Origin of the sequence: Vagococcus fessus (genome assembly GCF_003987565.1) — a bacterium.
Classification (GTDB): Bacteria; Bacillota; Bacilli; order Lactobacillales; family Vagococcaceae; genus Vagococcus_D; species Vagococcus_D fessus.
In genome coordinates this window covers 749,729-807,399 of the sequence record NZ_NGJY01000002.1, presented here as the reverse complement: position 1 = coordinate 807,399, position 57,671 = coordinate 749,729, and the positions used below count along the sequence as shown (strand labels likewise).

Annotated in this window: 57 protein-coding genes (2 of these 57 running past the window's edge); 44 read left to right on the top strand and 13 right to left on the bottom strand. The window is 34.8% G+C overall.

Features of this window, described 5'->3' with window-relative positions; genetic code table 11:
* Positions 1-319 carry the start of an NAD(P)-dependent malic enzyme gene (locus CBF31_RS08180; RefSeq protein ID WP_126831889.1) on the bottom strand. It extends 839 nt beyond the left edge of the window, so only the first 319 of its 1,158 coding nucleotides appear in the window; the start codon lies at positions 317-319; its stop codon lies off the left edge, out of view.
* Between the two features lie 19 nt (positions 320-338).
* Entirely contained in the window at positions 339-1,649 is a 1,311-nt protein-coding gene (locus tag CBF31_RS08175; protein ID WP_126831888.1) for a 2-hydroxycarboxylate transporter family protein, read from the bottom strand.
* Positions 1,650-1,795: 146 nt separating this feature from the next.
* Here CBF31_RS08175 and CBF31_RS08170 point away from each other — a divergent pair, with 146 nt between their 5' ends.
* Entirely contained in the window at positions 1,796-3,349 is a 1,554-nt protein-coding gene (locus CBF31_RS08170; protein ID WP_126831887.1) for a Spo0B domain-containing protein, read from the top strand.
* A gap of 1 nt (position 3,350) precedes the next feature.
* The gene (locus tag CBF31_RS08165; RefSeq protein WP_126831886.1) at positions 3,351-4,037 is read left to right on the top strand and encodes a response regulator; all 687 of its coding nucleotides are present in this window, start codon (positions 3,351-3,353) and stop codon (positions 4,035-4,037) included.
* 8 nt (positions 4,038-4,045) lie between these two features.
* Here the strand turns inward: CBF31_RS08165 and jag are convergent, their stop codons facing one another.
* From jag to rpmH, 4 genes are all read right to left on the bottom strand, one after another.
* Positions 4,046-6,130 (bottom strand): RNA-binding cell elongation regulator Jag/EloR, encoded by a 2,085-nt coding sequence (jag, locus tag CBF31_RS11220; protein WP_245977941.1) that lies wholly within the window; start codon positions 6,128-6,130, stop codon positions 4,046-4,048.
* 31 nt (positions 6,131-6,161) lie between these two features.
* A complete protein-coding gene (locus CBF31_RS08140; RefSeq protein ID WP_126831885.1) occupies positions 6,162-6,989 on the bottom strand; it encodes a YidC/Oxa1 family membrane protein insertase in 828 nt (275 codons plus the stop codon).
* Positions 6,990-7,010: 21 nt separating this feature from the next.
* Positions 7,011-7,346, bottom strand: a complete 336-nt coding sequence (gene rnpA / locus CBF31_RS08135) for a ribonuclease P protein component (RefSeq protein WP_126831884.1) — start codon at positions 7,344-7,346, stop codon at positions 7,011-7,013.
* 139 nt (positions 7,347-7,485) lie between these two features.
* Positions 7,486-7,620: a 50S ribosomal protein L34 gene (gene rpmH, locus CBF31_RS08130; protein WP_126831883.1), complete on the bottom strand. Its 135-nt coding sequence runs from the start codon at positions 7,618-7,620 to the stop codon at positions 7,486-7,488.
* A gap of 495 nt (positions 7,621-8,115) precedes the next feature.
* On the opposite strand from rpmH, the gene dnaA reads away from it, so the two are divergent.
* The 12 genes from dnaA (at position 8,116) to CBF31_RS08070 (ending at position 21,498) form a co-directional block, all read left to right on the top strand.
* Positions 8,116-9,459: a chromosomal replication initiator protein DnaA gene (gene dnaA, locus CBF31_RS08125; RefSeq protein ID WP_126831882.1), complete on the top strand. Its 1,344-nt coding sequence runs from the start codon at positions 8,116-8,118 to the stop codon at positions 9,457-9,459.
* A gap of 168 nt (positions 9,460-9,627) precedes the next feature.
* Positions 9,628-10,758, top strand: a complete 1,131-nt coding sequence (gene dnaN, locus CBF31_RS08120; protein ID WP_126831881.1) for a DNA polymerase III subunit beta — start codon at positions 9,628-9,630, stop codon at positions 10,756-10,758.
* A gap of 199 nt (positions 10,759-10,957) precedes the next feature.
* Positions 10,958-11,215, top strand: a complete 258-nt coding sequence (gene yaaA, locus CBF31_RS08115) for a S4 domain-containing protein YaaA (protein ID WP_126831880.1) — start codon at positions 10,958-10,960, stop codon at positions 11,213-11,215.
* On the top strand, positions 11,202-12,332 hold the full coding sequence (recF, locus tag CBF31_RS08110) for a DNA replication/repair protein RecF (protein WP_126831879.1): 1,131 nt from the start codon (positions 11,202-11,204) through the stop codon (positions 12,330-12,332). Before yaaA ends, recF begins: the two co-directional genes overlap by 14 nt.
* Positions 12,333-12,340: 8 nt before the next feature.
* Positions 12,341-14,281 carry a DNA topoisomerase (ATP-hydrolyzing) subunit B gene (gene gyrB / locus CBF31_RS08105; protein ID WP_415674401.1) on the top strand — a complete coding sequence of 647 codons (1,941 nt, stop codon included), beginning with the start codon at positions 12,341-12,343 and terminating at the stop codon, positions 14,279-14,281.
* Positions 14,282-14,297: 16 nt separating this feature from the next.
* Complete coding sequence (gene gyrA / locus CBF31_RS08100; RefSeq protein WP_126831877.1) at positions 14,298-16,769, top strand: DNA gyrase subunit A; 2,472 nt, start codon at positions 14,298-14,300, stop codon at positions 16,767-16,769.
* 125 nt (positions 16,770-16,894) lie between these two features.
* A complete protein-coding gene (gene rpsF / locus CBF31_RS08095) occupies positions 16,895-17,194 on the top strand; it encodes a 30S ribosomal protein S6 (protein ID WP_126831876.1) in 300 nt (99 codons plus the stop codon).
* 41 nt (positions 17,195-17,235) lie between these two features.
* Positions 17,236-17,760 (top strand): single-stranded DNA-binding protein, encoded by a 525-nt coding sequence (ssb, locus tag CBF31_RS08090; protein WP_126831875.1) that lies wholly within the window; start codon positions 17,236-17,238, stop codon positions 17,758-17,760.
* A 21-nt stretch (positions 17,761-17,781) separates the two neighbouring features.
* Positions 17,782-18,027 carry a 30S ribosomal protein S18 gene (gene rpsR / locus CBF31_RS08085; RefSeq protein WP_126831874.1) on the top strand — a complete coding sequence of 82 codons (246 nt, stop codon included), beginning with the start codon at positions 17,782-17,784 and terminating at the stop codon, positions 18,025-18,027.
* A 168-nt stretch (positions 18,028-18,195) separates the two neighbouring features.
* Positions 18,196-18,648: a 50S ribosomal protein L9 gene (rplI, locus tag CBF31_RS08080; protein WP_126831873.1), complete on the top strand. Its 453-nt coding sequence runs from the start codon at positions 18,196-18,198 to the stop codon at positions 18,646-18,648.
* A 63-nt stretch (positions 18,649-18,711) separates the two neighbouring features.
* On the top strand, positions 18,712-20,079 hold the full coding sequence (gene dnaB / locus CBF31_RS08075; RefSeq protein WP_126831872.1) for a replicative DNA helicase: 1,368 nt from the start codon (positions 18,712-18,714) through the stop codon (positions 20,077-20,079).
* Between the two features lie 126 nt (positions 20,080-20,205).
* The gene (locus tag CBF31_RS08070) at positions 20,206-21,498 is read left to right on the top strand and encodes an adenylosuccinate synthase (RefSeq protein WP_126831871.1); all 1,293 of its coding nucleotides are present in this window, start codon (positions 20,206-20,208) and stop codon (positions 21,496-21,498) included.
* Between the two features lie 380 nt (positions 21,499-21,878).
* Here CBF31_RS08070 and CBF31_RS08065 read toward each other — a convergent pair whose 3' ends face one another.
* Positions 21,879-23,507 carry an ABC-F family ATP-binding cassette domain-containing protein gene (locus CBF31_RS08065; RefSeq protein ID WP_126831870.1) on the bottom strand — a complete coding sequence of 543 codons (1,629 nt, stop codon included), beginning with the start codon at positions 23,505-23,507 and terminating at the stop codon, positions 21,879-21,881.
* A 153-nt stretch (positions 23,508-23,660) separates the two neighbouring features.
* Here CBF31_RS08065 and CBF31_RS08060 point away from each other — a divergent pair, with 153 nt between their 5' ends.
* Both CBF31_RS08060 and yidA read left to right on the top strand, forming a co-directional pair.
* Positions 23,661-25,355, top strand: a complete 1,695-nt coding sequence (locus CBF31_RS08060; protein ID WP_126831869.1) for a M3 family oligoendopeptidase — start codon at positions 23,661-23,663, stop codon at positions 25,353-25,355.
* A gap of 26 nt (positions 25,356-25,381) precedes the next feature.
* Positions 25,382-26,191 (top strand): sugar-phosphatase, encoded by an 810-nt coding sequence (yidA, locus tag CBF31_RS08055; protein ID WP_126831868.1) that lies wholly within the window; start codon positions 25,382-25,384, stop codon positions 26,189-26,191.
* A 90-nt stretch (positions 26,192-26,281) separates the two neighbouring features.
* Here the strand turns inward: yidA and CBF31_RS08050 are convergent, their stop codons facing one another.
* The 3 genes from CBF31_RS08050 to CBF31_RS08040 form a co-directional block, all read right to left on the bottom strand.
* Positions 26,282-27,265, bottom strand: coding sequence for a polyprenyl synthetase family protein (locus CBF31_RS08050; protein ID WP_126831867.1), 984 nt, complete (start codon positions 27,263-27,265; stop codon positions 26,282-26,284).
* 31 nt (positions 27,266-27,296) lie between these two features.
* A complete protein-coding gene (locus CBF31_RS08045) occupies positions 27,297-27,836 on the bottom strand; it encodes a Gx transporter family protein (protein WP_126831866.1) in 540 nt (179 codons plus the stop codon).
* Positions 27,837-27,930: 94 nt separating this feature from the next.
* Complete coding sequence (locus CBF31_RS08040; RefSeq protein WP_126831865.1) at positions 27,931-29,844, bottom strand: NAD(P)/FAD-dependent oxidoreductase; 1,914 nt, start codon at positions 29,842-29,844, stop codon at positions 27,931-27,933.
* A gap of 298 nt (positions 29,845-30,142) precedes the next feature.
* Here CBF31_RS08040 and pplA point away from each other — a divergent pair, with 298 nt between their 5' ends.
* The 15 genes from pplA to CBF31_RS07965 all read left to right on the top strand — a co-directional run bounded on the left by pplA (position 30,143) and on the right by CBF31_RS07965 (position 45,636).
* A complete protein-coding gene (gene pplA / locus CBF31_RS08035; protein ID WP_126831864.1) occupies positions 30,143-31,090 on the top strand; it encodes an extracellular electron transfer flavoprotein PplA in 948 nt (315 codons plus the stop codon).
* A gap of 124 nt (positions 31,091-31,214) precedes the next feature.
* Entirely contained in the window at positions 31,215-32,279 is a 1,065-nt protein-coding gene (locus CBF31_RS08030) for an FAD:protein FMN transferase (RefSeq protein WP_126831863.1), read from the top strand.
* A gap of 1 nt (position 32,280) precedes the next feature.
* On the top strand, positions 32,281-33,219 hold the full coding sequence (gene menA / locus CBF31_RS08025) for a 1,4-dihydroxy-2-naphthoate polyprenyltransferase (RefSeq protein ID WP_126831862.1): 939 nt from the start codon (positions 32,281-32,283) through the stop codon (positions 33,217-33,219).
* A 121-nt stretch (positions 33,220-33,340) separates the two neighbouring features.
* Positions 33,341-33,553 carry a zinc ribbon domain-containing protein gene (locus CBF31_RS08020; RefSeq protein WP_126831861.1) on the top strand — a complete coding sequence of 71 codons (213 nt, stop codon included), beginning with the start codon at positions 33,341-33,343 and terminating at the stop codon, positions 33,551-33,553.
* Between the two features lie 81 nt (positions 33,554-33,634).
* Positions 33,635-34,654 carry a LacI family DNA-binding transcriptional regulator gene (locus tag CBF31_RS08015; protein ID WP_126831860.1) on the top strand — a complete coding sequence of 340 codons (1,020 nt, stop codon included), beginning with the start codon at positions 33,635-33,637 and terminating at the stop codon, positions 34,652-34,654.
* A 137-nt stretch (positions 34,655-34,791) separates the two neighbouring features.
* A complete protein-coding gene (locus CBF31_RS08010) occupies positions 34,792-36,093 on the top strand; it encodes a pyrimidine-nucleoside phosphorylase (RefSeq protein WP_126831859.1) in 1,302 nt (433 codons plus the stop codon).
* Positions 36,094-36,364: 271 nt separating this feature from the next.
* The gene (locus CBF31_RS08005) at positions 36,365-36,760 is read left to right on the top strand and encodes a cytidine deaminase (protein ID WP_126831858.1); all 396 of its coding nucleotides are present in this window, start codon (positions 36,365-36,367) and stop codon (positions 36,758-36,760) included.
* 62 nt (positions 36,761-36,822) lie between these two features.
* Positions 36,823-37,884, top strand: a complete 1,062-nt coding sequence (locus CBF31_RS08000) for a BMP family lipoprotein (protein WP_126831857.1) — start codon at positions 36,823-36,825, stop codon at positions 37,882-37,884.
* Positions 37,885-37,927: 43 nt separating this feature from the next.
* Positions 37,928-39,505, top strand: a complete 1,578-nt coding sequence (locus CBF31_RS07995; protein ID WP_415674437.1) for an ABC transporter ATP-binding protein — start codon at positions 37,928-37,930, stop codon at positions 39,503-39,505.
* The gene (locus CBF31_RS07990) at positions 39,492-40,556 is read left to right on the top strand and encodes an ABC transporter permease (RefSeq protein ID WP_126831856.1); all 1,065 of its coding nucleotides are present in this window, start codon (positions 39,492-39,494) and stop codon (positions 40,554-40,556) included. The genes CBF31_RS07995 and CBF31_RS07990 overlap by 14 nt, the downstream gene beginning before the upstream one ends.
* A 1-nt stretch (position 40,557) precedes the next feature.
* Complete coding sequence (locus tag CBF31_RS07985; RefSeq protein WP_126831855.1) at positions 40,558-41,511, top strand: ABC transporter permease; 954 nt, start codon at positions 40,558-40,560, stop codon at positions 41,509-41,511.
* A gap of 103 nt (positions 41,512-41,614) precedes the next feature.
* Positions 41,615-42,781, top strand: coding sequence for a phosphopentomutase (deoB, locus tag CBF31_RS07980; RefSeq protein ID WP_126831854.1), 1,167 nt, complete (start codon positions 41,615-41,617; stop codon positions 42,779-42,781).
* A 12-nt stretch (positions 42,782-42,793) separates the two neighbouring features.
* The gene (locus CBF31_RS07975) at positions 42,794-43,615 is read left to right on the top strand and encodes a purine-nucleoside phosphorylase (RefSeq protein WP_126831853.1); all 822 of its coding nucleotides are present in this window, start codon (positions 42,794-42,796) and stop codon (positions 43,613-43,615) included.
* 37 nt (positions 43,616-43,652) lie between these two features.
* Entirely contained in the window at positions 43,653-44,357 is a 705-nt protein-coding gene (gene deoD / locus CBF31_RS07970; RefSeq protein WP_126831852.1) for a purine-nucleoside phosphorylase, read from the top strand.
* 106 nt (positions 44,358-44,463) lie between these two features.
* Positions 44,464-45,636, top strand: coding sequence for an iron-containing alcohol dehydrogenase (locus CBF31_RS07965; protein ID WP_126831851.1), 1,173 nt, complete (start codon positions 44,464-44,466; stop codon positions 45,634-45,636).
* 115 nt (positions 45,637-45,751) lie between these two features.
* Here CBF31_RS07965 and gpmA read toward each other — a convergent pair whose 3' ends face one another.
* From gpmA to rpiA, 3 genes are all read right to left on the bottom strand, one after another.
* Positions 45,752-46,438 (bottom strand): 2,3-diphosphoglycerate-dependent phosphoglycerate mutase, encoded by a 687-nt coding sequence (gene gpmA / locus CBF31_RS07960; protein WP_126831850.1) that lies wholly within the window; start codon positions 46,436-46,438, stop codon positions 45,752-45,754.
* A 111-nt stretch (positions 46,439-46,549) separates the two neighbouring features.
* Positions 46,550-47,314 (bottom strand): formate/nitrite transporter family protein, encoded by a 765-nt coding sequence (locus tag CBF31_RS07955; RefSeq protein WP_126831849.1) that lies wholly within the window; start codon positions 47,312-47,314, stop codon positions 46,550-46,552.
* A 104-nt stretch (positions 47,315-47,418) separates the two neighbouring features.
* Complete coding sequence (gene rpiA, locus CBF31_RS07950; RefSeq protein ID WP_126831848.1) at positions 47,419-48,102, bottom strand: ribose-5-phosphate isomerase RpiA; 684 nt, start codon at positions 48,100-48,102, stop codon at positions 47,419-47,421.
* A 295-nt stretch (positions 48,103-48,397) separates the two neighbouring features.
* Between rpiA and rpsL the strand changes: the two genes are divergently transcribed.
* The 13 genes from rpsL to rpsC all read left to right on the top strand — a co-directional run.
* Positions 48,398-48,820 carry a 30S ribosomal protein S12 gene (gene rpsL / locus CBF31_RS07945; protein WP_126831847.1) on the top strand — a complete coding sequence of 141 codons (423 nt, stop codon included), beginning with the start codon at positions 48,398-48,400 and terminating at the stop codon, positions 48,818-48,820.
* Positions 48,821-48,875: 55 nt separating this feature from the next.
* Positions 48,876-49,346, top strand: coding sequence for a 30S ribosomal protein S7 (rpsG, locus tag CBF31_RS07940; RefSeq protein WP_126831846.1), 471 nt, complete (start codon positions 48,876-48,878; stop codon positions 49,344-49,346).
* A 104-nt stretch (positions 49,347-49,450) separates the two neighbouring features.
* Complete coding sequence (fusA, locus tag CBF31_RS07935) at positions 49,451-51,535, top strand: elongation factor G (RefSeq protein WP_126831845.1); 2,085 nt, start codon at positions 49,451-49,453, stop codon at positions 51,533-51,535.
* Between the two features lie 107 nt (positions 51,536-51,642).
* Positions 51,643-52,830, top strand: a complete 1,188-nt coding sequence (gene tuf / locus CBF31_RS07930) for an elongation factor Tu (RefSeq protein ID WP_126831844.1) — start codon at positions 51,643-51,645, stop codon at positions 52,828-52,830.
* 108 nt (positions 52,831-52,938) lie between these two features.
* A complete protein-coding gene (locus CBF31_RS07925) occupies positions 52,939-53,718 on the top strand; it encodes a hypothetical protein (protein WP_126831843.1) in 780 nt (259 codons plus the stop codon).
* 215 nt (positions 53,719-53,933) lie between these two features.
* Entirely contained in the window at positions 53,934-54,242 is a 309-nt protein-coding gene (gene rpsJ / locus CBF31_RS07920) for a 30S ribosomal protein S10 (protein WP_126831842.1), read from the top strand.
* A gap of 25 nt (positions 54,243-54,267) precedes the next feature.
* On the top strand, positions 54,268-54,897 hold the full coding sequence (gene rplC, locus CBF31_RS07915) for a 50S ribosomal protein L3 (protein ID WP_126831841.1): 630 nt from the start codon (positions 54,268-54,270) through the stop codon (positions 54,895-54,897).
* A gap of 25 nt (positions 54,898-54,922) precedes the next feature.
* Complete coding sequence (gene rplD, locus CBF31_RS07910) at positions 54,923-55,546, top strand: 50S ribosomal protein L4 (RefSeq protein ID WP_126831840.1); 624 nt, start codon at positions 54,923-54,925, stop codon at positions 55,544-55,546.
* Positions 55,546-55,836 carry a 50S ribosomal protein L23 gene (locus CBF31_RS07905; protein WP_126831839.1) on the top strand — a complete coding sequence of 97 codons (291 nt, stop codon included), beginning with the start codon at positions 55,546-55,548 and terminating at the stop codon, positions 55,834-55,836. Before rplD ends, CBF31_RS07905 begins: the two co-directional genes overlap by 1 nt.
* Positions 55,837-55,879: 43 nt before the next feature.
* Entirely contained in the window at positions 55,880-56,713 is an 834-nt protein-coding gene (rplB, locus tag CBF31_RS07900) for a 50S ribosomal protein L2 (protein WP_126831838.1), read from the top strand.
* Positions 56,714-56,757: 44 nt separating this feature from the next.
* Positions 56,758-57,036, top strand: coding sequence for a 30S ribosomal protein S19 (gene rpsS, locus CBF31_RS07895; protein WP_126831837.1), 279 nt, complete (start codon positions 56,758-56,760; stop codon positions 57,034-57,036).
* A gap of 22 nt (positions 57,037-57,058) precedes the next feature.
* Entirely contained in the window at positions 57,059-57,406 is a 348-nt protein-coding gene (rplV, locus tag CBF31_RS07890) for a 50S ribosomal protein L22 (RefSeq protein ID WP_126831836.1), read from the top strand.
* Between the two features lie 18 nt (positions 57,407-57,424).
* On the top strand, positions 57,425-57,671 hold the 5' end (the start) of the coding sequence (gene rpsC / locus CBF31_RS07885) for a 30S ribosomal protein S3 (RefSeq protein ID WP_126831835.1). 419 nt of this gene lie beyond the right edge of the window; only the first 247 of its 666 coding nucleotides appear in the window; its start codon is at positions 57,425-57,427; its stop codon lies off the right edge, out of view.

Sequence of the window (57,671 nt, the reverse complement as noted above, 5' to 3'; positions counted from 1 at the left end):
ATGGCACCGCATCGACATCTGCAAAACGTTTGAATAATGCTGCTTTTCCTTCCATAACAGGAATAGCGGCTTCTGGACCTATATTACCTAATCCTAATACTGCTGAACCATCAGTAATAACAGCTACTAAATTACGTTTAGTCGTATACTCATACGCTTTTTCTTTATCATCAGCAATTGCCATACATACTGCACCTACACCAGGCGTATAAGCTACTGCTAAATCTTCCATAGAATTGATTGGAACCTTAGGAACTACTTCTAATTTTCCACCTTTTTCTTTACTTAAAGCTAACGCTAACTCTTTTACATCTGTCATTTTTACGTCACTCCTTCAATTAGAATAAGAATTTTAATAAAGCTGTCATTGTTAAAACAGTTATTGCTCCACCCAAACGTGTTGCTACTTGTGCAAAAGGCATTAGATTCATTCGATTCGCTGTTGATAGAATCGCAACGTCTCCTGTTCCTCCCATACCACTTTGGCATGCTGTAATAATAGCGGCTTCAATTGGATACATGTTCATTTTACCACCTACAAAGTATCCTGTCGCTACTACCGTTAAAACAACTGCAATTACAACTACAAAATATTGCCATGATAACATCCCTACAACATCTTTTAATGGGATATATAACATACCTAACCCAACCATTAATGGGAAAGTAAAGTTTGATGAAATAAATTTATATAACTGTTTAGAGCCTTTTTCCATATCTGATGGCAATAAACTCAAGTATTTAACTAAAGCTGCAACTAAAATCATTAAAACTGGACCTGGAAAACCTGTTAAATGTTGTAAAAGTGCTCCAGTGATAAATAACGTAGAGGCAATTAAAACACCCGCACCCATTAGACGAACATCAATTGGACTTTTATCTTCTTTCATAGCATCCGACATATCTTCACCATCTACTTTTACAAGTTGACCATTACCACATTTGTCTTGTTTTCTTTCTCCCATACGGCTTAGAAATGCTGAAGCCATAATTGCAAAGAAATTTCCTATGATTGTAGCTGGAATAAGTTGTCCAACCAACTGCTCACTTGGAACGCCTGTAATAGCACTGTACCCTAGTGATAATGGTAAAATACCTTCACCAATCCCACCTGCTAATACAGGGGTAACAATATAGAATAATGTGTGTGTTGTTCCTAAACCTAAGAGTGTTCCTAGTGTAGTCCCCACAATCATTGCTAAAATCATGCCACATAGCATTGGAACAATCATTCTCATTAAACCTTGAACTAAAATCTTACGATGCATTCCTAAAATACTTCCACATACTAGACAAGCTATATAAAAATATAAAAAGTTTGCTTGCTTCATCAACATATTTGTAGCGTCTAATGTGTTTTCATTAAATACATTAAAAAATACAAGTATTGAAGGGACAAGTAGTGACATAATCGCTGGACCACCAAAATGTTTTAATCCTGGGATACTTCCACCGATTGTTCCTAATAACCACCCTAAAGATAAAATAACCGCAAAGCCACCAATCATCGAAACTGGTAATTGCTCCAAATACGCTGTAAATAAAATAATAGCTGCTAAAACTAAATAAACTGGTAGTGGAACTGGTCCCACTTGGAACGTTTTCATTTTATCACTAAACGTTTCCTTTTTCACTTCTACATTTTCCATTCTGCTCCTCCTAAAAATAGCGCTTTCTTTTTGATTCGTTTTTAGTATACTAGGTAGAAGTGATTTATATTAAGTATTTAACTATTTTAAGTATTGATTAACTAATTTAACCAATTTTATCACTAAATGCAAAGGAGCTATTCTATATGAAATTGAAACAACTTAACTTATGGTTAAGATTAACTTTTTTAGTCTTTATAGCACTACTATTTACCCTATCTTTTTCTTATTATCAAATAAACAAACAGTTAATATATAATTCTAGAGAAAAGCAAGAACAAGATCTACTAAAAATAGGCCATCTTCTTTCAAAAAATTCTATTATTATAAATTCACTAGAAGACCAAAGTTCCAATTCTTCTCTACTAAAAGAAACCCATAATGCCGAAGAAGCTTTTAATTTAGATTTTGTAGTGGTCATGACAATGGATAAAATTAGATTAAGCCACCCCGACCATGAAAAAATATATAAAAAGTTTCAAGGCGGAGATGAAAAAAAAGCAATAAAATTTGGGGTTGCATCTGTTTCAACTGCATCTGGTACCTTAGGGGAATCTCTTAGGGGCTTTGTTCCTGTTTTTAATAACAATGGTAAAGAAATAGGTGTAATATCCATCGGTCTAACAACAAATAAACTTTCGGGACACCTTAATAAAATGAGGAAGAGTTTTTCTATCAGTCTTCTTATAAGTCTGGCAGTCAGTATAATAGCTGCAATCTTCACAGCTTATACTATAAAAAAACAGATGCACGACCTAGAACCTAATGAAATAGCTATTCTGCTTGAAGAAAGAAATGCTATGTTTGAAAATGTACACGATTCTATCATAGTAACTGACAGCAATAATAAAATAACATTGGCTAATAACTCTGGAAAATTACTTCTAAAAAAACTAGCACACACTGATTCTCCCTATTCTCATACGATTGATTCTTTAATTCCAAAACTTCAATCGCATACACAAGATCACAACTATCAATCTAATTCTGATGAATTATTACACCAAAATGGGATAGATTACCTTATATCAACTGCTCCCATTGTCGTTAGGAAAAAAAATGTCGGAAAAATATTTATTATCAGAGATATGACCCAATTAATTTCACTTCATGATCAGCTACAAAATACAACAACATATGCAACGTCCTTACAATCTCAATCCCATGATTTTTTAAATAAATTACACGTTATTTATGGACTAACAGACTTAAAAGATTATGATCAACTGACAAAATATCTAGAAAAAATATTAGAACCTGAACAAGAATTTGCAAGTCGGATGGTCTATCTGATTAAAAACCCGTTGATTGCAGGTTTCTTGATTGGAGAACGCAGTCGTTTTGTTGAAAATCAATTTCCTTTTATGGTTGAAATATCTCCAGATATCCCTACTACTATTGATCAATCTTCCATTCAAATCTGGATAAGTATGATAAAATATATCAACTCCCATATCCTAAAAATAAATTGTGCGTCTGATACCCAAATCAGACTAGGCTATCTAGAAAATAACCTTGAAACGTCTTATAGTTTTTTAATAGATGCATTAGAAGTTGATACACTAAAAAAACAACTTAATTCTACCTATTTTAAAAATGCTCTTTTAGAATCTAATAGCAGCATTCATTACGAAACACAATCTGAATGGTTTATACTTAGTATAAAGACCCCTTACGAAACTACAAAGGAGAATAAATAATATGACTTATAACGTCGTAATTGTCGAAGATGATCCAATGGTTCTCTTTATTAATCAAAGCTATCTAAAAAAAATCGATTGTTTTAATTTAATTGGTAGTGTGGATAATGAGCAGTCTGCATTAGATATATTATCTCAAAAAAAAGTGGATTTAATTTTAATTGATGCACACTTAAAACAAGGAAATGGCTTTAACTTAGTTAAATTAATTAGAAAAAAAGGGTTTACAACAGACATTATTATGATTACAGCAGAAAAAAACAGTAATTTTATTGAAGAGATGTTTCGGTATGGTGTAGTTGATTACATACTTAAACCTTTTAACTTCCAACGTTTTGAACATAGCTTAAGCACTTTTCAATCCAGAAAGAATATCCTTCATTCTAATTCACAGCTTACACAAAAAGAGGTAGATGGGCTAAAGAGCTACACCTCTATTGTCCCTGAAGAAGGTTTAACATTAGATAAAGGTTTAACACAGCCTACCCTAAACCTTATAAAAAAAACAATTTATCAAATAGACCCCCCTTTTACTATCAATGATTTAAACTCTCGACTTGATTTGTCTCACGTTTCTATTAGAAAATATATTAAATATTTAGAAGACACAGGATTTTTAACAACTGAACTCGAATACCAAACTGTTGGTAGACCTGTTTCCTTTTATTATCCAAAAGAAAAAAACTAAGCCTGAGCCTAGTTTTTTTCTTTTGGTTCCACTATAACAAATCTAAAAGGTTCCTGTCCTTCAGATTTTAATATAACATCACTATTATCTGTTAAAGCATCTCTTACTTGTTGACGTTCGAAAGATAGCATTGGGTCTAATGAGATTGCTTCATTCGTTTCAGTAACTTTTTTAGCCGTTTCTAAAGCTAATTTATTCAACGTTACTTCCCTACGTCTACGATATTCTCCTACATTTACCATTATAGATATTTTCTTACCCGAAATACGATTAACGTACATTTCTGACATATATTGTAAACTATTCAATACTTTTCCGTGCTTACCTATCAGTACACCCTGTTTTTCACAATCTAAATCAAAAGTGACATGATACTCACCTTCAATAACTTCAACAGTAGCAGGATATCCCATCTCTTTAGTTATTGATTCCAAATATTCTTTTAGTGCTGCTATAGCTTTACCTTTAGGCAGATTTCTGAGCGGAGCCGTTTCTTCCTTCGGTAACTTTTCTGTAACAGGTACTTCTTCTTCCTTCGGTAACTCTTCTGCAACAGGTACTTCTTCTTCCTTCGGTAACTCTTCTGCGACAGGTACTTCTTCTTCCTTCGGTAACTCTTCTGCGACAGGTACTTCTTCTTCCTTCGGTAACTTTTCTGTAACAGGTACTTCTTCTTCCTTCGGTAACTTTTCTGTAACAGGTACTTCTTCTTCCTTCGGTAACTTTTCTGTAACAGGTACTTCTTCTTCCTTCGGTAACTCTTCTGCAACAGGTACTTCTTCTTCCTTCGGTAACTCTTCTGCAACAGGTACTTCTTCTTCCTTCGGTAACTCTTCTGCGACAGGTACTTCTTCTTCCTTCGGTAACTCTTCTGCAACAGGTACTTCTTCTTCCTTCGGTAACTCTTCTTTAACAGGTACTATTTTCTTAGTCAACTCAGAGCCTGTACTTTTAGTTTTTATGACTACTCTTGCTGGCTTACTACCTACGCCAAAAATTCCTTTTTTAGCAGAATTTAAAACTTTAACAGTTACGTCTTCTTTTTTTAACCCTAGTTCTTTTAATCCATTCTCTAAGGCTAATTCAACTGTTTCTCCTTCGAAAACTTTAACTATTCTCTCAGTATTAGATGATTTATTTATATCCACAGTAGGAATTTGTTTTGTTTCTTTTGATACAGATTCCTCCGCATTTTTTTTAGTGGCTTCTGATGGCACTTTTTGCTGATTTACATCTGTAGTCTTTCTTAGTATCATGACTTTTGCAGGTTTGCTTTTACCTAAAGCTGGATTTTTACCTAATTCTATTACTTTAATCTTCGCTTCATTTTTTGTTAGATTTAATGTTCTTAAACCTTTTTCTAATGCCAGTTCAACAGTCTCTGCTTCAAAGATTCCCTTGTCACCTGAGTCTATTACTGTTATTTCTTTATCTACATTCTTCTCTTTAAAAGTATTATTATCTGCTTTTGCTTCTTCATTTAAAATTGTTTTTGGTGTTAACTTGACTCTTGCTGGTTTATTCTTTCCTAATCCACTTGACTTACCTAAGTCTAGTACTTTTATTTTCACCTCAGATTTAGCTAAACCTAATGATTTTAACCCTTCTGATAAGGCTTCTTCTGGAGTAGTACCCTCAAAAATATTTTCTGGTAACCTATCCGCACTAACATTTTTATTGGAAGGTATTATTTTCTCCTCTGTAATCTCTTCTTTAGGTGTTAGCATAACTTTTGCAGGTTTACCTTTTCCAATCCCAGCATTTTTACCAAGATCTAATATTTTAATTTTAACTTGATTTTTTGACATGTTTAAATCTTGAAGACCTTTTACTAGTGCCTCTTCCGCCGTTGGGCCTTCATAAACTTTAGGTATCTTAGGTTGTAGGGATACTTTTCTGTTTTCTACTATAGTTTTTTCCACTGTAGCGTTCACTTTTGGTGTTATTTCAAGAATAGCAGGTTGATTATTACCTAATACACCTTTTTTCCCCATACTCAGTACTTTTATGCTAACTTGATTCTTATTTAATTCTAGCTCACTTAAGCCTTTTTCTAATGCTTCCTCTACGGTCACGCCCTCATATTTCGGCATAAAACTTACCTCCTCAGTGACAATTCTATTTTTAACGCTTCACTCTTTTTTTCTTTGTACTTTTAGCTTTATTAAGTGCTCTTTCTAATTCTCGTTTTTGCTGTCTTTCCATTTCACGCTCACGTTTTATTTTAAACGGATTATTGATTAACAAGGTTTGACCTACTTGGAAGGCATTTGAAATTACCCAATATAAAGAAAGTCCACTTGCTAATTTAACACCCATAAATAAGATCATCAAAGGCATAAAATAAGTCATGATTTTCATAGTAGGGTTTGAATCAATTTGACTCATGCTTGATAATTTTGTACTGATAAATGTAAAGATAGCTGCTAAAATTGGTAGTATCCAATATGGATCTGGGCTACCTAATTCCAGCCATAAGAATTTCCCCGCACTCAAACCTGGAATTCTTGAAATTGATTGCCATAAAGCCATCAATATTGGCATTTGTATTAACAATGGCAGACATCCAGCAAATGGATTGACACCATGTTGATCATATAATCTTTGTTGTTCTTCTTGCAATTTACGTTTTGTTTCTGGATCTTTTGATGGATATTTTTCTTGTAGTGCTTTTATTTTTGGTTGTAATTCTTGAGTTTTTTTCATGCTCTTATTCTGATATTGCATTAATGGGAATAATATAACCCTAATAATGATAGTAAATAATATGATTCCAATTCCAGCATTACTCCCAAACGACAAAGCCTGGATCGCTCTTCCAAAATTGAATACAATATATCTTTCCCAGATACCCGTACTATTTACTGTTATATCACTAGTTCCACAACCTGATAGTATAAAGACTAGTGATAACATTCCTAATGTTAATAATAATTTCTTTTTATTCTTCACTATTAAAACTCCTCTATCTTTTTATGATATTATCCCGGCTATTTTTAATACGTGCTCTAGATTTTTTTTCACTTCTTGAGTGGTTAGATTAACAATGTTCGGTCTTGCAATTACAATCATAGAAACATCTTTATCAATACAGCCTTTTAAATTGAACAAACCTTCTCTAATTTGACGCTTTACATAATTTCTATTCACTGCATTCCCAATTTTTTTTCCTACAGATAATCCCACTCTAAAATGTTTTTGATCATTATAGCTGGCATAGACTACAAAGTTTTTATTTGCAAATGATTTTTTTTTCAACATTATCATTTGAAATTCTTTTTCTTTTTTTATACGATAGGATTTTTTCATCTTAATCCCCTTTCGCTACTATAATAAAGTTAACACTTATCATTCTAATAGTACCACAAATTATACCTATATTTACTAGTTAAATATACTCAATTATTTTATTTTTCCTAAAAAAAAAACCACTGATTAGGTCAGCGGTTTATGAGCATAAAACTTTTCTTCCTTTACGACGTCTTGTTGCTAATACGCGACGGCCGTTTTTAGTACTCATGCGTTTACGGAAACCATGAACTTTACTATGCTTACGATTATTTGGTTGGTATGTTCTTTTCATAAGTGACACCTCCTATATAAATGTTATCTTCTTATAGCTAGACAGACCTCAATAGTATACGAAAGACTGCCTATTCTGTCAACCTCTCTTCATAAAGAATATCGAGAAATATAAAAAAATAAAACTATACTTATCCACAATTTTTGTTTTAACCGCTCAATACTTTTGTTAATTGTTAATAAAATTATAATTTAAAATTTTTAGTTAACTATAAGTTATACACAAGTTAACAACTAAGAAAATGTTATCCACAATTTGAATAAAACCTGTTAAAAACACCTCTAAGCCCTTTTTTACCAGGTTAAGTTATCCACACTCAACTGTTCTTATTATTCTTTTTTCTAAACTAATTCACTACTCCCTAGCTAATTGTGGAAAACTTTTTGTTTGCTTGTTTATTTTTTTTCCACAAGAGTTGAAATTCGGTGGAAAACTTTTTTTTTTAATGCTAAAATAAGAAACGATTATTATCTTGAATAAGGAGGCACTAATTAAATGGCCGATATTAAATATATTTGGAATGAGCTTGTTGCTATTTATCGTGACAGCTTAACCGCTCCCAGTTTCAATGCTTGGATTGAACAAGCGACGCCTATTAGTTTAATCAACAATGATTTAACTATAGAGGTTCCCTCAGCCCTTCATAAGGAATATTGGGAAAAAAATCTTTCAACCAAAATAGTAGAAACTGGCTTTAAACTTACTGGTTCAGAAATAACTCCTATCTTTACCATAAAGAACGATATAATTGAAGATATTTCAACTCAACCTAAAATTGAACCAATTATATCTGATATAACAAAAGAAAATAGCAAAAAAGCTTTGCTAAATCCTAAATACACATTTGATACTTTTGTTATTGGTAAAGGGAATCAAATGGCTCATGCTGCTGCTTTGGTTGTTGCTGATGACCCTGGTTCTACTTACAACCCTTTATTTTTCTATGGTGGAGTTGGATTAGGTAAAACTCACTTAATGCATGCAATTGGTCATCAAATGTTAGTCAATAACCCCAATGCAAAAGTTAAATATGTTAGTAGTGAAACGTTCGCGAATGATTTTATTAATTCTATTCAAAATAGGACTTCTGAAAATTTCAGACAAGAGTATCGCAATGTCGACCTTCTTTTAGTTGATGATATTCAATTTTTTGCTGATAAAGAAGGGACTCAGGAAGAATTTTTCCATACATTTAATTCTTTGTACAATGATGGCAGACAAATTGTTCTAACAAGTGATCGCCTTCCAAACGAAATTCCAAAGCTCCAAGAACGTTTAGTTTCTAGATTTGCATGGGGACTTTCAGTTGATATTACCCCACCTGACTTGGAAACACGAATAGCTATTTTAAGAAAAAAAGCTAATGCTGAACGTCTAGAAATTCCTGATGATACCCTAAGCTATATCGCTGGACAAATTGATTCAAACATCCGCGAACTAGAAGGTGCTTTAGTAAGAGTACAGGCTTTTGCTACTATGAAAAACGAAGATATAACAACTAGTCTTGCAGCAGATTCGTTAAAAACATTACGTTCAATTGGTACTAATAATCAACTTTCTATTTTAAGTATTCAAGAAAAGGTTTGTGAGTACTACCACGTTCAACTTAAAGATTTAAAGGGAAAAAAAAGAGTAAAAACGATTGTACTGCCTAGACAGATAGCTATGTATCTTTCAAGAGAGCTAACTGATAACTCATTACCTAAAATAGGGGCTGAATTTGGTGGTAAAGACCATACAACCGTTATACATTCTCATGAAAAAATACAACAATTACTAGAAACCGATACCTCTATTCAAAAAGAAATAAATGATATAAAAAATAGTATCTCTAATTAAACCTGTGAATAACTCTAATAAAACCTAAAAGTTATTCACAGGTTATCAACAAGTGGATAACTTTAGAGTCTGTTTATCTTTCTATAGATATCCACAGAAGTAACAGTCCCTACTACTACTATTATTTTATATATAACTATATTAACTACCGAAAGGAACTTACTAAAAATGAAATTAACTATTAATAGAACAAGTTTTTTAAATGAATTGTCTACTGTTCAGAGAGCAATTAGCTCTAAAACAACAATTCCAATATTAACAGGTGTTAAAATAAAATTAACTACTGAAGGTTTATCCTTAACAGGAAGTAACGCTGATATTTCAATTGAAACATTTTTAACGAAAAATGATACTAAGGCACAAATGCTAATAGAAGAAACCGGTTCTATTGTTCTACAAGCTCGTTTTTTTGGAGAAATAATAAGAAAATTACCCGAAAATACTGTTACTTTGGAAGTATTAGATAATAAGCAAGTAGCTATAACCTCTGGTGCAGCAGAATTTGTTGTTAATGGCTTAGATGCAGATAATTACCCTCAACTACCTGTAGTTGATGAAATTAAGCAACTACAATTACCTGTACGCGTTTTAAATAAAATGATTAATGAAACAAGTTTTGCTATTTCTCAACACGAAAGTAGACCTATTTTAACAGGAGTACACTTTATTTCGAGCAGTTCTAGACTTTTAGCAGTAGCTACCGATAGTCATCGTTTAAGTCAACGTGTGATACCTTTAGAAGATGTACAAGAAGATTTTGATATAGTAATTCCAGGAAAAAGTTTATTAGAATTGTCGCGATCATTTAAAGATGAAGAAGAAATAGTATCTATTAGTATTATGGAAAATCAAGTGTTGTTTAAAACAGCTAATATGTACTTTTATTCACGATTATTAGAAGGAAAGTATCCAGATACCAATCGTTTAATACCGACAAGTTTTTCTACAGAGATTTCTTTTAATGTAGCTAACTTACTGTCAGCTATAGAAAGAGCCTCATTACTATCACATGAAGGCCGAAACAATATTGTTAAATTAGCTGTTTCAGATAATAAAGCTACTATCTATGGCAATTCACCTGAAATAGGAAATGTCCAAGAAGAAATTAATTATATTGAAATGACTGGAGATCCTTTGGAAATTTCTTTTAATCCAGATTATATGAAAAGTGCTTTAAAAGCATTTGGCGGTATTGACATTGTTATAAAATTTATTTCACCAATTCGACCGTTTACATTAGAACCGACAGATTCAGAAATTTCATTTATTCAATTAATAACTCCTGTAAGAACAAATTAAAAAAGAAGAGCCAGATTTTCTAGGCTCTTCTTTTTTATGCAAAAAATTCGTTTTAAGGGGTAGAATATTAAATAGATTAAAACTATCTAAAAGAGCTATCGGTCGCCAGAAAGAGAAAATATACGGTTTATTTGTTTTTTAAGTATAAAAAATGGTATAATGTATAAGAAGAAATAGGTTTAAAAGAAGGTGAGAAAAATTGAAAAATACATTTAAATTAAAAACGGAATACATAACATTAGGACAATTTTTAAAAGAAATAACTGTTATCTCAAGTGGTGGTATGGCAAAGTGGTATTTAAGAGAAAATGTAATATTTGTTGATGGAGAAATAGAAAATAGACGTGGGCGTAAACTATATCCAGGAATGATGATTGAAATACCTGAAGAAGGTACTTTTTTTATGGAAAAAAATGAAGAACTAATAACTGAGGAAGTTTCTGATGAGAGTAACTAACATCCAATTAGAAAATTATAGAAATTATGAGAAACTGTCATTAGAATTTAGCCGTGATTTAGTTATTTTTTTAGGTGAAAATGCTCAAGGTAAAACTAATTTATTAGAAAGTATCTATGTTTTAGCCATGACTCGAAGTCACAGGACAACTACTGAAAAAGAATTAATACAATGGGACAAAGATTATGCTAGATTATTAAGTTATATTGAGAAAAAAAATCATGGGATAAGTTTAGAAATGGCCATTTCTAAAAAGGGTAAAAAAACAAAAGTTAATCATATAGAACAAAAAAAATTAAGTGACTATATTGGAGAACTTAATGTAGTATTATTTGCGCCTGAGGATCTTTTTTTAATCAAAGGCGCGCCACAAATCCGGAGACGTTTTGTTGATATGGAGTTGGGACAGATAGACCCTATTTATTTACATCATCTAACAACTTACCAAAAAGTTTTAAAACAAAGAAATAAATATTTAAAACAGTTAGCATTTAAAGGTAATAAAGAAGGTGATGAGTACTTAGATGTTCTATCTGAACAATTAGCAAATGCAGGTAGTAAGGTTATTTTCTCAAGATATCAATTTATAGAAAAATTGGAAAAATGGGCTCATGATATACATCAAGGGATTACAGACAGTAGAGAAACTTTGAAAATGAAATATGAATCAAGTGTTTCAGTGAAAGAAAATATGAGTCAAGAAGAAATTGAGTCTATTTTTTTTAATGAGCTAATGAAAAGTAAACTAAAAGAACTTCATAAACAAACAACATTATTTGGACCACATAGAGACGATTTATTATTTTATATAAATGATCAAGATGTTCAAACATATGGCTCACAAGGGCAGCAGAGAACCGCTGCGCTAAGTTTGAAACTAGCAGAGATAGAATTGATTAATTCTGAAATCGGTGAATATCCAATCTTATTATTAGACGATGTTATGAGTGAACTTGATGATGAAAGACAAATTCATTTATTAAAAACTATTGAAGGCAAAGTTCAAACCTTTGTAACTACAACTACATTAAAGCATTTAAAAAATAGATTGCAGAGTGAACCAGAGATATTCATGGTGACAAAGGGCAAGGTAGAGAGGAAGAGTGAACAAGAGTGACTGATGAGATTAAAGAGTATGAAAAAGATAAAGCAAATGAATACGATGCCAGTCAAATCCAAGTTTTAGAGGGACTCGAAGCTGTAAGAAAGCGTCCAGGTATGTACATTGGTTCAACTAGTGGTCAAGGGTTGCATCATTTAGTATGGGAAATAGTAGATAATTCAATTGATGAGGCTTTGGCAGGATTTTGTACGGAAATTAATGTTGAAATCGAAGAAGATGGTAGTCTGACTGTTATAGATGATGGACGTGGAATTCCAGTTGGGATTCAAGAAAAAACTGGACGTCCAGCGGTAGAAACAGTCTTTACTGTTCTACATGCAGGTGGGAAATTTGGCGGTGGCGGCTACAAAGTATCTGGTGGTCTCCATGGTGTAGGTTCATCTGTTGTAAATGCTTTGTCATCTCAACTTGATGTAAAAGTGTATAAGGATGGAAAAATTCATTATCAAGAGTTTAAACGGGGTGTAGTGGGTGATGACTTAGCGATTATTGGTGAAACAGATCGTCATGGTACAACAGTACATTTTACCCCTGATCCTGAAATATTTAAAGAAACGGTTGAATTTGAGTTCGAAAAACTTGCTACACGTATGCGTGAACTAGCATTCTTAAATAGGGGTCTTAAATTAACCATTGAAGATAAAAGAGAAGCATCAGCAGAAAAACGTGAGTTTCATTATGAGGGTGGAATTAAGAGTTATGTAGAGCACCTAAATGAAAGTAAAACTGTTTTATTTGACGATCCAATATACACTGAAGGAGAGCAACAAGACATAATGGTTGAGGTTGCAATTCAGTATACAGATGGTTATCATGCTAATATTTTGAGTTTTGCTAATAATATTCATACATATGAAGGTGGAACTCATGAATTTGGATTTAGAACAGCTTTAACACGTGTTATAAATGACTATGGACGTAAACAGAAGCTCATTAAAGAGAATGAAGAGAATTTAAGTGGGGAAGATGTACGTGAAGGAATCACTGCGGTTATCTCAATTAAGCATCCAGAACCACAATTTGAAGGTCAAACTAAAACTAAATTGGGAAATTCTGAAGTTAGAACAGTAACAGATAGACTTTTTTCAGAGGCCTTTAATAAATTTTTATTGGAGAATCCAACAGTTGCTAAAAAAGTAATTGAAAAAGGGATACTGGCTTCTAAAGCACGTATGGCTGCCAAACGTGCTCGTGAGGTTACTCGACGTAAAGGTGCACTTGAAATCAGTAATTTACCTGGGAAATTAGCAGATTGTTCAAGCAGAGACCCAGAAAAGTCAGAATTATTTATCGTCGAGGGTGACTCAGCCGGTGGTTCAGCTAAACAAGGTAGAGATCGGGAAACACAAGCTATTCTTCCTATACGTGGTAAGATTTTAAATGTAGAAAAAGCGAGTATGGATAAAATTTTAGAAAATACAGAAATTCGTTCATTATTTACAGCCATGGGAACTGGATTTGGAGATGATTTTGATATTTCTAAAGCTAGATATCATAAATTAGTAATTATGACTGATGCGGATGTTGATGGAGCACACATTAGAACATTATTATTAACTTTATTTTATAGATTTATGAGACCGATAGTTGAGGCTGGTTATGTTTACATAGCTCAACCTCCTTTATACGGAATCAAACAAGGGAAAAATATAACTTATATCCAACCAGGAAAAAATGCAGATGAAGATTTGGCTAATACAATTAAAGAATTACCAGCAACGCCTAAACCTAATATTCAACGATATAAAGGTCTTGGAGAGATGGATGATCATCAATTATGGGAAACAACAATGGATCCTGATAGACGCATGATGTTACGTGTGACAGTTGATGATGCAATTAAAGCTGACCAAGTATTTGAAATGTTAATGGGAGACAAGGTTGAACCTAGAAGAAACTTTATAGAGGCCAATGCTCGTTATGTTAAGAATTTAGATATTTAGAAGAAAGGAGAAAACTATGTCTGAAGAAATTAGAGAAAATGTAAAAGAGGTTAATCTAACGAGTGAGATGGAAGATTCTTTCATAGATTATGCAATGAGTGTAATCGTATCACGTGCGTTACCGGACGTTAGAGATGGATTAAAGCCGGTTCATCGTCGTATTTTATATGGTATGAATGATTTAGGTGTAACGCCAGATAAGCCACACAAAAAATCAGCTCGTATCGTTGGAGATGTTATGGGGAAATATCATCCTCATGGTGATAGTGCTATCTATGAATCAATGGTAAGAATGGCACAACCGTTTAGCTATCGTCAGATGCTTGTAGACGGACACGGAAATTTTGGGTCTGTAGATGGAGATGGTGCAGCTGCAATGCGTTATACGGAAGCCCGTATGAGTAAAATTGCATTAGAGATGCTAAGAGATATAAATAAAGATACAGTAGACTTTGGCAATAACTATGATGAGACCGAGAAAGAGCCTCTTGTTCTCCCGGCTAGATTTCCTAATTTATTAGTTAATGGTACTACAGGTATTGCTGTTGGGATGGCAACGAATATTCCACCTCATAATTTAGGGGAAGTAATAAATGCTACAACTTTATTGATGGATAATCCTGACGCAACTACCATGGAATTGATGGAAGTATTACCTGGTCCAGATTTCCCAACAGGTGGCTTGGTGATGGGGAAATCAGGCATTAGAAAAGCTTATGAGACAGGAAAAGGTTCTATTACAGTTAGAGCTAAAGTTGATATAGAAGAGATGAAAAATGGTAAGGAACGTATTATTGTTACAGAATTACCATATATGGTAAATAAAGCGAAACTAATTGAACGAATTGCTGAGCTAGGTCGCGAAAAACGAGTAGAGGGTATGACCGATTTACGCGATGAGTCTTCGCGTGAAGGGATGAGAATTGTTATTGAGGTTCGTCGCGACGTGAGTGCTTCTGTCATTTTGAACAATTTATATAAAATGACAGCATTACAAAGTTCTTTTGGTTTTAATATGCTTGCTATTGTTTCTGGTGAACCTAAAATTCTGAGTTTAAAGTCTATACTTAATCATTATATTACTCATCAGGAAGAAGTAATTAGAAGACGTACAGAGTTTGATAAACGTAAAGCGGAAGCGCGTGCCCATATTTTAGAAGGTTTACGTATTGCATTAGATCATATAGATGAAATTATTCGAATTATTCGTTCTGCGGAAGCAGAAGATGTTGCTAAACAAGAATTGATAACAACATTTAGCTTATCAGAAAGACAAGCTCAGGCCATATTGGATATGCGTTTAAGACGTTTAACAGGTTTGGAACGAGATAAGATTGAAAAAGAATATCAAGAATTAATAGCATTGATAGCTGATTTAAAGGATATTCTAGAAAATCATCATCGTATAGTGGAAATTATAAAAACAGAGCTTCAAGATGTTAAGGATAGATACGATGATCCTAGACGTACAGAATTGCTTGTAGGTGAGGTTCTAAGCCTTGAAGATGAGGATTTAATAGAAGAGGAAGACATAGTTATTACTTTAACACATAATGGCTATATCAAACGTTTAGCTAATTCAGAATTTAGAGCGCAGAAACGTGGTGGCCGAGGAGTTCAAGGAATGGGCATGCATGATGACGATTTTGTAGAAAATCTAGTGTCATGTTCAACTCACGATACGTTACTGTTCTTTACTAATAATGGAAAAGTTTACCAGGCTAAAGGATATGAAATTCCGGAATATGGAAGAACAGCCAAAGGAATACCTATTATTAACTTATTAGGAATAGATTCTTCTGAAAAAATAGAAGCAATCATCAGTGTTGAAGGAAATGCCTCTGAAGATAACTATTTATTCTTTACAACACGTCAAGGTGTAGTAAAACGTACAGCAACAAGCTCATTTTCAAATATAAGAAGCAATGGGCTAATAGCAATTAGTTTGAGAGAAAATGATGAACTTATCAACGTATGTGTAACAGATGGTACTAAAAAAATAATTATAGGTACACATTTAGGTTATTCGGTTACATTTGATGAAAATGATGTAAGAGATATGGGAAGAACAGCTACAGGTGTTCGCGGTGTTAGATTAAGAGATGATGACTATGTTGTTGGTATGTCTATTATTGATGATGATTCCGAAGTTCTTATTATTACTGAAAAAGGCTATGGAAAACGTACAAAAGGTTCCGAATATCCTGTCAAAGGTAGAGGTGGTAAAGGTATTAAAACTGCTAATATAACGGATAAAAATGGACCTTTATCAGGGTTAACTACAGTTGATGGTTCAGAAGATATATTATTAATTACGGACAAAGGAGTTATTATAAGGTTTAGTGTTGAGTCAGTTTCTCAAACAGGTCGATCAACACAAGGTGTTCGTTTAATTAGATTAGAAGAAGATGCAACTGTTTCAACGATGGCAAAAGTAGAAGCAGAAGATGATAAAGAAGAAAATTTAGAAGATAAAGTAAGAGAGTAAACAATGCTTGATTTTCAAGTGTATAGAGTGTATAATAGCAAGATGTTAGTAGTCTATTTATAGATATACTTTCCTTGCTCTATTATAAATATTAGAGCCAAAGTCCATAAGGAGGTGAAATATCAATGAACAAAGCAACGAATTATGAAATCATGTATATTATTCGTCCAAACATTGATGAGGAAGCTAAAACTGCATTAGTAGAACGTTTTGACGCTATCTTAAAAGATAATGGTGCTGACGTTTTAGAATCGAAAGATTGGGAAAAACGTCGTTTAGCATACGAAATCAAAGATTGCCGTGAAGGTATCTACCACATCGTAAAAGTTTCTTCAACAACAGCTGACGGAATCAATGAATTTGATCGCTTAGCTAAAATCAATGACGGAATCTTACGTCACATGATCGTTAAAGAAGAAAACTAAAATGTTTCACGTGAAACATTTTGACGGAAGGGGATGGAGATATGATTAATAATGTTGTACTTGTCGGCAGATTAACAAAAGATCCTGATTTAAGATACACTTCTAATGGCTCAGCTGTTGCTAGTTTTACGTTAGCTGTAAACAGAAATTTCACTAACCAAAGTGGGAACAGAGAAGCTGACTTCATTAATTGTGTAATTTGGAGAAAGCCCGCTGAAACATTAGCGAATTATACACGAAAAGGCTCTTTGATAGGGGTAACTGGTCGTATTCAAACGAGTAGTTATGATAATCAACAAGGTCAAAAAGTTTATAGAACAGAAGTTATCTGTGAAAATTTCCAAATGTTAGAATCTAAAAATGTTAATGAGCAAAGAATACAAGAACCACGTTTTGATAATAACCAAGGTGCAAGTGCACCTAGTTATCAGCAACAAGGTGGAGCACCATCATTTGACCAGTCTTCATCATCCTATTCAAAAGATATGCCAAGTTTTTCGAGAGACAGCGATCCTTTCGGGAATGCTGCGAAAATTGATATATCCGATGATGATTTACCATTCTAAAATAGAAGAGGAGGCAAAATGATGGCTCAACAAAGAAGAGGCGGCGGAAGAAAAAGACGTAAAGTTTGTTACTTCTGTGCTAACCATGCAGACCACGTTGATTATAAAGAGGTAGAATTACTAAAAAGCAGATTTATTTCTGAAAGAGGTAAAATTTTACCACGTCGTGTAACAGGTACATGTGCTAAACATCAACGTACTTTAACAGTTGCAATTAAACGTGCACGTATTATGGGATTATTACCATTCGTTGCAGACGAACAATAATCTTATTAGGAGTAATGCAATTGCATTACTCCTTTTTTGTTTAAAGCAAGGATGTTCCACGTGAAACATCTTTGCTTTAAACAAAAATAGAATAACCAATTGATGTGAGAAATCAAGTAAGTATGGTAGAATATACTTATATTAGACAATAAAAAAGAGGTGTATGGAATGAAAGTTGTATTTATAACAGATGTCAAAGGACAAGGTAAAAAAGGTGAAGTTAAAGAAGTGTCATCAGGATATGCTCAAAATTTTCTTATAAAAAAGGGGTTAGCTAAAGAAGCAAATTCAACAACAATAAGTGAATTGAAAGGTAAGAAAAAAGCTCAAGAAAAGATTGAAGAAAATATAAAAAAAGAAGCAGAGCAGTTGAAATTTAAGATAGAAGAAGAAGGGTTTGAAGTTTTAATTAAAGCAAAGTCAGGAGAAGATTCAAGGTTATTTGGTTCAATACCATCTAAGCAAATAGCAGAAGCGTTAAATAAACAACATGGAATAAAATTAGATAAAAGAAAAATGGATTTGCCTGAACCTATAAGAACATTAGGTTTTAGAAATGTTCCTGTTAAATTACATCATGATGTAATAGCAGTATTACGTGTGCATGTTATATCAGAATAGAGCGAATGGAAATTCGCTTTTTCTTTTTTATTCAGTAAGTGGAAGTATATGGGAGAGATAAGAATGGATGAAATGTTACATGATAGAGTTCCACCTCAAAGTATTGAAGCAGAACAAGCAGTATTAGGGTCAATATTATTAGATTCTGACACTATAGTTGAGGCGATGGAGTATTTAAAGCCAGCTGATTTTTATCGTAGAAGCAATCAATTGATTTTCGAAACGATGATAAAGTTAACTGACAGTGGAGATGCAATAGACACTATTACAATAAAAGATAAATTAGAGAACTTAAATTTATTAGAAGATATTGGTGGGGTAACATATCTATCAGATCTAGCAATGTCGGTTCCCACAGCTGCAAATGTTGTACATTACGCCAAAATAGTAGAACAAAAATCATTGTTAAGAAATTTGATTCAGACTGCAACAGATATAGTATCACAAGGCTATGAGCAAAGCGATGAAGTTGGCAATATCCTTGATGAGGCAGAAAAACGGATTTTAGAAGTGTCAGAAAACAGAAAAAGAAATGAGTTTTTGTCTATTTCTGAAGTTCTGAATGATAGTTTTGCTGAAATTGACAGGTTGTCGCAACAAGAAGAAGAGATAACAGGGTTGCCAACAGGTTACCAAGCGTTAGACAAGATGACAGCGGGGTTGCAACCAGAAGAGCTGATAATCCTAGCTGCCCGGCCTGCAGTAGGAAAAACAGCGTTCGCCTTAAATATAGCTCAAAATGTAGGGACGAAAACAGATCAAGCAGTTGCTATATTTAGTTTGGAAATGGGAGCAACCTCTCTTGTCAACCGGATGTTGTGTGCAGAAGGGACGATTGAGGCACATAACTTAAGAACTGGGCAGTTGACAGAGTCTGAATGGCAAAGTTTAGTTATGGCAATGGGAAGTTTGTCAAAGGCAGATATTTATATTGATGATACTCCAGGTATTAAAATTACAGAAATAAGAGCGAAGTGTCGTAAGTTAGCTCAAGAAAAAGGTAATCTTGGTTTAATACTAATTGATTATTTACAACTCATTGAAGGTACTGGAAAAGAAAATAGACAACAAGAAGTGTCAGATATTTCTAGACAATTAAAGAAATTAGCAAAGGAACTAAAAGTCCCAGTGATAGCGTTATCTCAGTTATCTCGTGGAGTAGAACAAAGGCAAGATAAAAGACCGGTACTAAGTGATATACGTGAGTCAGGTTCAATCGAACAAGATGCAGATATAGTTGCTTTTCTCTACCGAGATGATTATTATCGAGATGAAGAAGGTGACGATGAAAATTCAGAAGAAAAAGAAGATAATAATATAGTAGAAGTCATCATTGAAAAAAATAGAAGTGGTGCAAGGGGTACCGTAGAATTACTCTTTATTAAAGAATATAATAAGTTTTCTTCCCTTTCAACTAGGCCAGAGTTTTAATGTTCGGGGTTAGGTGATTTGAAGTGCTAATCATTTTATTATCGTTCGAATTTAGTTGATTTTTAAAAGGTGCATTGTTAAAATAGATAAGGAATTGAATCTAAAAAATGAGAATGAGGTGTTCATATGTCATCAGTAGTAGTTGTAGGGACTCAATGGGGCGATGAAGGTAAAGGTAAAATTACAGACTTTTTAAGTGAGAATGCAGAGGTTATTTCACGTTATCAAGGTGGGGATAATGCAGGGCACACAATTAAATTTGATGGTGAAACATTTAAATTACAGTTAATCCCTTCAGGGATCTTTTACAAGGAGAAAATTAGCGTAATTGGAAATGGTGTAGTTGTAAATCCTAAATCTATCGTAACAGAATTAAAATACTTGCATGATCGTGGGATTAATACTGATAATTTACGTATTTCAGATCGCTGCCATATCATTTTGCCATATCATATTCAATTGGACACTTATCAAGAAGAATCAAAGGGTGATAATAAAATTGGAACGACTAATAAAGGTATAGGTCCAGCATACATGGATAAAGCTGCACGTGTAGGTATTAGAATGGCTGATTTATTAGATAAAGAAATTTTTGAAGAACGCTTACGCATTAATCTAGATGAAAAAAATCGTATGTTTACAAAAATGTATGATGGAGAAGCTTTGAATTTTGATGATATTTTTGAAGAGTATTATGAGTATGGACAACAAATTAAACAATATGTTACTGATACTTCTTATTTAGTAAATGAAGCTTTAGATAATAATAAAAATGTTTTATTTGAAGGTGCACAAGGTGTTATGTTAGACATTGATCACGGAACATATCCGTTCGTTACCTCATCTAATCCTATTGCAGGAGGAACAACTGTTGGAGGTGGTGTAGGACCAGCTAAAATTAATAAAGTTATAGGCGTATGTAAAGCGTATACTTCACGTGTAGGTGATGGACCATTTCCAACAGAATTATTTGATGAAGTAGGTGAACAAATTCGTACGGTTGGACGTGAGTTTGGGACTGTAACAGGACGTCCACGTCGTGTTGGTTGGTTTGATGCAGTTGTTATGAACCATTCTAAGCGAGTGTCAGGAATTACGAATCTATCACTTAATTCAATTGATGTATTAAGTGGGTTAGAAACTGTCAAAATATGTACAGCATATGAATTAGATGGAAAAGTAATCAATTACTATCCTGCTAGTTTGAAAGAATTAGAACGTTGTAAACCTATATTTGAAGAAATGCCAGGATGGTCTGAAGACGTTACGGCATGTAAGACGTTGGAAGAGTTACCCGAAACCGCGCGTCATTATGTTAAACGAGTTTCTGAACTTGTTGGTGTTAGAATTTCAACATTTTCTGTAGGACCAGATAGAACTCAAACAAATGTTTTAGAGGATATTTGGGCACAAATGTAATTAAAAAGACTTTATAATTTAAAAAACTGATGAATCTAAAATTGATTCATCAGTTCTTTTTTATTTTAGGTATTAAATTACATATTTTTTTTCCTATAGGAAGGTTGTAGTTAAAAACATACATATAAAAATTTGAAAACGTGTATCATGAGGTTTTTAATTATTTGAAAGTATGAAATTAAGAATAGTTATCATGAATAAGTTAGTGGAAACAATAAAAAAATACTATGAGAGAAAGAATTCCAGTTTATTTATAGTTAATTTAACTCATCAGTGCTTATTGACAAAGGTGTTTTAAAAATAGATAAAAATAAACACATCATTCAAAGGAACAATGTGTTTGTCTTCATTTTGAGAATAACCTCATCAAGGTGTTATTTTTAATTAGCGAATAATTCTTTGATTTTAGACTGAACGTCTTTATTATCAAGGAATTCATCATAGGTTGTTTCAGCGCGATCGACGACACCTTTATCAGAAATTGCGATGATACGGTTAGCAATAGTTTGAATAAATTGGTGGTCATGCGAGCTGAATAATAGAGAGCCTTTAAACGCAATTAGACCGTCATTAAGTGCCGTTATAGACTCTAGGTCCAAATGGTTAGTAGGATCGTCTAGAACGAGAACGTTAGCTTTTGAGAGCATAAGTTTAGATAACATACAGCGAACTTTTTCACCACCTGAAAGAACATTCACAGGTTTCATAACTTCGTCACCTGAAAATAGCATTCTTCCAAGGAAGCTGCGTAGGAACGTATTATCATCCTCATCTTTTCCTGCATATTGACGTAACCAGTCAACGATAGGTTGTTCATTTCCCTCAAATTCCTCTGAATTATCTTTTGGTAAGTATGCTTGTGAAGTTGTAACACCCCATTTAACTGAACCAGTATCAGGTTCCATTTCACCCATGATAATTTTAAATAAAACAGTCGTGACAATATCATTATTACCAATAAAAGCAACTTTGTCATCTTTATTTAAAGTGAATGAGATATTATCCAAGACCTTTTTACCATCAATTGTTTTAGATACATTTTCAACGGTTAATAAATCGTTACCAATTTCACGTTCAGGTGTAAATCCTACGAATGGATAACGACGTGAAGAAGGTTGGATGTCATCAATAGTAATTTTTTCTAACATTTTTTTACGAGAAGTCGCTTGTTTAGATTTTGAAGCATTTGCACTAAATCTAGCGATAAAGTCTTGTAATTCTTTGACTTTTTCTTCTTTTTTAGAATTTTGATCAGCTTGTAATTTAGCAGCTAATTGACTAGACTCTAACCAAAAATCATAGTTACCTACATAAAGTTGGATTTTTCCGAAATCTAAATCAGCCATATGTGTACACACTTTATTTAAAAAGTGACGGTCATGTGATACAACAATAACAGTATTATCAAAGTTAATTAAAAATTCTTCTAACCATGCAATAGATTGTGTATCAAGTCCATTAGTAGGCTCATCTAAAAGTAAGACATCAGGTTTACCGAATAAAGCTTGTGCTAATAACACTTTAACTTTTTGTCCAGCAGATAATTCAGCCATTTTCTGGTCGTGTAGTGAGTCTGGAATATTTAAACCTTGTAACATCATTGCAGCTTCAGATTCAGCTTCCCAACCACCAAGTTCAGCAAATTCACCCTCTAGTTCAGCTGCCTTAATACCATCTTCCTCAGAAAAGTCTTCTTTCATATAGATAGCATCTTTTTCTTGCATTACTTCATAAAGGCGTTTGTGGCCCATCATAACAGTTGCAAGAACTGTTTCTTCTTCATAATCAAAGTGATTTTGTTTCAGAGTAGCCAGACGTTCATCTGGTCCCATTGTTACAGAACCTGTAGTAGGTTCTATTGTTCCATCAAGAACTTTTAAAAAAGTCGATTTTCCGGCACCATTCGCACCGATTAAACCGTAACAATTTCCAGGTGTAAATTTAATATTTACATCTTCAAAAAGTTTACGGTCAGTTAATAATAAACTAACATTAGATACAGTAATCATTTTATTAAATTCCTCTATTCTTTTATCTCTATTTTTTTGATAGACCTCTATGAATTATAACGAGGAATTTGAGTATTTACAAGGTATTAAGTTATTCTAGTGGTATAATGTAAAAGATAATTGAAAAATTCATTAGAGGGGATGAAATAAGATATGAAATTTAAAGATTTTGTGTATGAACGTCCGAATTACGATGAGATAAACGGTAAAATGAGTAAATTAATAGAAGAATTGAAGTTAGCAACAGAGGATAGTACAGTAAAAATTGCCAAAGAATTAAATCAAATTAATAGCGATATTAGTTCTATGGAGCAGTTATGTAATATACGACACTCTATTGATAATAGTGACAAATTTTACAGTAAAGAGAAAGAGTATTGGGATGAATTTGGTCCTAGGTATGAAGAGTTTATAACGGAGTACTATAGAGCGATAATCGAGTCACCTCATCAAAATGAATTAAGAAAATTTTTTCCAAAGCCGTTCTTTTTAATGGCAAAAAACCAACTGGAGACTTTTTCTTCAGACATTATTGAATTACTTCAGAAAGAAAATAGCTTGGTTGGTGAATATGAATCGTTATTAGCTACAGCAGAGGTAGAATTTGATGGTAAAAATTTAGTATTACCTAAGCTAGATCCATATTGTCAAAGTTTGGATAGGAATATTAGAAAGAAAGCAAGTTTAGTTCGCAGTAGTTTTTTTAAAGAAAATAAAGAAAAAATAGATTCTATTTATGATGATTTGGTGAATATTAGAACTGAGATGGCCCGTAGACTTGGTTTTAACGACTATGTTGAGATGGGGTATGCTATTATGAATCGTCTTGATTATGATAGACAAATGGTGGAAGGCTATCGTAAAGATATTTTAAAGCATGTTGTTCCTATATCTGAAAAATTATATATGAGGCAGGCGAAGCGTTTAGGATTAGAAAAATTATTTAATTATGACTTGCCTTTAGAATATACGGATGGTAATGCTATACCAAAAGATACCCCAGAAACTATTCTAGAAAATGGATTACAGATGTATAAAGAGCTTTCTCCTGAAACAGGAGAATTTATGTCTAGCATGCTCAATAGAGAATTACTAGACGTATTAAGTAAACCAGGTAAGCAAAGTGGTGGATATTGTGAGTTTCTTCCTAAAGAAAAGGCCCCGTTTATTTTTGCTAATTTTAATGGGACATCTGGTGATATTGACGTCTTGACACATGAGGCAGGCCATGCTTTTCAAGTGTATCAATCACGGTGGATTGAACAGCCAGAGTGTGTATTTCCAACAAATGAAAGTTGCGAGATCCACTCAATGAGCATGGAGTTTTTCACATGGCCGTGGATGCACCTTTTCTTTAAAGAACAAACAGAGAAGTATCGTTATTCTCATTTAGCAAGTGCGGTTCAGTTTTTACCGTATGGTGTGTTAGTAGATCATTTTCAACATGAAGTATATGAGAATCCTAAAATGACACCTGCGGAACGGAATGCAACATGGAGACGTTTGGAAAAAATGTATTGTCCTGAACGAAATTACTCGGAAGATCCTTTTTTAGAAGAAGGTACTTATTGGTATAGACAAGGGCATATCTTTTTTGCGCCATTTTATTATATTGATTATACATTGGCGCAAGTATGTGCATTCCAATACTGGCAACGTGATTATCTTGAAAAAGATTCTAGTGCATGGGATGACTATATGAAGATATGTAAAGTTGGCGGTACTAAGACATTTACTGAGATAGTTGAATTAGGAAACTTAAAATCGCCATTTGATAAGGGAACTTTAGAAGAGGTCATGGGAGCAGTTGGTGACTATTTTGAGAGTGTTGATGATAGTAAATTTTAAATAATAGATTTGAGGAGAGTTATAGTATGACAATTAAATTAATAGCAATAGATATTGATGGAACATTAATAAATTCTCATCACGAGTTAACAGAGAGAACAAAAGAAGCAATTACAAAAGCAAAAGAACAAGGTATAAAAATTGTTGTTGCGACGGGCAGACCATATCCAGGGGTTGCTAATATTTTAAAAGAACTTGGTTTAGAAGATAAAGGTGATTATGTTATTACTTATAATGGCTCTTTGGTTCAAGAGTGCGATACGAAAAAAGCAATTGTATCACATGGCTTGTCGTATGATAATTTTATTGAAATTGAGGCCTTATCTCGCCAACTAGGTAGTCATTTACATTCCATAGATAGAGAGAACATATATACAGCGAATCACCATATAAGCCCATATACAATCCATGAAGCTAGTTTGACGGGGATGCCGTTACATTATCGTGCTGTGGATCAAATGACTGCAGATATGGAAATTGTGAAGATGATGATGATCGATGAGCCTACTATTTTAGATGAAGTTATATCAAAATTGCCAAGTTGGTTTACTGATAAATACACAACTACAAAGAGCGCACCCTTTTATTTAGAAGTACTTAATAAACAGGCTAATAAAGGAATTGCGGTAAAAGAGTTGGCTGACTATTTAGGTATTAAACAAGAGGAAACAATGGCAATCGGTGATAATGAGAACGATTTAGAAATGGTAGAGTATGCGGGAATGGGTGTTGCAATGGCAAATGCTGTTCCTAAATTGAAAGCTGCAGCAAATTATGAAACGTTATCTAATGATGAAGATGGTGTTGCGGTTATGATAGAGAAACATCTTAGTTAAATGTAAACAAAAAAGACTTGCCTTTTAAATGGCAAGTCTTTTTGTTTACAGTAGGTTTATATACTGGTGATATAGTTTGAATAAGTTAACTTAAAAATGTCTAGTAAGTAACATAGATGTTAATTCATGAAGTATATTTTTAGTATTGTCAGTATTGTTAGGTAATTTTTGGATACTTTTAAGAGCACTATCAGTATAATCAGTCGCAATTTTCTTTGCATCTTCGATTGCGCCAGATTGATGAACAATATCATAAACACGTGAAGTATCATGACTATTCATTTGAGATTTCTTTTTTAATAAAGGAAGTAACTCTTCTGGTTTTTTTTGAATAGCAAGTATCAACGGCAGACTATAAACGCCTTGTCTAACATCTTCTAGTACAGGTTTACCGAGACTATTAGAATCTTGAGTATAGTCCAAGATATCATCAAGTACTTGGAAAGCCATCCCAATATTATTGCCAATTTTTTTACAATTATTTGAAAATAATTGAGAACATCCAGCTTCATAGGCACCAACAAAGCAACTTAAAGCAAATAGCTCAGCTGTTTTACCAGAAATATTCTTAAGATAGGTTTTAATAGAGATAGAAGTATCATAACGTGTATTCATTTGTCCTAGTTCACCAGAAAGTACGTTTTCCATACTGCGAGCATTAATTTGAATACTTTTTAATGAAGACGTATAATCAGCTAACATTTTAAAACACGTGATAAAAAGGTAATCACCAGCATATACAGCAATGTCTTTTCCGAATTTTGATTGGATAGTTGGTACATTACGTCTAATTTCAGCTTCGTCCACGATATCATCATGGATAAGGGTAGCAGTATGCAAGGTTTCCATTGCAGCAGCTAAAGCGATGGCCTTTTCTTTTTCTTGATTACCAAATTGCGAGAATAGTAAGAGATAGGCAGGCCGTAAAAGTTTACCTCCAGAAGACATCATTGAAAAAATAGCATGTTCGACATCTTTGTTGGTTAACTTTATAGAGCGTTCCATTAAGTTTAATGTAGCTTGTAAGTCTTGAGCCAAATTAGGGTAATCGTGCCATAATTTGTGAATTTTCATGGTTATACTCCTTATAGTAATAATACGAATCCTAGGATAATTTAGGTTGTTCATGAGCTGCTTTAAATTGGCTAAGAGTTTTGACATGCCCCATCAAATAATTAGCAGCAATACCGACAGCAATACCAGCTAATATCCCAATGAAGGAAAGGATAGGTAAGTATAGCATAACAGACCACGAACGAGCGATAAAACTAGCAGTACATAGTTGTCCAACATTATGCAGAAAACCGCCAGTTGCACTTATCCCGATAACACTGACTTTATTAGGACCGAGTTGTTTTATAATCAACATTCCAAAGTAGCTCAGTAAAGCCCCTGTCGCACTATAAAGTAGTGTTGAAATAGTTCCTCCAAGTAATGTCGTTAAAATTAACCGTAGACAAACTAGAAAAAAACTTTCTTTTTTACTCATTGTAAAAATAGAGATAATTGTTATTAGGTTGGCTAGACCGAGTTTTGCTCCAGGTGCAAATGCAAAAGGAAAAGGTATCATATTCTCTAATAATCCAATAATAACACCTTGTGCAACCAGTAAGGAGATATAAATCAGTTTTTTATTTTTTGTCATGGATATAACCTCCTAAGTGATGGCCAGTACAGTCAGTAATTAAAAATAAAGCCCTAGAGGAAATCCCCCTAGAACTTTATAAAGTAAGGGAGCTTTAGTTATTGCGCCCGTATATTGATTTTACATCTCCGTACCACCATTTACCAAGTTTACGTTGTAACCAAGGCACAACCCACTTGTCTAAACCAATAGCACGACCTGAACCATTCATTAGAGCAAAGGCAACAGGGATGAACCAAATATTTACCCAATAGAACATACCTGATAAACAGAATGCCGCTACTAAAGCAATAGTAGTTGCACTACTTAACCAAGTAAATAAACCAGCAATTAATGCTAGGGCAATTAACACTTCAAAAATAGTCATGAATTTTTGCATAAATAATGCAACTTCTTTGTTAGGCATCATGAATTCCATAACAGATGAGAACCATTTAGGCATGTGATCAAAAACCAGCATTGGTTCCTCACCATATGCATAACTTAAACCGAAATGAGCAGCTTGAGCGGCTGTATCTCCAGCACTTGCAGCGCTATCTCCTGCAGCAGAAGCACCTGTTGTTGCTGCATCTTGTAACCATGGGAATGGGAATGCGACGTTATCAGTGAACCAAGAACCTTCACCAAACCAAGTATTAGGTTTTAGATAATCACCTTCACCGACGACTTTCTTCATAGCTTCTACTAACCAAACTAAACCATAGAAGATACGTAGAGGAACAGACCATAAAACATTACCATAACGTGAAGAATGCCCACGGGCAACATTACGTTCATCTTTGATATGGAAAAATTCGTGCATAATGTATTGGAATGCATAGTATCCTGAACGGATATCTAAGAAATATTTCAAGTTAATCATGTGTTTCATTAAAATAGCTAAGAAACCACTTAAGTGAATTTTGTCAAATAGACAAGCGACACCATATTTAGAACCAATAGAAACCATGAATCCTTGATAGTTTCCTTTATAAGCGTGTTTTTCAGTACCATTAATTTCTGCAATAATATTAGCAGCAGCGCAATGTCCAGTACCTTCAGCAGCTTGAACAATTTGAGGTGTTGGAGTGTTTTCAAACTCTTCGTAATATACTAAATCTCCGACAACATAGACACCTTTATCTTCAAAACCTTTAGCTTGCATAAATTCATTGGCAACTAAACGATTAGCACGTGCAGATTCCATACCAAATTCTTTAGCGTCACTATTAGCTTGAACACCAGCTGTCCAAATTAAAGTATGAGTAGGGATAGTATCACCATTTTTAAGAGTGATTGCTTCCGCACCAACTTCAACGATTGGAGAGTTTTTAAGAATTTCAATCCCATTTTTAACCATGAATCGTTCAGCTTTACCAGCATCATTACGATCAAGCATATTTAAGATTGTTGGAGCAGCTTCAACTACTAATAATGAAATTTCATCAGCTGTGATTTTGTTGTTTTTAGCTAGACGTTCTTTCCAGTCTAAAAGTTCTCCGACCATTTCGATCCCCGTGAAACCAGAACCACAAACAACGAAAGTTAACATAGCTTTACGCAATTCATCATTTGGTTCAAGAGCTGCTAATTTAACAGTTCTTTCGATATGTTTACGTAATTTGATAGAATCTTCCATTGACCATAATGTGAACCCATTTTCTTTAACTCCAGGTGTACCGAAATCATTAGGTTCTCCACCCATGCCTAACATGACATAGTCAAATGGGTATTCTCCATTTTCAGTAACAACAACTTTGTTTTCTTTATCAATAGTAGTAACATTATCTGTTACTAATTTGACATTTTTACGTTTGCAGAATAGACGTTGTAAGTCGTATTGGATTGCTTCAGGTTCAACACGACCACCTGCTACTTCATGAAGCTCTGTCATCATTGTTTGATATGAATGACGGTCAATTAATGTAATTTCTACATCTGGATTTTTTTTCAGTTTTTTTGAAAGTACTTTAGTCGCACAAACACCTGAATATCCAGCACCGACTACGACGATTTTTGTTTTAGCCATAGTTTATAACCTCTTTCCTTTTTATATAATATGTAATAAAAAAATAAATGCAACGATAATCAAATGATAATCTAATACATTATATAATCAAATACAACGTATGTCTAACTAATTTTCAGAAAAAATGAAAATAATGCAACAAATAATAATATGCGCATATAATATGTGAAATTTATAAAAATGGGACACTTTTTTATTGCAATAAAATGCGAGATGATATAGAATGAATATGTAAATTAATTCACAAGAAACTTTTTGTGATTAAAAATATTTTTCGAAAGAAAAGGGGATTTTTATAATGAAAACAAAAAAATTAGTTACAAGTTTTGCTTTATTAGCAATGGCATCATTTGCTTTAGTAGCGTGTAGCCCAGATAAAAAAGCGGATGATAAGTCTGATGCTAAAACAGAACAAACTGAGAAAAAAGAAGATAAAAAAGAAGAACAAAAAGAAATGGTTAAAACTGCAGGAGCAGATTTAAAAGACGGCGAATATACATTAGAAGAGAAAAATGAAGATAATGGTTACCGTTCAACATTTAAAATGGTAGTAAAAGATGGAAAAATCACTAAAGATTCTAAATTTGATGCTATCAACAAAGATGGAAAATCAAAAACAGAAGATGCTGACTATAACAAAATGATGGATGAAAAAGCTGGTACATCTCCAGATAAATTTATTCCAGCGTTAAACGAAGCTTTCATCGCATCACAATCAGCTGACGGTGTTGAAGTAGTAACAGGAGCAACTCATTCAACAAGTACTTTTAAAAACTATGCACAACAATTAATTCAAGCAGCTCAAGCTGGTAAAACTGATAAAATTGAAATCGATAATGGTGCGGAACTTAAAGATGGTGAGTACACATTAGAAGAGAAAAATGATTCTAATGGTTACCATACAGTGTTCTCAATAGTAGTTAAAGATCACAAAATTGCAGAATCTAAGTATGATAACTTAAATAAAGATGGCAAATCAAAAATTGAAGATGCAGAATATAACAAAAATATGAAAGAATTCGGTGGTGAAACTAACCCAGAAGCTTTCATTCCAGAATTAAACAAACGTTTAGTTGCAGCTAATAAAGAAGCTGAAAAACCAACTGCAGCTATTGATGTAGTGACTGGTGCAACACACTCAACACACTCATTTGAAATGTATGCTGAACAATTAATCAATGCTGCTGAAAAAGGCGACACTGCTAAAATTGTTGTAGATAACATTGTAATGGAAGAAAAAAAATAGAAATTTATTAGATGAATAAAAAGAACAGGTTCTGATATCAGAACTTGTTCTTTTTTTATCACTTAACTAATGATAAGCTATTATAATAGTATGAGTATATTGAAAGAAAGTGAGTTATATTAAAATGAAGAAAAGAATAAGCTTATTGGTAATGGTCGCTTGTGTAATTGTTTTGACGGCATGTGGTTCTAATAAAGAAAAAGTAGAGTTATTAAATGATCCGTATATGGACCAACAGTTTTTAATGGGAACTTATGTAAGGATGCAAATTTTTGATGAAGGTAAAGAGGATGTTCTTAAAATAGCTTTTGATAGAGTTAAGGCATTAGCTGATAAAATTACAGTTAATGAAAAAGGATCAGAAATTGATAAAGTAAATGAGGCATCAGGACTAAAACCTGTTAAAGTGTCAGATGATGTTTACCCACTTGTAAAAAAAGCGTATCAGTATAGTGATGAGTGGAATAAGGGGTTTGATTTATCAATAGGTAAAATCACACAGTTGTGGCATATAGGATTTGATGATGCTAGAAAGCCAGAACAATCAGAAATTGATGATGCATTAAAATTAATTAATTATAAAGATGTTGAATTAGATGATGAAAAACAAACCGTATTTTTAAAGAAAAAAGGAATGGAATTAGATTTAGGTGCAATTGCTAAAGGATATATAACCGATGAAGTGGTTAAGGTTATGAAGAAAAATGATGTGACAACGGCTATTATTGACTTAGGTGGAAATGTATATGTATTAGGGAAGAGTCCTAGAAAGTCAGATGGTGAGTGGAAAGTTGGAATTCAAGATCCTAATCAAGCAAGAAACACAGTTGTGGGTTCGGTAACAACGAGTAATAAATCATTAGTAACGTCAGGGATATATGAGCGTAACCTGACAGTTAATGGTGAGACGTTCCATCATTTATTTAGTCCTGAAACGGGTTATCCATTTAAAAATGAAATTGCAGGTGTTTCAATTATTTCAGATAGGTCTATTGATGGAGATGGTTTATCGACATCGATTTTCTCAATGGGACTTAAAGATGGATTAGCTCATATCGATAAATTAGATAATGTAGAAGCTATCTTTGTAACCAAAGATGATAAAGTTTATATTAGTAAAGGTCTAGAGGGAAATTTTGAATTAAATAAAGACTCTGGTTATGACCTGGTTAAATTGAAAGGAAAATAAAATGACAATAAGAAATTTTTTGAAGTTAGTGGAAATTCAAACAAAATTAGCTAGCTTATTTCCTTTTTTAATAGGTGTTCTTTTCTCACTTTCATATTTCAAACAAATAAATTGGCTAAATACATTTATCTTCTTTTGTGGGATGTTAGTTTTTGATATGGCAACAACTGCCATCAATAATTATATGGATTTTATTAAAGCAAAAGACGATATCTATAAGAGTAATACTAATATTATTGGTCAAGCTAACTTGGACACGAAAAGAATTGCTTTTTTGATTAGTATGATGCTTATTTTTTCAATGGTTGTAGGATTAGTTCTTGTGTATAGAACAGGATGGCTAATGTTAGTTATGGGTGGTGTGTGTTGTTTTATAGGAATATTTTATACATATGGACCTATTCCATTGTCAAGAATGCCTTTAGGGGAGCTGTTTAGTGGAGTTACTATGGGGTTGGGAATATTTTTAATGACAGTGTATATTAATACGTATAGCACAATGTTTTTATATTTAGATTTGTCTAATTGGGAGTTTCAATTGGTGGGGAATATAAAAATATTACTTGCGATTTTATGGGCATCGTTACCAATGGTCTTTACGATTGCAAACATAATGTTAGCTAATAACTTGTGTGATTTAGATGAGGACATAAAAAATCATCGCTATACGTTACCCTATTATATTGGAAGAGAGAGGGGTGTAGTTTTATTTCGTGTACTAATGTTTAGTTGTTACGGAATTGTAATTATAGGACTACTACTAGGTGTTTATCAGTGGCCGATGTTAATTACGCTGCTAACTTTTCCAATTATTAAAAAAAATGTGTCTGAGTTTAGCAGATGTCAAATTAAAAGTAAGACATTTGTTATTTCTATAAAAAATCTAGTCGTATTTAATGTGGCCCAAATAATAGGGCTCCTGATTAGTTTAATAGTATAGAAAGGTTAAGTTAGTTTAAGCTAACTTAACCTTTTTTGTTTAAAATTAGCCTTTAGACTGATTTACTAATTACTAAGATTTAGTATCATATAAAGTAAAGATTATTAGGGAGGTTATAAGGATGGAAAAGAAACAATATGTTTGTGATAAATGCCAGGGGATGAGTTATTCAGCTGATCAGTTTCAAGCAACAGGGGGGAATTTTGCTAAAATATTCGATGTACAAAACAAGAAATTTATAACAATTAGTTGCGATCACTGCGGGTATACAGAGTTATATAAAGCAAATACAAGTTCAGGTTGGAACGTTTTAGATTTCTTAACAGGAGGTTAGACCGCGAAATACACTTCTCATTCTTTTTAAATTCTGCTATGATGTCAGTAAGTTAGTAGAATTTAAAAAGAGGGATAATAGATGAAGTTAACAATTAAAGATATAGCAAGTAAAGCAGGTGTTTCCATTACTACAGTTTCCCACATCTTAAATGATAAAGGGAGCCGATTTACTGATGAAACAAGAGAAAAAGTTTTAAAGGTAGTAGAGGAGTACAATTATAAGCCGGATTTTGTGGCACGAAGTATGGTAACGAAGCGCTCTAAATCGATAGGTATGATAGTTCCGGATGTAACCGATTTCTTTTTTTCAAAGTTAATAGAAGGTGTAGAAACATATCTCAATAATTTAGGTTACATGTTGATTTTATGTAATTCAAAGCATGATAGAGAACAAGAACAAAAATTTTTTTATGAGTTAATCCATAGAGCCGTAGAGGGGATTATTATTGCAACCCCAAATATTTTATCAGATGAAATAATGGAAACGTGTACAAAGAAAGATAAAGGGGTGCCCATTATCTTAGTAGATATGGCTAAAAATAAACGAAATGAAGGAAAATTAATTGTAGAGGAACGAAGAGGTGTTTATGAGGCTACTTCTTATTTAGTAAAATCTAATCATCGTAATATAGGTTTTATGAAGGAAGTCGGTGAATATTATCAACTTTCAGAGCGTTTGAGAGGGTATTTAGACTGCTTGGAAGAGAATGATATTCCGTATAATTCTAACTACATAGTTGAAAGTTATTTAACTATTGAAGGCGGGTATACGGGAGCAAAAAAAATATTAGAACAAACCAAAGGAGAAATGACAGCTCTTATATGCAGTAATGACCAAATGGCTATGGGAGCTTATCAGGCAGTATATGAAGCTGGATTAAGAATACCGGACGATATATCAATAATTGGTTTTGATGGTTTAGATACAAGTAGATATTTAGCGCCATCTTTAACAACAGTTCAACAACCAGTATTTGATATCGGTTATTCAGCAGCAAAATTTGTGGTAGATGCAATTGAAAAACCTTATATTAAAATTCCAACAAAAATATTTCCGACGAAGTTAATTATTAGAGAAAGCGTGAAAGCTATTGACTAGAAAATAGTAAGATGCTAATATGATTATTGAAAGCGCTTGTATGTATCGGTTTTAATAAAGTAAAACGTTTTACTAGTTTTTGCGATTTTACATAAAAGGAAGCTACACTAATATACTAGTATCAGGGGGAAATAAAAATGAGAATGATTGACTTAATTGAAAAAAAACGTGATGGTGGAGAACTTACAAAAGAAGAAATCAACTTTTTTGTTGACGGGTATACTGACGGTAGTATTCCTGATTATCAAGCAAGTACATTTTTGATGACGGTATTTTATAAAGATATGACTGACGAAGAAATCACTAACCTAACATTAGCAATGGCTAATTCAGGTGATGTAATTGACTTATCCTCAATTGAAGGTGTGAAAGTAGATAAACATTCAACAGGTGGCGTTGGTGACACAACAACTATCGTTTTAGCACCGTTGGTTGCAGCAGTGGGTGTTCCAGTAGCTAAAATGTCTGGCCGCGGTCTGGGTCATACGGGTGGAACTATTGATAAGTTAGAAGCTATCCCAGGTTTCCAAGTTGAGTTAGAGAATGATAAATTTATTAAACTAGTCAATGAAACACAAGTAGCAGTTACTGGTCAATCAGGTAACTTAGCTCCGGCAGATAAAAAACTATATGCATTAAGAGATGTAACGGCAACAGTAGATTCAATCCCATTAATTGCAAGCTCAATTATGAGTAAAAAAATTGCTTCAGGTGCTGATGCAATAGTACTAGACGTAACAACTGGTGACGGCGCATTCATGAAAAATATTGAAGATGCTACTCGCTTAGCTAAAACAATGGTTCGTATTGGTAAATTGGCTGGTCGTAACACAATGGCAGTTATTTCTGATATGTCTCAACCACTAGGAGAAGCGATTGGTAATACTATTGAGATTGAAGAAGCAATTGCTACTTTAAATGGTAATGGACCTGAAGATTTAACAGAAATGGTTTATGTTCTAGGAAGCCAAATGGTTGTTCTTGCAGGTAAAGCAGATACATTAGAAGAAGCACGTGCTATGTTAGTAGAAGCTTTGGAATCTGGTAAAGCTAAGGAGAAATTCAAAGAGATGATTGCTAATCAAGGTGGGAATCCTGAAATAGTAGATGCTCCAGAAAAAATGGCTCAAGCAAAATTTGTTTATGAAGTACCAGCTAAAGAATCGGGTTGTGTTCGTGAGATTCATGCAGAAAATGTTGGTATTGCAGCGATGATCTTAGGTGCTGGAAGAAAAACAAAAGAAGATTCTATTGACTACAGCGTGGGAGTTAAACTACACAAAAAAGTTGGTATGGATGTTAAAGAAGGCGAAACCTTAGTAACTATCTACTCTAATACGGAAGATGTTGCAGCCGTGAGAGAGATGTTATATGATAATATTACAATCGGTGACAAAGTAGAAGAACCAGCATTGATTAGAGGTATTATTACAGAGTAGTGATTAAAACTTGTTAAATAGATTTTAATAGATAAAAATGAACCTAGTAGAGAATTAAAAGTGATGACAAATTTACTGATTCTTTACTAGGTAAAATCTAAATCTCTCTGAAAGCGCTTGATAAACGAATGATAATAGCATATAAATTGTTATTGTAGTGTATTTACTTGTTTTTTTATGACAAAAACAAGTAAAATAACTATTATAGTGGTTAATTTATTTATTTTTGTCACTTTAGGTATTATTTATATTGAAAGTTAGGTGAAAAGTTATGAGTAACAAAGAAAAATGGATTGAGATGGCACAAGATGCATGCAAAAATGCCCATGTACCGTATTCTAATTTCCCGGTAGGAGCATGTTTAGTTACTGAAGACGATCAAGTATTTACAGGTGTAAATATTGAAAACGCTTCGTTTGGCTTAACCAATTGTGCTGAAAGAACAGCAATATTTAAAGCGGTTTCTGAAGGCTACAAGAATTTTAAACATATTGTTATTGTAGGGGATACAGATCAACCAATCTCGCCATGTGGCGCTTGTCGTCAGGTGATGATAGAGTTTTGTAAACCAGCAATGCCGGTAACCTTAGTAGCAAAAGACGGAAGTACTCTTGATATGACATTAGGAGAATTGCTTCCATATTCGTTTACAGAAGATCAATTATAATAACCATGATTTATTCAGTCACCAGACTGTTAAATAAAAAAATATATTAGGGGGCTTTAAAAATGAAAGTATCTAAAAAATTTGGAATGGGTTTATTAGCTTTAGGATTATGTACAACATTGGTAGCATGCGGTAGTAATGATAAAGGTGACAAAAAAGAAAGTAAAGGTTCTGACGGTCAACATACAGTCGCATTAGTTACTGACTTAGGTGGGGTTGATGATAAATCATTTAACCAATCAGCCTGGGAAGGTTTACAAGAATGGGGTAAAGCAAACAAATTAGAAAAGGGTAATGGTGGTTTTAACTATTATCAATCTAACTCAGATTCAGAATTTGATACTAACATTAATACAGCTTTAAACGACGGTTTTGAAACTATTTTCGGAATTGGATATAAATTAAAACCTGCAATTGACGCAGCAGCGGCAGCAAATGCAGATAAAAACTTTGTCTTAATTGATGATCAAATTGATGGCAAAGATAATGTAGCATCAGTAGTATTTAAAGATAATGAAGCGGCTTACTTAGCAGGGATTGCAGCAGCCATGACAACCAAATCAAATAAAGTTGGTTTCGTTGGAGGACAAGAAGGTGACGTAATTGGACGTTTCGATGCTGGTTTTGAAGCAGGTGTTAAGTCAGTTAATAAAGATATCGATGTAAGTTCTTCATACGTTGGATCATTTGGTGATGCTCCTAAAGGTAAAGCAACAGCAGAAGCAATGTACGGCAAAGGTATTGATATAATTTACCACGCATCAGGAGATACAGGTAATGGCGTATTCACAGCTGCAAAAGATATTATCAAAGCAGATAAAGATAAAAAAGTTTGGGTAATTGGTGTTGACCGTGACCAAACAGCAGAAGGTAAAGAAGGCGAATTAAACGTGACGTTAACATCTACATTAAAAGGTGTTTCAAAAGTTGTTCAAGATTTAGCTACTCAAGCTAACGATGGAAAATTCCCTGGGGGCGAACATTTAGTATATGGACTTAAAGAAGATGGTGTTGATTTAAGTGAAGGTCAATTATCAGATGAAATTAAAGAAGCAGTAAACAAAGCTAAAGAAGAAATCAAAGAAGGTAAAATTGAAGTTCCTGAAAAACCAGCTAAAAAATAAGTATTAAAAATCATTCATCCGAAATAGTAAGGACGTGAAAAAAGTGGAAAAATCACAACACGTGATTGAAATGAAAAATATTACTAAAGCTTTTGGAACATTTAAAGCGAATGATAATATTAATTTAAATGTTAGAAAAGGCGAAATACATGCACTTTTAGGTGAAAATGGTGCGGGTAAATCAACATTGATGAATATTCTGTCAGGTTTATTACAACCAACATCAGGAGAAATCTATATCAATGAAAAACTAGAAGAGATTTCAGATCCGACAGTAGCGAGTCAATTAGGTATCGGAATGGTGCATCAGCACTTTATGCTTATTGATAACTTTACTGTTGCTGAAAATATTATCTTAGGAAGTGAGCCTGTTAAAGGTGTCACAATAGATAAGAAAAAAGCTTATGACGAAATCCAAGCTGTTTCGGATAGATATGGTTTTAACATTGATTTAGATGCTTTGGTATCAGATATATCAGTAGGGATGCAACAGCGTGTTGAAATTCTGAAGACGTTATATCGTGGAGCTGATTTATTAATTTTTGATGAACCAACGGCGGTATTAACACCTCAAGAAATTGAAGAGTTAATAGGTATCATGCATGGTTTAGTAGCAGAAGGAAAATCATTGATTATCATTACGCATAAGCTTGATGAAATTAAATCAGTTGCGGATAGATGTACAATTATTCGTAGAGGTAAGAGTATTGATACTGTTACGGTTGCGGATGTTACATCTCAAGAACTTGCAGATTTGATGGTAGGACGTTCGGTGTCATTTAAGACACCGAAAGGGCCATCAAATCCTCAAAATTCAGTACTTAAAGTTTCTGATTTAGTTGTAAAGGAAAATCGAGGTCTAGATGCTGTTAAAAATATGAATTTAGAAGTTCGTGCAGGCGAAATTGTTGGGATTGCAGGAATTGACGGAAATGGTCAAAGTGAGTTGATTCAAGCTATCACTGGAATGCGTAAAGTTGAAAGTGGAACCATTGAAATAAATGGTAAAGATATGACAAACTTAAAACCTCGTCAAATTACAGAAAATAGTGTAGGTCATGTTCCAGAAGATAGACACAAATTCGGATTAGTCTTGCCGATGACGTTATCTGAGAATATAGCACTGCAAACCTACTACAAAGAGCCTAACAGCAAAAACGGTTTACTAAACTATAAATACATAAATAGTCATGCAATTGAATTGATTGATGAGTTTGATGTTAGAACACCAAGTGAAACAGTCCCAGCATCAGCTTTGTCAGGTGGTAATCAACAAAAAGCAATTATTGCTAGAGAAATAGATAGAGATCCAGATTTGCTTATTGTTTCTCAGCCAACACGTGGTTTGGATGTGGGTGCGATTGAATATATTCACAAACGTTTAATTGAGCAACGTGATAATGGTAAGGGTGTATTATGTGTAAGTTTTGAGCTTGATGAAATTTTAAATGTTTCTGATAGAATTGTTGTAATGTTTGAAGGAACAATTACAGGGATTGTAGATCCAAAAGAAACAACAGAGCAAGAGCTAGGGTTGTTAATGGCGGGTATGTCAATTGAAGAAGCGCGAGCTAACTTAGCACAAGATGCAACTGAGAAGGGAGCAGATGGACATGAGTAAAAAGAATATGCAGAGTCTAGCAGTTCCGGTAATATCAGTTCTTTTTGGTCTTATTTTAGGGGCTATTGTCATGCTAGTTTCGGGCTATAATCCAATAGATGGATACGGTGCAATGCTGAAAGGTGCCTTTGGTCGTACTTATAATATAGGTGAAGTTTTCCGTTTAGCATCGCCTTTAGTTTTAACAGCATTAGGATTTTCAGTAGCATATACTGCGGGCTTCTTTAATATAGGTCTTGCTGGTCAAGCACTATGTGGATGGTTGGCATCTGTGTCAATTGCCCAAGTTTTTGCTGATTTACCAAAACCAATTTTACTGACAATGTGTATCGTTGGTGGTGCGGTTGCTGGTGGCCTTTATGCAGGTATTGCAGGGGTTCTGCGTGCAAAATTTGGAACAAGTGAAGTTATTGTAACGATCATGTTGAATTACACAATCTTATATATAAGTAATCACTTAGTTCGTAATGTTTTAACAACGGATAAAGATGCAACAGAAATGATTTCACAAAATGCAAGCTTACGTGTTCCATTTTTACAACAAATTAGTGGCGGATCACGTTTAAATGCAGGAATTTTTATTGCGATTATTGCAATTATTGTTATCTGGGTATTGATGAAGAAAACAACGGCAGGATTTGAACTTCGTTCAGTTGGTATTAATCCATTTGCATCAGAGTATGCAGGGATGAGCGCTAATAAAAATATTATATTGGCGATGGTTATCGCAGGGATGTTGGCAGGTCTTGGCGGTGTTATTGAGGGACTAGGAACATTCCAAAATATTTATGTTATGGCGGCAGTACCAGAAATTGGATTTGATGGTATGGCTGTTTCTCTACTAGGTAATGGTCATCCAATTGGAATCTTTATTTCAGCTATTTTATTCGGAATTTTAAAAGTCGGTGGATTAAGCATGCCGGGTGCAGGTATTCCAAAAGAAGTTGTAGAAATCGTAATTGCATCTATCATTTTCTTCGTGGGTGCAAGTTATGTAATTCGTTACTTATTAGCTAAATTTGATAAAAATGCACAGAAAGGAGAGATGTAAGATGTTACAATTTTTAGTGATCGTTGTCTCTTCGACCTTAGTGTATTCAGCCCCTTTAATTTTTACAGCTCTAGGGGGAACATTTTCTGAGCGAGGCGGCGTAGTTAACGTTGGTTTGGAAGGTATCATGGTAATGGGTGCATTTAGTGCCTGTGTATTTAATTTATTTACCGCAGATGTTTTAGGAGCCGCAACACCTTGGATTTCATTGTTAATAGGTGGCGCAACAGGAATTCTATTTTCACTATTCCATGCGGTGGCGACAATTAATTGGCGTGCAGACCATATTGTCAGTGGTACGGTAATTAATTTAATGGCACCAGGTTTAGCAGTATTTCTAACACGTTTGATTTTTAATGATCGTGGACAAACTGATATTATCCAAGAGCGTTTTGGTAAATTTAGTTTTCCTATTTTAGAAAAAATCCCTGTTGTTGGAGATATTCTATTCAAAGATACGTCAGCTCCAGCATACTTGGCTATTTTAGTAGCTGTTGTATCATATTTTATTCTATTTAAAACGAAATTCGGTTTGCGTTTAAGAGCTGTAGGTGAAAATCCTCAAGCTGCAGATACATTAGGTATTAGTGTTTATAAAATGAAATATGCGGGTGTCTTGATTTCAGGTTTCCTTGGTGGTGTTGGTGGTGCTGTTTTAGTACAATCAGTTTCATCACAATTCTCAAGAGCAACAATTACGGGACAAGGATTTATTGCTATGGCAGCAATGATTTTTGGTAAATGGAACCCATTAGGTGCACTTGGTGCAGCACTGTTCTTCGGATTAGCGCAAAGTCTAGGTGTAATTGGGCCACAAATTCCAGGTTTAGAAAACTTAGCCCCTGTTTATTGGCAAGTTGCCCCTTACATTTTAACAGTAATTGTATTAGTATTGTTTATTGGGTCATCTAAAGCACCTAAGGCAATCGGTAAAACGTATATTAAATCAAAATAAGACAAGCCGACGTGCCAAGGGAAGTTTTACTAACCTTATGGCACGTTTGTGCTTGAAATGACTATAAATTTAGTCGAATTGGAAAAAGAAAGAAGGAATTAAGATGTTTAAAAGAGTACATTTAATCGTATTAGATTCAGTAGGTATTGGAGAAGCACCAGATGCAGAAAAATTTGGAGATTTAGGTAGTCACACACTAGGTCATATTGCAGAAGAAGCTGGATTAAACATTCCAGAAATGGAACAATTAGGCTTAGGGACAATTGAACCACTAAAAGGTGTTAAAGCAGTTGCAGACCACAAAGGATATGCTACTAAATTAGAAGAAATTTCTGTAGGTAAAGATACTATGACGGGTCATTGGGAGATTATGGGCTTGAACATCGAAACACCGTTTAGAGTATTCCCTGACGGTTTCCCTCAAGAATTATTAGATAAAATTTCAGAATTTTCTGGTAGAGGAATTGTATGTAATAAACCATATAGTGGAACAGCCGTTATCGACGATTTTGGTGAACACCAAATGAAAACGGGTGACTTGATTGTCTACACATCTGCAGATCCGGTATTACAGATTGCAGCTCACGAAGAAGTCATTCCTCTAGAAGAGTTATATAAAATTTGTGAGTACGTTCGTGAAATTACTAAAGATGATCCATATATGATTGGTCGTATTATTGCGCGTCCATATTTGGGAGAACCTGGTAACTTTAAACGTACTGCTAATCGCCATGATTATGCATTAGATCCATTTGGCCATACTGTATTAGATTCATTAAAAGAAGGCGGAAAAGATGTTATTGCAGTAGGTAAAATTAACGATATCTTTAATGCTCAAGGTATTACTGAATTTGTTCGTACTAAATCAAATATGGATGGTGTAGATCAGTTATTAGAAGTCATGAAGAAAGACTTCACTGGTTTAAGTTTTACTAATTTAGTAGATTTTGATGCTCTATTTGGTCATCGTCGTGATGTTATCGGGTACGGAAAAGCTCTAGAAGATTTTGATGGTCGTTTACAAGAAATTTATGCAGCAATGGAAGATGACGATCTATTATTAATTACAGCTGACCATGGTAATGATCCAACATTCCCAGGAACAGATCATACAAGAGAGTATGTTCCGTTATTAGCTTATAGCAAAAAAATGACTGGACAAGGTTCTTTACCACAAGGATTCTATTCAGATATTGCAGCTACTATTGCTGAGAACTTTGATGTTCCTGCAACAGAAAATGGAACTAGTTTCTTAAAAGACTTAAAATAAAAGGAGAACACAATGACTAAAACATTAAGCGTTAAATTAAATGAAACAGCTGAATTTATTAAAAGTAAAGGTGTTAAAGAAATTGATTTTGGTTTGATTTTAGGTTCAGGTTTAGGTGAATTAGCTGAAGAAATTACAGATGCTATTGTAATTCCTTACGAAGAAATTCCGAATTTTCCAGTGTCAACAGTCGTAGGTCATGCTGGTCAACTAGTATATGGTAAACTAGAAAACAAATTTGTACTTGCAATGCAAGGTCGATTCCATTTCTATGAAGGGAATACAATGGATGTTGTAACGTTCCCTGTACGTGTAATGAATGCCCTAGGTGCTCATTCAATGGTAGTAACGAATGCTGCGGGTGGTGTGAATACATCATTTACTCCGGGTAACTTAATGTTGATCACAGACCAAATCAACTTCACAGGAACTAACCCGTTAATTGGTGAAAATGATGAAAACTTGGGACCACGCTTCCCTGATATGTCTGAACCATATGATATTGAATATGGTAAAGTAGCTCGTAAAGTAGCAGCTGATTTAAAAATCACGTTACAACAAGGTGTTTATATGGGATTCACAGGACCTACATATGAAACCCCAGCAGAAGTTCGCATGGCTCGAGTAATGGGGGCAGATGCAGTAGGTATGTCCACAGTACCTGAAGTAATCGTTGCTCGCCACATGGGAATGCGTGTATTGGGTATTACATGTGTGACCAACTTAGCAGCTGGAATGCAAGCTAATTTAAATCATGCAGAAGTTGTGGAAACAACTGAACGTGTAAAAGCTGATTTCAAAATGTTAATTAAACAAACACTTAAAAATATCTAAAGTAATCTACTAATCAAATTAAAGAAGAGGTGCCGAGATGAGTATCCATATTGGAGCAGAAAAAGGGGCCGTAGCGGATAAGATTTTATTGCCGGGAGACCCACTTAGAGCGAAATATATTGCAGAAAAATTCTTAGAAGATGTTGTCTTGTATAATGAAGTCCGTGGTATGTATGGTTTTACTGGTACTTATAAAGGTGAACGTGTTTCAGTTCAAGGGACTGGGATGGGAATGCCTTCAGCTGCAATTTATGTGACGGAGTTGGTTAAAGATTACGATGTTAAAAAATTAATTCGAGTAGGGACATGTGGATCAATCCAAAAAGATGTCCATGTAAGAGATATTGTTTTAGCCCAAGCAGCTGCAACAACATCTGCCATTATTCGAAATGATTTTCCAAAACATGATTTTCCTCAAATTGCTAATTTTGATTTGTTAATGAAATCATATACGGTTGCTAAAGGAAAAGGTTTCAACGTTCATGTCGGAAATGTTCTATCTGATGATGTTTTTTATAAAGATAGTTTAGATGATACCTTTAAATTGGGTGAACATGGTGTATTAGCAGTAGAAATGGAAGCCGCTATTATTTACTATGTCGCTGCTAAATATGGTGTTCAAGCTTTGAGTTTAATGACGGTAAGTGATCACATGATTACGGGTGAAGAAACGACGTCAGAAGAACGTCAAGAAACTTTCGATGAGATGATTATTGTTGCCTTAGATACATTAATTAACTAATTAAAATGCCAATCTATTAGATTGGCATTTTTTTGTAAGTAAGAATACTTTAATTTTTAATAAAAAAACGCTATTCTATTACAGTAGAAAAGAAAGAAGGGTTTATATGGAAAATTTTAATTTTTATGCGCCAACAAGTATTCATTTTGGTAAAGGGGAAATAAAAGAATTAACAAAGATTATCTCAGAAATCGGTAAAAATGTATTATTGGTTTATGGCGGTGGAAGTATTAAAGTTAATGGGATTTATGATGAAGTTTATCGTTTATTGCCAGATTCTGATTTTACGATTACTGAATTAGCAGGAGTAGAACCAAATCCGAGAATTGATACGGTTCGTAAAGGCGCAGCTTTGTGTCATGAGAATAATATAGATGTAGTATTAGCAGTAGGTGGTGGTTCGACAATTGATTGTTCAAAAGCGATTGCGGCGGCTTATTATTATGAAGGTGATCCTTGGGACTTTACTCAAGATAGAAGCCTTGTTCAAAAAGCATTACCGTTAGTTACGGTGTTAACGATGGCGGCAACAGGTTCAGAGATGAATATGGGCTCGGTATTAACTAACCCGGAAACAAATGAAAAATTAAGTACGGGAGGAGTAGCTATGATTCCTCGTGCTTCTATTTTAGACCCAGAGTATACTTACACAGTATCAAAATGGCAAACAGCGGCAGGCTCAGCGGATATAACGAGTCATTTACTAGAAAGTTATTTTTCACAAAATACGGAAGCGGTTGTACAAGATAGAATGGCTGAAGGGATTATGAAAACAGTTATTAAGTATGCTCCTATTGCACTAGCAGAACCTAATAATTATGAAGCTCGTTCTAATTTAATGTGGTCAAGTTCACTTGCGTTGAACGGTTTAACAAGAGCAGGTAAAAAAGGGACATGGTCGTGCCATGCGATAGAGCATGAGTTAAGTGCGTATTATGACATTACGCATGGTATTGGGTTAGCGATTATAACACCGCGTTGGATGCTACATGTTTTAAATGATCAAACAGTTACTAAATTTGTTGAGTACGCTGAAAATGTATGGGGAATCGATAGTAATGGAAAAGATGCTTTTGATGTTGCTAAAGAAGGTATTCAAGCGTTATATGATGCTTTTGTTTCATGGGGGATTCCAATGACCTTGCCAGAAGTTGGCATAGATAAAGAAAAAATACGTTTGATGTCTGAAAAAGCGATAGAACATAGTACATTAGCTACAACCGCTTATGTTCCATTAACAGCAGATGATGTAGAAGAAATTTTATTAAATTGCTTCTAAGAATAATAAAAACAGCCCCGTTGAATTCATTGTACACTGTACATGAATTCAACGGGGCTGTTTTTATATGTGTCTCAATCTATGGGATCAGTTCACCCTAAAGGAGAGTTTTTTATTATAGGTAATATTTGTTTGAAACGCTTAGATCATCGTTTAGTTCATAGACCAAAGGTTGACCAGTTGGGATTTCTAAGCCCATGATGTCATCATCAGAAATATTTTCAATATGTTTAGCAAGTGCACGTAAAGAATTTCCATGAGCAGCGACTAAAACAGTATCTCCCTTTAATAGGCTAGGGGCAATCTTATCTTCCCAGTAAGGAATGGCTCTTTCAAGTGTTACCTTAAGATTCTCACCACCTGGAATTGTACGACGTTCTAAGTTATCATAACGTCGATCTTGAGTTGCTGATGCGGGATCGTCACTAGCTAATAAAGGTGGAAGTGTGTCGTACGATCTTCTCCATTGTTGAACTTGCTCGTCTCCGTATTTCTCAGCAGTCTCTTTTTTGTTTAGACCCTGTAAAGCTCCATAGTGTCTTTCATTAAGGCGCCATGATTTATATTCAGGAACCCAAAGTTGGTCAGATTCTTCTAAAACGTAATGACAGGTTTTAATTGCACGTTTTAGGACCGAAGTGTAAGCGACATCGAGATTGATGCCAGCTTCTTTAATTTTTTTACCAGCATTTTTAGCTTCCTCAATACCTTTTTCGCTTAAATCGACATCAACCCACCCTGTAAATTGATTAAGAGCATTCCATTCACTAAGCCCATGTCTTACAAAAATTAGTTTTCTCATAATGTTGCCTCTTTCTATCAATTAAATGACGGTTATTTACAACTCTATTTTAACGCTATTCATAAATAAGTGCCAATGATAAGAGTTTTGAGTAATAAAAAAACATCATGACTAATCATGATGTTTAAAGGCTAGGTAGTAAAGTCCGCTAACCATAACGGCCCCACCAATAATATTGCCAGCATATACAGGAATAACATTTTGAATAAATTGTAACCATGTGGCATTCCCTTCAAAAATTGCTGCAGGGATAACAAACATATTAGCAACACTATGTTGGAATCCAATAGCAACGAAGGTCATAACAGGGAACCAAATACCTAAAATCTTGCCAGCACTATCTTTTGCTCCGTAGCATAACCAAAGTGATAGACCTACGAACCAATTACACCCAATGCCAGAAATAAAAGCTTGTAAAGGCGTTGCAGCAATTTTAGACTGAGCAACTGTGGCTGTTTCTTCTAGGAAATGACCCGCAGTTGTTAAGCTAGTCACATGACCAAAGAAGTATGCAACAAATAGGGCTCCTAAAAAGTTTGCAAATGTAATAGTTAGCCAATTGATAGCAAGGTCTTTTCCAGAAACTTTTTTATCGAACCAAGCGACAGCAACAGCCATCATATTTCCTGTGATTAATTCACCACCACCTAATAGAATAACGATTAGACCGATAGGGAATACACAAGCTCCGATAAATGATGCAAAACTACCCCATTGTTCGGCAACAGAAGAGATGACACGAATATAGCCAAGATAGCCAAGTGAGATCATCGCTCCACCGATAAAACCTAAAATAAGTTTAGCTAATAGGGGTTTTGCAATTTTTTTAGTGCCCATTTCAATACTTTTTTCTAAAATTTCATCTGGTGAATACATAAATAAAAACTCCTTTACACTTTGTGAATAAGTTATCTTACTGACTTATTATAATATAGTACAAAGGAGATTAAAAGAGTGTTTGTGTATATTGTCACATTAGTTTAACGAGAAACGTTCACTGTTTCGGGAGAAGTACCTTTACCAATGATAACCATATCAACAATATCTAAGAAAAGACCGTGTTCTACAACGCCAGTCAAAGTATCTAACCATGAAGCAAGTGATTTAACTTTATCATTTGGAATAGTTTCCATATGTAAATCAATGATGTAATTATTGCTGTCTGTTTTTAAAATTTCATTTTCTGCTGTTAGGCGAAGTTTTGGATTTAGTCCTTTTTCCGCGAATTTTTTAAGCAATTGTTGAGAACCATAAGGAATAACTTCTACAGGTAAAGGGAATTTACCGAGAGCCTCAACCATTTTAGATTCATCAACGATCCAAATGTTTTTGTTAGAATTGCTAGCAACTATTTTTTCAAATAAAAGTGCAGCACCGCCACCTTTGATACCTTGATAGTCAGAGCTTATCTCATCCGCGCCGTCAATTGTGATATCTACATAAGGAACTTCATCGATACTTTTTAATGGGATATTTAATCCTAATGCTTGTTTTTCTGTAGCTTTAGATGTTGTAACACCAGTAATAGATAGACCTTCTTCGGCGATACGACGACCGATTTCTTCAACTAAATAGTACGCAGTTGATCCTGTACCAAGCCCAACAATCATACCATCGGTTACATGTGTAGCAGCTTCTATTCCGACCATTTGTTTTAAATTCATTTTAGATTCCTCCTATTATATAAAAGTAAAATTAACTACAATGAACATTATATAATTCTTTATGTGACAAGCATAGGCAAATGAAGCAATTAAAAAAATATATTGAAAGAGGTTGACAGTTTTTCCGAAAACATGGTATTATCTAAACGGTGCTTAAAGTACAGTCGATTTGAATACTGTCCACGTAGCATTTTTGAGATGAAACTAGCAAGTTAGCTTGCTTATTTTTATCAAAAAAAATGACCCACCAGGATGTGTGGGACTAGAAAACCCTTTAGGGAAGGAGGAAATTAGAATGCCAACGATTAATCAATTAATTCGTAAATCTCGTCAATCAAAAGTAACTAAATCAGGTTCTCCTGCTTTAGGAAAAGGCTATAACAGCTTGAAAAAATCTCTAACAAATACAAACGCTCCTCATAAACGTGGAGTATGTACACGTGTGGGTACAATGACACCTAAAAAACCCAACTCAGCGTTACGTAAATACGCTCGTGTTCGTTTGTCTAATAACATTGAGGTTACTGCTTACATTCCAGGTATCGGACATAACTTACAAGAACATAGTGTTGTCTTGATCCGTGGAGGACGTGTAAAAGATTTACCAGGGGTTCGTTACCATATCGTACGTGGTGCGCTTGATACTGCCGGTGTTACTGACCGTAAACAAAGCCGCTCTAAATATGGTGCTAAAAAACCTAAACCACAAAAAGCTTAATTATAAGCAACTACAAATAAACTAAAAAATTCAGAATCGGAAGGAGGAATTTGGAATGTCAAGAAAAGGTCCAGCTCCAAAACGTGAAGTTTTACCTGATCCAATTTTCCAATCAAAAGATGTAACTCGTTTAATCAACCGTATTATGATTGATGGTAAACGTGGGACTGCGGCGAACATTATCTATAACGCCTTTGATATTATTAAAGAATCTACAGGAAATGAGCCAATCGAAGTTTTCAACCAAGCGATGGAAAACATTAAACCTGTATTAGAAGTAAAAGCTCGTCGTGTGGGTGGTTCTAACTACCAAGTGCCAGTTGAGGTTCGTCCAGAACGTCAAATGACATTAGCACTTCGTTGGTTAGCTAACTATGCTCGTTTACGTGGTGAACATACTATGGAACAGCGTTTAGCTAAAGAAATCATGGATGCTGCTAACAACACTGGTGCTTCAGTTAAAAAACGTGAAGACACTCATAAAATGGCAGATGCCAACAGAGCGTTCGCTCATTACCGTTGGTAAAATAATCCTCTCTGTTTCTTCCGGGTGCTTCTTTGCGCTGGGAAGATTCAGATGGTTGACTTGATTTACTAAGAAACATTTATCACAAGAGAGGAGAAATTAAAATGCCTAGAGAATTTACCCTAGATAAAACTCGTAATATCGGTATCATGGCCCATATTGATGCTGGTAAAACAACAACAACTGAACGTATTTTATACTACACTGGTAAAATTCATAAAATTGGAGAAACTCATGATGGAGCTTCTCAAATGGATTGGATGGAACAAGAACAAGAACGTGGTATCACAATTACTTCAGCGGCAACAACAGCTTCATGGAAAGGCCACCGTGTAAATATCATCGATACTCCTGGACACGTAGACTTCACTGTTGAAGTTGAACGTTCATTACGTGTATTAGATGGTGCTGTTACAGTACTTGATGCGCAATCAGGTGTTGAGCCACAAACAGAAACAGTATGGCGTCAAGCAACTACTTACGGAGTTCCTCGTACAGTATTCATTAATAAAATGGATAAAATTGGTGCGGATTTCTTATACTCAGTAAGTACGTTACATGATCGTTTACAAGCTAATGCAGTGCCAGTTCAATTACCAATCGGTGCAGAAGATGAGTTCACTGGGATTATCGACTTAATCACAATGAAAGCTGAAATGTACACTAACGATTTAGGTACAGATATTCGCGAAGAAGAAATTCCGGCTGAATATTTAGAGCTAGCTACTGAATGGCGTGAAAAATTAGTTGAAGCTGTAGCTGAAACTGATGAAGAATTAACAATGAAATACTTAGAAGGCGAAGAAATCTCAATTGAAGAATTAAACGCGGCTATCCGTCGTGCGACAATCAATGTTGAGTTATTCCCAGTTTACTGTGGATCAGCTTTCAAAAATAAAGGGGTTCAATTAATGCTTGATGGCGTTATTGACTACCTACCAGCACCAACAGACGTTGCTGCTATTACAGGTATTAACCCTGATACTGACGAAGAAGTGGTTGTACCATCTACTGATGATGCTCCGTTCGCTGCGTTAGCATTTAAAGTTATGACTGACCCATTCGTAGGTCGTTTAACATTCTTCCGTGTTTATTCAGGTGTTTTACAATCTGGTTCATACGTGAAAAATGCTTCTAAAGGGAAACGTGAACGTGTAGGACGTATCTTACAAATGCACGCTAACTCTCGTGAAGAAATTTCAGAAGTATATGCAGGGGATATCGCTGCTGCTGTTGGTCTTAAAGATACAACAACAGGAGATACTCTATGTGACGAGAAGAACCTAGTTATTCTTGAATCAATGGAATTCCCAGAGCCAGTTATCGAAGTTGCTATTGAGCCTAAATCAAAAGCTGACCAAGATAAAATGGGTACTGCTTTACAAAAATTATCTGAAGAAGATCCAACATTCCGTGCATCAACAAACCCTGAAACTGGTGAAACAATTATCGCTGGTATGGGTGAGCTTCACTTAGACGTTCTTGTAGATCGTATGCGTCGTGAGTTCAAAGTAGAAGCTAACGTAGGTGCTCCTCAAGTTTCTTATCGTGAAACTTTCCGTGCTCCTGTTACTCAAGCTGAAGGTAAATTTGTACGTCAGTCTGGTGGTAAAGGTCAATACGGACATGTTTGGGTTGAATTTACTCCAAACGAAGAGGGTGCTGGGTTTGCATTCGAAAATGCTATCGTTGGTGGGGTTGTTCCTCGTGAATATATTCCAGCAGTTGAAGCGGGCTTAAGAGCATCTATGGATAATGGTGTATTAGCTGGTTATCCTTTAGTTGATATTAAAGCGAAACTTTACGATGGTTCATACCATGATGTCGATTCTAATGAAACTGCATTCCGTGTTGCTGCTTCTATGGCGCTTAAAGCTGCTGCTAAAAAAGCTCAACCTGCAATTTTAGAACCAATTATGGGTATTGAAATTGTTATCCCTGAAGATTACTTAGGTGATATCATGGGACACGTAACGTCACGTCGTGGCCGCGTTGAAGGTATGGAAGCTCGTGGGAACTCTCAAGTAGTTCGTGCTATGATTCCATTAGCTGAAATGTTTGGTTATGCAACTACATTACGTTCTGCGACTCAAGGTCGTGGTGTCTTCACAATGACATTTGATCATTACGAAGATGTACCGAAATCAGTACAAGAAGAAATCATTAAGAAAAATGGCGGTTCTAACTAGTTGACTTCTCTTGTCAATTTAGTAGGTTATCGTGTAAAATTGTAATAACGATGTCAGGATTAACCTGTCTCGAAATAAAAAAATAACATTCCTAGGAGGAACTTAAAATGGCTAAAGAAAAATTTGACCGTTCAAAACCACACGTAAACGTTGGTACAATCGGACACGTCGATCATGGTAAAACTACTTTATCAGCTGCTATCGCAACTGTATTATCAAAAAAAGGATTCGGTGAAGCTCAAAACTACGCTGATATCGATAACGCTCCAGAAGAAAAAGAACGTGGTATCACAATCTCAACTTCTCATATCGAATATGAAACAGAAAACCGTCACTACGCTCACGTGGATTGCCCAGGTCACGCGGATTACGTTAAAAACATGATCACTGGTGCTGCACAAATGGATGGAGCTATCTTAGTAGTATCTGCTGCTGATGGTCCAATGCCACAAACTCGCGAACACATCTTACTTTCTCGTAACGTTGGTGTTCCATACATCGTTGTATTCTTAAACAAAATGGATATGGTTGATGATGAAGAGTTATTAGAATTAGTAGAAATGGAAGTTCGTGACTTATTAAGCGAATACGATTTCCCAGGAGACGATACTCCAATCGTTGCTGGTTCTGCTCTTAAAGCCCTAGAAGGCGAAGAAATGTACGAAGATAAAATCATGGAATTAATGGCTGAAGTTGATGCTTACATCCCAACTCCAGAACGTGACCATGACAAACCATTCATGATGCCAGTAGAGGATGTATTCTCAATTACTGGACGTGGTACTGTTGCGACAGGCCGTGTTGAACGTGGTACTATCTCAGTTGGTGACGAAGTTGAATTAGTGGGTATCGCTGAAGAAACTGCTAAAATCACTGTTACTGGTGTTGAAATGTTCCGTAAATTATTAGATTACGCTGAAGCTGGCGATAACATCGGAGCTTTATTACGTGGTGTTGCACGTGAAGATATCCAACGTGGTCAAGTATTAGCTGCGCCTGGAACAATCACTCCACATACTCAATTTAGTGCTGAAGTTTATGTACTATCAAAAGAAGAGGGTGGACGTCACACTCCATTCTTCACTAACTACCGTCCTCAATTCTATTTCCGTACAACTGACGTAACTGGTGTTATCGAGTTACCAGAAGGTACTGAAATGGTAATGCCTGGTGATAACGTTACTATCGACGTAACTTTAATTCACCCAATCGCTATCGAAGAGGGAACTCGTTTCTCTATTCGTGAAGGTGGACGTACTGTTGGTTCAGGTGTTGTATCTGAAATCACTAAATAATCTATCTTTAAAACCAAGAGCTTTTGCTCTTGGTTTTTTTTGTTGTTTATGCATGGCTTATGGTGTAAAATGTAGTGGATTGCATTTAAAAAGAAAGAGGTAATAATAATGGGGAAGTTTAAAAACGGATTACTTGTTACTGTATCAGGTGCATTTGCTGTTGGATCTTTGCTGCTAGGTACAACGTATTATAATTCGAATGTTAAGGGTGAAGAGGTATCAAAGAATAAAGTTAAAGTTATCAAGACAACTGAAACAAAGAGTGAGAAAAAAGATAATAATAAGATAGATAAGATATTTTTAAATTCTAAAAAGATTTTCTTAGCCAAAGATATCTCAATTGAAGCAATTGAAGCATTGGAAAAAGAGTCTGATGAACTATCGTCTTCTGAGAAGAAATTGCTAAAAAAAGCTAAACAAAAATGGGAGATACAAAATACCTTAAATGGCATGTTTGAGACACCTGTACTAGTCGGTGATAAGTATATAGAAGAATCTGCTGTTAAAGAGGGTGTAACACCTGATAAATTAGAAAAACTAAATAATAAAATTCAAAAATTAGAAAATGACGATTTTAAGGACAAAGTTATAGAAATAAGAATGTTTCTAGAGGGTTTTATAGGTTATTCGGTTGGAGCGAATAGTGAAACAAAAGAAACAGAAACAAAACTAACAGAAACAGAAGTTCAAGTAACAGAAACAAATACCAAAGTAAAAGAAACAGAGACGCAAATGACAGAAACTCAATCAATAGAAACGAGCATCACAGAACCGACAGGTATATTAGATGAGCAAATCGACGAACAACAAGTTAATCAAGGTCATGTAGGAGAGGTTACTGAGAATAACGATGAAAATACAGTCGAGGCTCCTAGTAATGATTTTTAATTTATTAAAAAAAAGCTTGCGTATAAGCTTTTTTTTTAGTATACTAGCTAAGGTGCTGCTATTATATAGCGGTCACGAGTGGGGATGTTAGTAGAAACCCTGCGGCTGAGAAGCGAGAGGTTGCGACACACCCGGACGCATTGCCATGGGAGGCTGTGTCGGTATTTTCGTGGAGCTATGTCTACTTTTCAAAATAGGCGAAGGAGGGAACAAAAATGGCAAAACAAAAAATTCGTATCCGTTTAAAAGCGTATGAACACCGTATTTTAGATCAATCTGCGGAGAAAATCGTTGAAACAGCGAAAAGAACTGGAGCTGATGTATCAGGTCCGATTCCGTTACCAACAGATCGTTCAGTTTACACTGTAATCCGTGCGACTCATAAGTACAAAGATTCTCGCGAACAATTCGAAATGCGAACTCACAAACGTCTGATTGACATTGTGAACCCAACACCAAAAACAGTTGATGCTTTAATGAAGCTTGACTTACCAAGCGGTGTGAATATTGAAATCAAGTTATAAAAATTAAATGGATGGAGGTGCACTCATGACTAAAGGAATCTTAGGAAAAAAAGTAGGAATGACGCAAGTTTTCACTGAAAATGGCGAGTTAATCCCAGTTACTGTAATCGAAGCTACTCCGAATGTTGTTTTACAAGTTAAAACAATGGATACAGATGGTTACGAAGCAGTTCAATTAGGTTATCAAGACAAACGTGAAGTCTTAGCGAACAAACCGGCGAAAGGTCATGTTGCAAAAGCAAACACGGCTCCTAAGCGCTTCATTAAAGAGTTTAAAGATGTTGAGCTAGGAGATTACGAAGTAGGTAAAGAAATCAAGGTAGATATCTTCGAAGCAGGAGACATCATTAACGTTACAGGAACAACTAAAGGTAAAGGTTACCAAGGCGTTATTAAACGTCATGGTCAATCTCGCGGACCAATGAGTCACGGTTCTCGTTACCACCGTCGTCCTGGGTCAATGGGTCCAGTAGATCCGAATAGAGTATTTAAGAACAAAAAATTAGCTGGTCAAATGGGTGGCGATCGTGTCACTATTCAAAATCTAGAAGTTGTACGTGTAGATCTTGAAAAAAATGTTATCTTAATTAAAGGTAATGTACCAGGTTCTAAAAAATCATTAGTACAAATCAAATCAGTGAAAACTGGGAAATAATTGTTGAAGAGAGGAGGACTAAGGAATGCCAACTGTAGCATTATTTAAACAAGATGGATCAAAAAACGGAGTTGTAGAGTTAAACGATACAATTTTCGGAATTGAGCCTAACGAAAGTGTTGTATTTGATGCAATCATCATGCAACGTGCTTCATTAAGACAAGGAACTCACGCGGTTAAAAATCGTAGTGCTGTTCGCGGCGGTGGACGTAAACCATGGAGACAAAAAGGAACTGGACGTGCGCGTCAAGGTTCTATCCGTTCACCACAATGGCGTGGCGGTGGAGTAGTCTTCGGACCGACACCACGTTCATACAGCTACAAACTTCCTAAAAAAGTTCGTCGTTTAGCAATCAAATCTGTATTATCAGAAAAAGTTGCTGAAGAAAAATTTGTTGTTGTTGACGCTTTAGGCTTTGACGCACCAAAAACAAAAGAATTTAAAGAGGTTTTAGCAAAATTAGATGTAACAACTAAAGTTTTAGTCGTTTTAGAAAGCGGCAATGACTTCGCAGCGTTATCAGCTCGTAACTTACCAAACGTATCTGTTGTAGAAGCAGACAACGTAAGCGTGTTGGATGTAGTAGCTAACGATAAAATGTTAATTACTCAAGCTGCTCTTACTCAAGTAGAGGAGGTGCTTGCATAATGGAATTACTAGATGTAATCAAACGCCCAGTTATCACAGAAGCTTCAATGTTAGCTATGGACGAGAAAAAATACACATTTGATGTGGATACTCGTGCTAACAAAACTCACGTGAAACAAGCAGTAGAGGCTGCGTTTGATGGTGTTAAAGTTAAAAACGTAAACATCATGAACGTTAAACCAAAATTAAAACGCATGGGTAAATATGCAGGATATACAAAAAAACGTCGTAAAGCTATCGTGACGTTAACTGAAGAATCAAAAGAAATTCAATTGTTTGACGCTGAATAATTCAGGTCAAGACTCTAATTTTTAAATAGGAGGGAACATAGACGTGGGAATTAAAAAGTATAAACCAACCACTAACGGCCGTCGTAATATGACAGGTTCTGATTTCGCTGAAATCACAACTTCAACGCCCGAAAAAACGTTATTACAACCACTTAAAAATAATGCTGGTCGTAACAACAACGGACGTATTACTGTACGCCATCAAGGTGGCGGGCACAAACGTCAATACCGCGTGATTGACTTTAAACGTAACAAAGACAACGTTGTTGGACTTGTTAAAACAATCGAGTATGATCCAAACAGATCTGCTAATATCGCTTTAATCCACTATACAGATGGTGTGAAAACATACATTTTAGCACCAAAAGGATTAGAAGTAGGAATGCAAGTTGTATCAGGCGATACTGCTGATATCAAAATTGGTAACGCGTTACCATTAGCAAACATTCCAGTTGGTACAGTTATCCACAATATCGAAATGAAACCAGGTAAAGGCGGACAATTAATCCGTTCTGCTGGTACTAAAGCACAAGTTTTAGGTAAAGAAGGTAAATACGTATTAGTTCGCTTGAATTCAGGTGAAGTTCGTATGATCTTAGCTACTTGTCGTGCTTCAATCGGTGCTGTAGGTAATGAACAACACGAATTAATCAACATTGGTAAAGCCGGCCGTAGCCGTTGGATGCGCAAACGTCCTACTGTACGTGGTAGCGTAATGAATCCGAACGATCACCCACACGGTGGTGGTGAAGGTAAAGCTCCAATCGGACGTCCTAGCCCAGTTACACCTTGGGGTAAACCAACGCTTGGTTATAAAACTCGTAATAAGAAAGCTGCATCTGACAAACTTATTGTTAGACGTCGCAAAACAAAATAAAACACTCGTGGCTTAAAGCCATATAATTTGAGAGGAGGTTCACCATGGGCCGTAGTTTGAAGAAAGGACCTTTTATTGATGAGCATTTAATGAAAAAGGTTGAAGCTCAAAAAGATTCTGAAAAGAAAAGTGTTATTAAAACATGGTCACGTCGTTCAACGATTTTCCCTAACTTTGTAGGGTTCACAATCGCTGTTTATGACGGACGTAAACATGTTCCAGTCTATATTCAAGAAGACATGGTAGGACACAAATTAGGTGAATTTGCACCAACAAGAACATATCGTGGACACGTTGTTGACGATAAAAAAACAAAACGCTAATTATTGAGGGGAGGAATTTCAAATGTCAGAACAAATTACTTCAGCAAGAGCAACTGCAAAAACAGTTCGTACTTCACCTCGTAAAGCGCGTATTACGATCGATTTAATCAGAGGGAAAAGCGTAGCAGAAGCTATTTCAATCTTAAAATTCACACCGAACAAACCGGCTGGAATTATTGAAAAAGTATTGATGTCAGCTGTTGCCAATGCAGAAAATAACTATGATTTAGACGTTGAGAATTTGGTAGTATCTGAAGCATTTGTTAACGAAGGACCAACGATGAAACGTTTCCGTCCTCGTGCGAAAGGTTCAGCATCACCAATCAACAAAAGAACAAGTCACATTACAGTAGTAGTGACTGAGAAGTAAAAGAAGGAGGGACAATCAGTGGGTCAAAAAATACATCCTATTGGACTTCGTGTCGGCGTCATCCGTGATTGGGACGCTAAATGGTATGCTGAAAAAGAGTATGCTGAATATTTACACGAAGATTTAAAAATTCGTAAATTTGTCTCATCTAGACTAGCCGATGCCGCTGTTTCAAAAGTAGAAATCGAACGCGCTGCAAAACGTGTGAACGTATCTCTACACACAGCTAAACCAGGAATGGTTATTGGTAAAGGTGGATCTGAAG

Bases quoted from the DNA above. Each gene is read 5' to 3' on its own strand.
- CBF31_RS08030 (WP_126831863.1), top strand. From the start codon at position 31,215: ATGAAGAAAAGAATAAGCTTATTGGTAATGGTCGCTTGTGTAATTGTT.
- CBF31_RS07990 (WP_126831856.1), top strand. From the start codon at position 39,492: ATGGACATGAGTAAAAAGAATATGCAGAGTCTAGCAGTTCCGGTAATA.
- CBF31_RS08010 (WP_126831859.1), top strand. From the start codon at position 34,792: ATGAGAATGATTGACTTAATTGAAAAAAAACGTGATGGTGGAGAACTT.
- CBF31_RS08020 (WP_126831861.1), top strand. From the start codon at position 33,341: ATGGAAAAGAAACAATATGTTTGTGATAAATGCCAGGGGATGAGTTAT.
- gpmA (WP_126831850.1), bottom strand. From the start codon at position 46,438: ATGAGAAAACTAATTTTTGTAAGACATGGGCTTAGTGAATGGAATGCT.
- CBF31_RS07905 (WP_126831839.1), top strand. From the start codon at position 55,546: ATGGAATTACTAGATGTAATCAAACGCCCAGTTATCACAGAAGCTTCA.
- rpsJ (WP_126831842.1), top strand. From the start codon at position 53,934: ATGGCAAAACAAAAAATTCGTATCCGTTTAAAAGCGTATGAACACCGT.
- rpiA (WP_126831848.1), bottom strand. From the start codon at position 48,102: ATGAATTTAAAACAAATGGTCGGAATAGAAGCTGCTACACATGTAACC.
- rplD (WP_126831840.1), top strand. From the start codon at position 54,923: ATGCCAACTGTAGCATTATTTAAACAAGATGGATCAAAAAACGGAGTT.
- deoD (WP_126831852.1), top strand. From the start codon at position 43,653: ATGAGTATCCATATTGGAGCAGAAAAAGGGGCCGTAGCGGATAAGATT.
- CBF31_RS08060 (WP_126831869.1), top strand. From the start codon at position 23,661: ATGAAATTTAAAGATTTTGTGTATGAACGTCCGAATTACGATGAGATA.
- yidA (WP_126831868.1), top strand. From the start codon at position 25,382: ATGACAATTAAATTAATAGCAATAGATATTGATGGAACATTAATAAAT.
- CBF31_RS08000 (WP_126831857.1), top strand. From the start codon at position 36,823: ATGAAAGTATCTAAAAAATTTGGAATGGGTTTATTAGCTTTAGGATTA.
- menA (WP_126831862.1), top strand. From the start codon at position 32,281: ATGACAATAAGAAATTTTTTGAAGTTAGTGGAAATTCAAACAAAATTA.
- rplC (WP_126831841.1), top strand. From the start codon at position 54,268: ATGACTAAAGGAATCTTAGGAAAAAAAGTAGGAATGACGCAAGTTTTC.
- CBF31_RS08015 (WP_126831860.1), top strand. From the start codon at position 33,635: ATGAAGTTAACAATTAAAGATATAGCAAGTAAAGCAGGTGTTTCCATT.
- CBF31_RS07985 (WP_126831855.1), top strand. From the start codon at position 40,558: ATGTTACAATTTTTAGTGATCGTTGTCTCTTCGACCTTAGTGTATTCA.
- CBF31_RS08065 (WP_126831870.1), bottom strand. From the start codon at position 23,507: ATGATTACTGTATCTAATGTTAGTTTATTATTAACTGACCGTAAACTT.
- rplV (WP_126831836.1), top strand. From the start codon at position 57,059: ATGTCAGAACAAATTACTTCAGCAAGAGCAACTGCAAAAACAGTTCGT.
- tuf (WP_126831844.1), top strand. From the start codon at position 51,643: ATGGCTAAAGAAAAATTTGACCGTTCAAAACCACACGTAAACGTTGGT.
- CBF31_RS08050 (WP_126831867.1), bottom strand. From the start codon at position 27,265: ATGAAAATTCACAAATTATGGCACGATTACCCTAATTTGGCTCAAGAC.
- rpsG (WP_126831846.1), top strand. From the start codon at position 48,876: ATGTCAAGAAAAGGTCCAGCTCCAAAACGTGAAGTTTTACCTGATCCA.
- CBF31_RS07975 (WP_126831853.1), top strand. From the start codon at position 42,794: ATGACTAAAACATTAAGCGTTAAATTAAATGAAACAGCTGAATTTATT.
- rplI (WP_126831873.1), top strand. From the start codon at position 18,196: ATGAAAGTTGTATTTATAACAGATGTCAAAGGACAAGGTAAAAAAGGT.
- rpsF (WP_126831876.1), top strand. From the start codon at position 16,895: ATGAACAAAGCAACGAATTATGAAATCATGTATATTATTCGTCCAAAC.
- CBF31_RS08170 (WP_126831887.1), top strand. From the start codon at position 1,796: ATGAAATTGAAACAACTTAACTTATGGTTAAGATTAACTTTTTTAGTC.
- rnpA (WP_126831884.1), bottom strand. From the start codon at position 7,346: ATGAAAAAATCCTATCGTATAAAAAAAGAAAAAGAATTTCAAATGATA.
- CBF31_RS08005 (WP_126831858.1), top strand. From the start codon at position 36,365: ATGAGTAACAAAGAAAAATGGATTGAGATGGCACAAGATGCATGCAAA.
- fusA (WP_126831845.1), top strand. From the start codon at position 49,451: ATGCCTAGAGAATTTACCCTAGATAAAACTCGTAATATCGGTATCATG.
- rpsL (WP_126831847.1), top strand. From the start codon at position 48,398: ATGCCAACGATTAATCAATTAATTCGTAAATCTCGTCAATCAAAAGTA.
- gyrA (WP_126831877.1), top strand. From the start codon at position 14,298: ATGTCTGAAGAAATTAGAGAAAATGTAAAAGAGGTTAATCTAACGAGT.
- dnaN (WP_126831881.1), top strand. From the start codon at position 9,628: ATGAAATTAACTATTAATAGAACAAGTTTTTTAAATGAATTGTCTACT.
- pplA (WP_126831864.1), top strand. From the start codon at position 30,143: ATGAAAACAAAAAAATTAGTTACAAGTTTTGCTTTATTAGCAATGGCA.
- jag (WP_245977941.1), bottom strand. From the start codon at position 6,130: ATGCCGAAATATGAGGGCGTGACCGTAGAGGAAGCATTAGAAAAAGGC.
- ssb (WP_126831875.1), top strand. From the start codon at position 17,236: ATGATTAATAATGTTGTACTTGTCGGCAGATTAACAAAAGATCCTGAT.
- recF (WP_126831879.1), top strand. From the start codon at position 11,202: ATGAGAGTAACTAACATCCAATTAGAAAATTATAGAAATTATGAGAAA.
- CBF31_RS08070 (WP_126831871.1), top strand. From the start codon at position 20,206: ATGTCATCAGTAGTAGTTGTAGGGACTCAATGGGGCGATGAAGGTAAA.
- CBF31_RS07965 (WP_126831851.1), top strand. From the start codon at position 44,464: ATGGAAAATTTTAATTTTTATGCGCCAACAAGTATTCATTTTGGTAAA.
- deoB (WP_126831854.1), top strand. From the start codon at position 41,615: ATGTTTAAAAGAGTACATTTAATCGTATTAGATTCAGTAGGTATTGGA.
- dnaA (WP_126831882.1), top strand. From the start codon at position 8,116: ATGGCCGATATTAAATATATTTGGAATGAGCTTGTTGCTATTTATCGT.
- dnaB (WP_126831872.1), top strand. From the start codon at position 18,712: ATGGATGAAATGTTACATGATAGAGTTCCACCTCAAAGTATTGAAGCA.
- rpsS (WP_126831837.1), top strand. From the start codon at position 56,758: ATGGGCCGTAGTTTGAAGAAAGGACCTTTTATTGATGAGCATTTAATG.
- rpmH (WP_126831883.1), bottom strand. From the start codon at position 7,620: ATGAAAAGAACATACCAACCAAATAATCGTAAGCATAGTAAAGTTCAT.
- CBF31_RS08040 (WP_126831865.1), bottom strand. From the start codon at position 29,844: ATGGCTAAAACAAAAATCGTCGTAGTCGGTGCTGGATATTCAGGTGTT.
- CBF31_RS07955 (WP_126831849.1), bottom strand. From the start codon at position 47,314: ATGTATTCACCAGATGAAATTTTAGAAAAAAGTATTGAAATGGGCACT.
- CBF31_RS07925 (WP_126831843.1), top strand. From the start codon at position 52,939: ATGGGGAAGTTTAAAAACGGATTACTTGTTACTGTATCAGGTGCATTT.
- CBF31_RS08165 (WP_126831886.1), top strand. From the start codon at position 3,351: ATGACTTATAACGTCGTAATTGTCGAAGATGATCCAATGGTTCTCTTT.
- CBF31_RS08175 (WP_126831888.1), bottom strand. From the start codon at position 1,649: ATGGAAAATGTAGAAGTGAAAAAGGAAACGTTTAGTGATAAAATGAAA.
- CBF31_RS08045 (WP_126831866.1), bottom strand. From the start codon at position 27,836: ATGACAAAAAATAAAAAACTGATTTATATCTCCTTACTGGTTGCACAA.
- rpsR (WP_126831874.1), top strand. From the start codon at position 17,782: ATGGCTCAACAAAGAAGAGGCGGCGGAAGAAAAAGACGTAAAGTTTGT.